This is a genomic window from Caniella muris (genome assembly GCF_943193035.1).
GTDB classification, from domain to species: Bacteria; Actinomycetota; Coriobacteriia; order Coriobacteriales; family Atopobiaceae; genus Granulimonas; species Granulimonas faecalis.
Genome location: NZ_CALPCK010000001.1, coordinates 60172 through 116916, shown reverse-complemented (window position 1 = coordinate 116916; position 56745 = coordinate 60172). Strand labels below are relative to the sequence as shown.

Sequence of the window (56745 nt, the reverse complement as noted above, 5' to 3'; positions counted from 1 at the left end):
TGCTGCATGCATGTAAACAGATTCCATCACCTTTGCGTTTTCCATTGAGTCATATCCATGGCGGGCAGGAAGAGAGGCATACATCTCCCTGTCCAAATTCCTGGACAGGGAGTTAATTTCAGCTGCCCAGCCTGACGGGTCATCAATAGGCAGATATGAGGCGAGATCGGAAATAGTAGTTTCGCGCGATATCGTGTCAGCAAAGAGCGAAGGTAACCCACTGCACTGAGCCTCGATACCGACAAGCGGCAACCCCTCGAAAAGAGAGGGGAGCACAAAGCAATCCATGGCGGAATAGAATGCCTCAGGTTCGTTAGTGACGTCCTGGAATAGCACTCGATCCATTAGTCCGGCCTTACGCACCTTCGCTTCAATAGCCGACCTGGTTTCACCGGTTCCCACGAGAAGAAGCCGAGCACATGGTGACATCGCAACGAGCCGCTCAAAGACATCGATTAGGAATGAATGATTCTTCTGCAGATTGAATCTGCCGATATGGCCAACGAGAAAATCGTCGTCTGTAAGACCGAGCTCAGAACGAACTCTCGCACGCGCCTCGGGGTTAAATCGGAACCGAGCAGAATCTATAGCATTCTTGACCACATAGAATGATTGATTCCCAAATAAATATTTCCCCGCTTCTGTTGAGCAGGCCAACCTCACATTTGCTGACCTCTTCGCACCCTTGAATAGAAGTCGCTTCATATATCCCTTCGGCGTCTTCAAAAAAGAAGTTCCATGGCTATGGGCAATCCGAACGGGAACATCTGCACTTTCTGCAGCATGAAGATAAAATCCAGCGAGACTCGCAACATGTCCATGCACTATTTTCCAGTTTCCCTCCTGGAAAAGCCTGCGAAGCTGGCGTTGGTATAGCGGCACGTTCTTTGTGTCAAGAACTGGAAGACGGTAGATTCGACCCCCCAGATCCAATATCTCCTCGTCAAAGAATGCCTGCTTGTCATGGTGAACCAAGAAATCAAACTGCAGAGAGCTGCGGTCTACATTCCGGTACATGTTCATTATGTAATTCTCAATACCGCCGGAATTCATATCCGGTACGGCATGGATGATCCTTATCATCCGTCTATCTCCTGAGCAGTTTTGTATAGACCCAAGTACGTAAGTTCATTGGCATCATGCAAACAACCGCGTGGGGAAGGAAGGATTTACAGAAATCAATAATTGAGAAGTATCCATTTCTCAATTGCTCTGATTTGAATTTCCATATATATGAGAGATACTCCCTTCCTCCTCTTCGGCCATAAAAGCCATCGTTCACCCGCATTCCCACCAGAACCTCGGGACTGTTCTCTGCCCTATCCCCGGCTGCCAGCATTCTGTTAAATAAATCCCAATCCTCGAAGAAGAGAAAATCTTTACTATAATTTCCAGCTGACAGGACTTTATCCCGATTGAACACAACAGTCGGATGCCGGAAAGGGTTTCTTCTCTTTGAAAACCTCCGAATAGCCCCCATGGATAAAGGCAAATCGGTCTGGGCTATGGGACGGTCTGGTGAGGAAATGAATTCCACGACCTGGGAACCGACCATATCTAAACCATCGTCCTGCATCTGAGCGAGCTGGTGCTTCATTCGATTCGGAAATGCATAGTCATCAGTATCCATACGGGCAATGATTTTGTTCGAGCAGGCTAAGACTCCCTGCTGAAGTGCATAACCGAGACCTTGATTATCTGAGTATTCAACGAACTTAAACAGTCCAGGATTTGCAATATCGTATGCCGAAAGCGTCTCTTCAAGTTCTGGTGTCAGAGGGCCATCTTTCACAAATACTATTTCGTTGGGCTTTACAGTCTGCGCGAGCATGCTGTCCACAGATTCGCAAAGCCAGTCCGTACGCTCTTTCTCATAAACACTGTAAAGGACGCTATAAGGAGGAAACACTTCTTTCATCGTCCGCTCCTTCGACCGAACATGGCACCAAAAGTTCCTACGATGCATCGCAAATCCAGCCGGGGAGACGCCTCACGCACGTAATCCAACTCGATTTCCTGACGTTCTCCGCTCTTAAACGTTGCGTTGTTTCTTGTGGTCACTTGCCACAGCCCCGTGATGCCCCCAGGAACGCTGAGCAGGAGGGCCGCATCGGCGCCAAAGTGATCCAGCTCGTCAAAAGAGACGGGCCTCGGCCCAACCACAGAAATCTGACCAATCAGTACATTGATGAACTGAGGGAGCTCGTCGACAGAAGTCTTGCGCAGAAGACGACCCAGCCGGGTGATTCGCGGGTCATTGGTGACCTTTCGTTCCCTACGCCACTCTGCAAGCTGTTCGGGAGATAGATGCTTCTCAACGTCGTCCGCATCGGCAACCATGGTGCGGAACTTGAAGATTCGAAATGGCCTGCCAAACCTACCGGCACGTTTTTGGGTGTAAATGGGCGAGCCTTTGGTATCGATCGCTATGGCTACAGAGAGCAGGGCGCAAGGAATGACACCCATCACGACAACGACACCACTGAACACGATGTCGAATGTTCGCTTGAAGAGGCGATAGCCCATCGAGCGCGTATCCAGACTCTTGCTGAGCTCTGCGAACTCTGCGGTACCTGGCATCAGATTGGCTGCGTAGCTGTCGCATACTGCCTCGTTCGAGTTCGCAGGCATCTCCTTGGCCCACGTCGCGGACAGCGCGGCAGCAGCCGCCCCCGTCCTCGGCAGTTTCCGGTCAACTCTGTTTTCTGACAATCTCCAGCCCAACCTTCACCAGCTTGGTGCGCCCCATGAGGGACACCTCAATCCAAGCCGCCCGCTTGTGGCGGTCCACCTTGCGGATCGCGCTCTCCAAACCCATCAACGGCCCTGCACTCACACGCACGCGGTCCCCCTCGATGACGCCCTGGCTCAGCTCCACCACGTGGGTCTCCGGGTTTGCCAGTGCCCCCAGCCAGGCCTCCTCGCCCGGCGTCAGCGGTAAGAACCGCTCGCCCGAGACGCCCAGGAGCCTCGAGAAACCAGGAAGCCCGCGAAGCCCGGCCGCGAGGGCGTCCGGGTCGTCCGTCCGCACGAACACGTAGCCGGGCAGCAGCCGCTTCACGGCCCTCACCCACCTGCCGTCGCGCTTCTCGGCCACCTCGCGCTCGGGGATGTAGCACTCCCCCACCCCGCTCACGGCGCGCTCCACGGCCTCCTTGAGCTTTCGCTCCTGGCCTGCCATGGTCTGCAGCACGTAGGTGCAGGTGTGGTCCCTGGGCACGAGGTCCTCCTCAAGACGGCACGGCTTCGCCGCCGCCGCGCCCTCCCGGGCACGGCGCACGGACCGTTGTGTGTGACCCCTTCCGGCTGCCGGCGCGCACCGAGGCGACGACCGGGGCCGCAGGGGCTATGGGTGCAGTTGCCTGCGATGGAGACTCTCGGGCTGCCCACACACCCCAAGAGCCCCCGTCGCAGGCCACCGGGCCGCACGCTCCCGGTGATCCCGCTGGGGCCTCAGGCCACGCTCGGCACCCGCATGTGCCGTGGCCTGAGGCGGTAGTTGCCGCTGGCGCGGATGCACCCGAGCATCTCGTAGTGCTCCGGCCGGTGGGCGTCGCTGGCCACAAAGGAGTAGGCCATCTGGTTGAAGAGCCTGGTGGCAGGCTTCTTCTCGCGGCCCAGGCGCCCGCCGTCGATGAAGTCCGCGGAGGCCTGGAGGCGGCAGCCCAGGTCGATGAGGCGCTGGGCCAGGGAGAGGTCCTCCTGGATGGCCCGGTAGCGCTCCGGGTGCGCCACAATCACGCGGTAACCCATAGACTGCAGCGCAAGAATGGTGCGCTCGTAGTCCTGGAAGTCGTCCGCCGTGCAGCGGCTGGAGAGCTCCAGCAGGAAGTCGTTGGAGCCGGAGACGCCCAGCTTGGGCGCCCACTCCTCGAGCCCCAGGTCCATGAGCTTGGAGTGGTTGACCTCAAAGCCCATGGTGAAGGGGAAGTCCGGGGCGGCCGCCGTGAGCTCGCGAAAGGCCTCGTGCATGGCGGCGTAGTCAAAGAACGGCTCGCGGCAGTGGGGCGTGCACACGATGGAGGTGACGCCGGCCGCCTTGGCGGCCTCCAGCATCTCCAGGGACGCCTTGATGTCCGGGGCGCCGTCGTCGACGCCCGGCAGGATGTGGCTGTGGATGTCTCTCATGGCCTACCTCACTCCTCGCCCGCACGGATGCGGGGGTCGTGGGTGAGGCCGAGCATCTCAGCCGTGGTCTCGGGGGCGATGCGCCGGGGGCCGGCCGCGGAGGGCCTGGGGGCGGTCACGGTGCCGGCCGCCACCGGCCTCATGGTCGGCGCGGCGGCGGGGGCGGCGGTCTGCTTGCGGGCCACCTCCACGTCCTCGCGCCTCATACGCTTGCCGTCCTTGGCGTAGTAACTGTAGTAGTACTCGTTCTCCTCGGCCTCGCAGTAGTTGAGCACCGTGCCGATGACGTTGGCCTCGGCGGTCTTGAGCTGCTCCACCGAGGCCAGCACGGTCTCGCGCTTGGTGAAGTTCTCGCGCACCACCAGGAGCGTGGCGTCGGTGAGGTGGCCCACCACGGCGCCGTCCACAAAGGCGGAGATGGGCGGGGTGTCAAAGATCACGTAGTCGTAGGCGCGGGAGAGGTCGTCCATGAGGGCGTGGAAGCGCCTGGACTGCAGGATGTCCACGGGGTTGGGCAGGCGCGGCTCGGCGTCCAGGAAGTAGAGGCCGGCGACGCCCGTCTCCACCACGGCGTCCTCCAGGGTCACCTGGTGGGAGAGCACGGAGTAGAGCCCGTGCTTGGCGTAGACCTTGAGCTGGTTGGCCACCGATCGGCGGCGCATGTCGCACTCCACCACGACCACGCGCTTGCCGGCCGACGCGAAGGCCTCGGCCAGGCCGCAGGAGATGGTGGTCTTGCCCTCGTTGGGGATGGACGAGGTGACCGTGAGGGTGCGCACGGGGTCGTCCACGGAGGAGAACTGGATGTTGGTGGCCAGACGCTTGAGGGCGTTCTGCATCTGGACGCGGTCGATTCCGGTGGAGCGAGCCATCAGCGGGCCTCCTTCATGGCGGGGATGCGGCCCATGACGGGCAGGCCTACGAGCTCCTCGAGCTCCTCCTGGCTGCGCACCCGGGTGTTGACCATGTCCTCCACCACGACGAACGCCACGGCGAGGAAGAGGCCGGCGAGGAACGCGACGGCCACGTAGAGCGGGCGCCTGGGGCCGGACGGGCTCTCGGGGGTCTGGGCCTGGTCCACCACGTTCACGGAGTCCACGTTCATGACCTCCTGGGCGATGGCCGAGACCTGCTGGGCCAGCCCGTTGGCGACCTCCGCCGTCTGGGCGGGGTCCGTGCCGGTGACCGAGAGGGAGATGACGCGGCTGGTGGTGCTGCTGGTGACGTCGATCTTGTAGTCGGAGAGGTCCTTGAGGCCCAGGGCGCCGGCCGTCTGGGTCTCCACGCGGGAGCTCTTGAGCAGCGTGGAGACGTCGTTGGTGAGCTGCTGCGAGGCCGTGAGGTCGCTGTTGAGGGTGTTGGAGGTGCCGTCGCCGGTCTTGGCGAGCACGTACATGGAGGTGGTGGCCGTGTAGGTGTTGGGCAGGAAGCCGTAGCTCACCACCGCGCACACGAGCGCGCACACCACAGGCAGCGCTATGACCAGCCTCAGGTGCTTCTTGAGGAGTGCGAACAGTTCCAGGAGGGTCATGGGCCCCTCGTCCTTTCCTCGGGTGCAGATGCCTTTGCGTGAATGTGTCTAACCATTCATGCTGGGGGCAATGATAGCACCCCCCCCATCGCGTTTATGACCGATGAGGTGATAGGCGGCTAGGCCCCTCTCATATTCCTGTCTGAATCCCGTGGTATATAACGTATGGCTTTCTACCTGTAGTTTTATATCAGGTACCGAGTCTGGGTGTAAACAAGGCACCTTGATTGTTCTGTGGCGCCAGCGCAAAGCCTTCATATCCTTTTAGGACGCTCACCGTTGCAATAATTTCCCTCTGGTTTTAGAGGGTAGTTTTGTGGGAAGTTTTCTTACCATTAAAGGGCAGTTTTGGCGGAATGGGCCGCCGGGCCAAGGTGGCCGCGGCACAGAAAAAGGCCCCCGTCCCTGGTGGGGACGGGGGCCTTCGGTCCGCCTGTCAGACGGCTATGAGGGGCTCGGGGCTACTTGGCGGCCTCGGCCAGGGCGTCCTTGACCTCCTCGGCGGTCTTGAGCCTCATGACCTTCTCTGCCAGGGCGTCGGCCTCGGCCTTGGTCCACTCGGAGATGGTCTTGCGGGTCTTGAGCACGGAGGGGGCGCTCACGGAGTACTCGCCCAGGCCAAAGCTGATGAGCATGGGGATCAGCAGCGGGTCGGCCGCGGCCTCGCCGCACATGCCCACCATGATGCCGGCCTCGTTGCCGCACTCCACAATGCGCTTGATGGAGCGGAGCACCGCGGGGTTGTAGACGCTGTAGAGGTAGGCGATGGCGTCGTTGCCGCGGTCGGCGCACATGGTGTAGCCGATGAGGTCGTTGGTGCCGATGGAGAAGAAGTCGCACTCGGCGGCGAGGTCGTCGGCGATGAGGGAGGCCGCGGGGGTCTCGATCATGGTGCCGACCTCGATGTCGGGGTTGTACTTCACGCCCTCGGCGTCGAGCTCCTTCTTGCACTCCTCCACGAGCTCCTTGACCGAGCGGATCTCCTCGAGGCAGGTCACCAGGGGCACCATGATCTTGATGTCACCGAAGGCGCTGGCGCGCAGGAGGGCACGGAGCTGCACCTTGTACTGCTCGGGGTTGGACAGGCAGTAGCGGACGGCGCGGTACCCCATGAAGGGGTTCTCCTCCTTCTTGAGGTCCAGGTACGGGATCTCCTTGTCGCCGCCCACGTCGAGGGTGCGGATGATGACCGGCTGGTCCTTCATCTTCAGGGCCACCTTCTGGTAGGCCTTGAACTGGTCCTCCTCGCTGGGGAGCTCCTTGGCGTCCATGAACAGGAACTCGGAGCGGAACAGGCCCACGCCCTCGGCGTCGTGCTCGATGGCGCCGGTGGCGTCGTCGGGGTTGCCGATGTTGGCCACGAGCAGCACGCGGTCGCCGTCGGCGGTCTCGGTGGGCTTGCCGCGGTAGGCGTTGAGGGCGGCCTTGGCCTCGGCGGCCTTGGCGGCCTCGGCGCGGAAGCCCTCGAGGGCCTCCTCGTCCGGGTTCACGAAGACCTCGCCCTTGGTGCCGTCCACCACCACGGTGTCGCCGTTGCGGCAGATGGTGCAGGCGTTGGGCACGGAGAGGACCGCGGGGATCTCCAGGGCGCGGGCGATGATGGCGGAGTGGGAGGTGCGGCCGCCGGTCTCGGTGACGATGCCGGCCACGTTCTCCTTGTCGATGTCCGCCGTCATGGACGGGGTGAGGTCGTGCACCACCACGATGGAGCCGGCGGGCAGCACGGAGAGGTCCACGACCTCCTTACCCAGCAGGTTGGCCAGAAGGCCCACGCGGATGTCCTGCACGTCGGCGGCGCGCTCGCGCATCATGGGGTCGTCCATGCCGGCGAACATGCCGTAGAACATGTCGCAGACCTCGTCCACGGCCTGCTCGGCGCTCATGCCGGTGTTGATGCGGTTGTTGATCTCGTCGATCATGAACGGGTCGCGGGCCATGTTGATGTGGCCGATCATGATCTGCGACTCCTCCTCGCCCACGGTGACCGCCATGCGGTCGGCCTGGGCCTGGGTGCGGTCGCAGAAGGCCTCGAGGGCGCCGTTGTAGCGCTCGCGCTCGGCGGCGGGGTCGTTGTGGGCCGTGGGGGTGTAGCTGAGGTCCGGCTCGACGGCCACCTGGGCCTGGCCGATACCGATGCCGTCGGAGCCGTTGACTCCCTGGAACATTGGTGCCTCCTTCTCGCCGCCCCGGGGCGGCTCTCTCTCGGATGAAAAAAAGGGGGCGCGTCGCTTGGGTCCAAGCGGTCGCGCCCCCCGAGGTGAAACAGGGCTATGGGCTCTTGGAAGCCCGAGGGGCCTTAAGAGCTACTCGCCGAGGCCGCTCTCCACGAGCTCCACGGCGGCCTTGAGGGCGTCGGCCTCGTCGGAGCCCTCGCACACGATCTCGATCTCGGTGCCGGCACCGAGGCCGCCGGCCATAATGGCCATGGGCGACTTGCCGTTGATCTCCTTGCCGTTGCCCTTGATGGTGACGTTGGAGCTGAACTTGCCCATGGTGGAGGCGAAGAGGCCGGCGGGGCGCATGTGGAGGCCGGTGGGGTTGATGATGGTGACAGTCTGAGAAACCATGTTCCTTCTCCTTTAATAAAGGCTTGCTTACCTGCCCCTTTGAGGGCTCCAGGAAGGGGCACCCCTCCCCGTTTTACCGAGTTGATTGTACCAGCGAGCTTAAAACTGTCTGCGCTGAACGGGACTATGCCTCGCTATCGTCGTCAGTTTCCACGACCTCGACAACTTCCTCGCCCGCGTGGGCCTTCTCGTCGGCCAGCAGGTGCTTGAGCGAGGAGTAGAAGCGCTCGATGGTGCTGCGGTTGGCCAGGCCGTTGGAGGCCGCGGTGGCGGAGCCGCAGGCGCTGGCGTAGTTGAGGGCGTCGCCGTAGGACCAGCCGCGGTCGAGGGCGGCCAGGAAGCCGGCCACCATGGAGTCGCCGGCGCCCGTGGCGTTCACGAGGCGGCACGGCGGGCAGCGGGTGACGTGCTCCTCGCCGTTGGCGTCCACGAGCGCGGCGCCGTAGCCGCCGCAGGAGACGAGGACGTTCTGGGCGCCCTTCTCGTGGAGCTGGCGGGCGTAGGGCAGGACCTCCTCGGGGGTCTCGGGGTTGGCGCCGAAGATGCGGCCGACCTCGTGGTTGTTGGGCTTAATGAAGAAGGGCTCGGCGGCCAGGGCGTTCATGAGGAGGTCGCCGGGGGCGTCCACCACGAAGCGGATGCCGCGGCCGGAGAACTTGCTCATCATCATGTCGTACATGTCGTCGGGCAGGCAGCTGGGGATGGAGCCCGTGAGGACGAGGGTGCTGCCGGAGCTCACGCGGTCGATGCGGGTGAACAGCTCGTCGACCTTGGAGATGGGGATGTTGGGCCCCATGCCGTTGATGATGGTCATGATGATGCCGTTAAGCTTGACGTTGATGCGCGTGTTGCCCTTGTCGAGGCGGATGAAGTTGGTGTTGATGCCCTGCTGCTGGAGGGTGTTGAGCACGAAGTCGCCGGTGAAGCCGCCGATGAAGCCCATGGCCACGTTGTCGACGCCGAGCTCGGTGAGGATGGTGGAGACGTTGATGCCGTTGCCGCCGGCGTACATCTCCTCGGCCGTGGAGCGGTTGGTGTAGCCCATGTCGAGCGTGGTGGGGTGCATCACGTAGTCGACGGACGGGTTGAAGGTGACGGTGTAGATCAACGGGGCTCCCCTCGCGTGGGTTTACTGGACGTAGCTTGAACAACAGTGTAGCGCCTCGCGGCCGCGCGTCAGGAGGGACGGCGCGGTGCGGGGGCCCGTCAGGCCCCCAGGCCCTCGTCGATGGCGCGGGCCACCTCCGCCGGGTCCTCCTGGGACAGGACCTCCCGGGCGAAGCCGTCGTTCATGAGCATGACGGCGAGCTTGGCAAGGAGACGCAGGTACGGGGCGCCGGCGTCGGTGTCGGGCACCATGATGGCCACGGCGCAGGTGACGGGCACGCGGTCCATGGTCCCCCAGCCCTCGATGGGACGGTCGCTGCGCACCACCAGGACGCAGGGCCTCGTGACGGCGGACGACTTGGCGTGGGGGATGGCGAAGCCGGACACCATGCCGCAGGACCCCTCGGCCTCACGGTCGAGGAAGGCCTGGTAAAGGGCCCGGGCGTCGGTGGCCGCACCCTGCTCCAGGGCCTTCTCGGCGATGAGGGTCAGGGCCTCGTCGCGCGTGGAGGCGTCGCAATGGAGGAAGACGTTGTCGGCGGTGAGGAACTGGCCCATGACGGTGTCCTTTCTCGAGTGCTCGAGGCCATGCTAATGCGCGGGGCGCGCCTTTTTCCCGCAGGGCCGACCCCGGGGGCACAAACACGCAAATACAGCAGATATCCCGTGATAAATGCCTAGTAATGAATAGACAACCTTTGTGGGAGGGAGCCGGACGGATACTGGGTCCCTGCCGGGGGGTGTGGGATGGTGGCCGGGGGGCTGGCCGGGGGCCGCGGGCCCCTGCCGGGGATGGGCCGCGGGCTGGCGGCCCCCGACCTCCGCCCCGCCGCGGCCGGGATCCGTTTGGTGGTTTTTGGTTCCACTGATGATAAAAACCACCAAACGGGCCGTCGTTTGGTGGTTTTTAGCCACTCCCCCACCGGAAAAGTACCAAATGGGACAGAAGTACCCGACCATTGGGACAAAAGTGTCCGGGTGTTGGGACAGGGGGACGGCATGAAAAAAGGCCACCGGGTGAGCCGGTGGCCTGCGAGTTCATGGTGGACCGTCAGGGGTTCGAACCCTGGACCTTGGGATTAAGAGTCCCCTGCTCTACCAGCTGAGCTAACGGTCCGTGCTATGTGCGCACCGATGGAAATGGGGTGGGCGAAGGGGCTCGAACCCTCGACCTACGGAGCCACAGTCCGTCGCTCTGCCAACTGAGCTACGCCCACCGTCTCCCACCTCGCGGTGCGTTGGTTATTATGCAACGCAGCAAAATCCGATGCAAGGGAAAATGCGACAAATTCCCGAGCGAATTCGACAAACCCCCGGAGACGGTCCGTTTGCAGCCGTCTACCGGGGGTTTCATGATGGACCAACAATTGTGGAGGGGTTTTCAGCAACGGGCTGGACGCCGCCTGCCCCTCCCCCGGGGCCCTTACTTGGCCTCGGCCCAGTTGTCGCCCCAGCTGGCGTCGGCCACGAGCGGGACGCTGAGGTCGGCCACGCCCTCCATGATCCGGGAGACCAGGCCGCACACCTCCTCGAGCTCGCCGTCGGGCACCTGGAGGTCCAGCTCGTCGTGGATCTGCATGATGAGGCGGCTCTCCAGCCCCCGCTCGTTGAGGGCCCGCTGCACGCGCTCCATGGCGATCTTGATGATGTCGGCGGCGCTGCCCTGCATGGGGTGGTTCATGGCCGTCCGCTCGGCGGCGGCGCGCACCATGGCGTTGCGGGCCGAGATGTCGGGCACGAGGCGGCGCCTGCCCCACATGGTGGTGGCAAAGCCCAGCTCGCGGGCGCGGGCCACGGTCTCGTCGAGGAAGCGGCGCACGCCGGGGTAGGCGGCGTAATAGGAGTCGATCATCCCCTGGGCCTCCCGCTGCGGGATGTGCAGCGTCTGGGAGAGCCCGTAGGCCTGCTGGCCGTACACGATGCCAAAGTTCACGGCCTTGGCGCGGCTGCGCAGGAGCGGCGTGACCTCCTCCACCGGCACGCCGAACACGCGGGCGGCGGTCTCGGCGTGGAAGTCCTCCCCCTCCACGAAGGCGCGCACCAGGTGCTCGTCACCGGAGAGGTGCGCGAGCAGGCGCAGCTCGATCTGGGAGTAGTCCACGGCCAGGAACTTCCAGCCCTCGGGCACCGTGAAGGCCGAGCGCACGCGGCGGCCCTCCTCGGTCTTCACCGGGATGTTCTGGAGGTTGGGGTCCGAGCTGGAGATGCGGCCCGTGGCGGTCACGGTCTGGTTGAACGTGGTGTGGATGCGCCCGTCGCCGCGGATCTCGTTGGGCAAGGCCGCGAGGTAGGTCTTGGCGATCTTGGACTTCTCGCGCCAGGTGAGCACGTTGGCCACGATGTCGTGGCTGCGGGAGAGCTCGTCGAGCACCTGGGCGTTGGTGGAGTAGTAGCCGCGCTTGGTCCTCTTGAGGCCGGCGGTGGGCAGCCCCATGACGTCGAAGAGCACGTGGGAGAGCTGGGAGGGCGAGCCGATGTTGAACTCCTCCCCCGCATCCTCGTAGATGCGGGCGGCCAGGGCGTCTATCTGCGAGGCGAGCTCGGCGTCCTGCTCGGCGAAGACGGAGGCGTCGGCGTGCATGCCCACGCGCTCCATCTGGGCGAGCACGGGCAGGAGCGGCATCTCGATCTCGCCAAAGCAGGGCCACGCCCCCTCCTTCTGCAGGCGCTCCACGAGGGGCTCCACGCAGCGGCCGGCCACGAGGGCCTCCACGGCAGCGGCGGGCACGTCGTCACCGTCCGGCAGCCCGGCGCCCAGCACACCGGCGGCGAGGTCGTCGGCGGTGTAGCCGCTCTTGGTGGAGTCCAGCAGGTAGGCGGCCACGGCCACGTCGAAGATGGCGTCGGGGCGCACGGAGCGCACGTCGAGGGCGGCGGGCTCCGAGGAGTCCATGGGACTCACGCGGTGGATGAGCCCCTTGACGTCCAGGCCGGCCACCCGGCCCCGGGTGAACGCGGCCACGAGGCGCTCGGCCATGTCGCCGCCGCCGAAGCGCAGGAGCCTGTCGCCCACGGCGCACCAGAGCACGGCCGCGGTGCCGAAGAGCGTGGACTGACCCTGCTCCTCCTCCACGGCGAGACCCAGCCAGGAGCCGTCCTCGAGGGCGGCCTCCCAGGCGGCGTCGGCCTCGGCGCCCTTCAAGGGGTCGGGCACCGCGAGCGACGCGGCCTCGGCGCCCTCCAGCCCCGCCGCGGCCTCGCCGCCCGCCATGGCCAGCACCCGCTGGGCGATGGCGGTGAAGCCCAGGCGCGAGAAGGCCTCCCGGGCCGTGGCGACGTCGAAGTCCGGGAAGCGCGTCTCGGCGAGGTCCACGTCCACCGGCGCGTCGCAGCGGATGGTGGCCACCCGGCGGCTCACGAGGGCGTCCTCCCTGTGGGCGCGCAGGTTCTCCCCCATCTTGCCCTTGACCTCGTCGGCGTGGGCCAGCACCTCGTCGAGGCTGCCGTAGCGCTCGATGAGCTGCTGGGCCTTCTTGGGGCCGATGCCCGGCACGCCGGGGATGTTGTCGGAGGAGTCGCCCTTGAGGCCGTAGAAGTCCGGCACGAGGTCGGGCGTGATGCCGCCGTAGAGGTCGGCCACGGCCTCGGGCGTCATGACGGCCACGTCGCTCATGCCCTTGCGGGTGGAGACCACGCGCACGTGGTCGCTGGAGAGCTGGTACATGTCGCGGTCGCCGGTGACCAGCAGCATGTCGTAGCCCTGCTCGGCGCCCTCGCGGGCCAGGGTGCCCAGGAGGTCGTCGCCCTCCCAGCCCTCGAGCTCCACCACCGGCACCGACATGGCGGCGAGCAGGTCCTTCACCAGCGGGAACTGCGCCGCGAGGTCGGGGTCCATGGGCGGGCGCTGGGCCTTGTAGGAGGGCAGCAGCTCCATGCGGGCCTTGGGGCGGCCCTTGTCGAAGCACACGGCGATGCCCCAGGGCTTGAAACGCTCCTCGAGCTTTATGAACATGGACATGAAGCCGAACACCGCGTTGGTGGGCGTGCCGTCGGGTGCCGTCATGTTGGCCGAGATCGCGTGGAACGCCCTGTGGATCAGGGAGTTGCCGTCGACGACGGCCACGGTCTTGCGCTGGTCTGCCATTGAACCTCCCGGATGAGCCGGTTTTTTCTGCCCATCCTACCAGCCGCGCGCCGGCACGGCCCCACCGCGGCGCCCCGGCCCGCCCACGCCGGCGCCACAACGGCGGCGTAACCTCCGCGTCGCCGTGCGGTCCGCCGATGGCGACAAGGTCGAACGCCAACGGAAAAGCGCGGGAAACACGAGGCTCGTATGGTCTTACACGTCCGGCACACGGTTCTCCACTGAGAGAGAAAGCGAGAGGCCCATGGCATCCAAGGTCACCGAGGAGTACGGCACCCTGGTCTTCAACGACGCCGTCATGCAGGAGCGGCTGCCGCGCCCCACCTACAAGGAGCTCGCGAGGGTCATCAAGGAGGGGCGCCGCCTCGACCTCGACATCGCCAACGAGGTCGCCCACGCCATGAAGGAGTGGGCGCTCGAGAAGGGGGCCACCCACTACGCGCACTGGTTCCAGCCCCTCAACGGCATCACGAGCGAGAAGCACGACTCCTTCCTCGCCCCCCGCGGCGACGGCACCGCGCTCATGACCTTCTCCGGCAAGGAGCTGGTGCAGGGCGAGCCCGACGCCTCGAGCTTCCCCAACGGCGGCCTGCGCGCCACCTTCGAGGCCCGCGGCTACACCGCCTGGGACCCCACGAGCCCGGCCTTCATCAAGGACGAGGTGCTGTGCATCCCCACGGCCTTCATCTCCTACACCGGCGAGGCCCTGGACAAGAAGACCCCGTTCCTGCGCTCCACGGTGGTCCTCAACGAGCAGGCCAAGCGCGTGCTCGCCCTCTTTGGCAAGCACCCCCGGGAGGTCTCCTGCACCGTGGGCCCCGAGCAGGAGTACTTCCTCATCAAGGAGAAGGACTTCGCCCAGCGCCCCGACCTCATCATGTGCGGGCGCACGCTCTTCGGGTGCCCGCCGGTCAAGGGCCAGGAACTCGAGGAGCACTACTTCGGCGCCATCCGCCCCACGGTCAACGAGTTCATGAAGGAGCTCGACGACGAGCTCTGGAGACTCGGCGTGCCCGCCACCACCAAGCACAACGAGGTGGCCCCCTGCCAGCACGAGCTCGCCCCCATCTTCGAGCGCGCCTCCATGGCCATCGACCACAACCTGCTCACCATGGAGATGATGAAGCTCGTGGCCAGCCGCCACGGCCTCGCCTGCCTGCAGCACGAGAAGCCGTTCGACTACGTCAACGGCAGCGGCAAGCACGACAACTGGTCCATCGCCGCCGACGGCAAGAACCTGCTCGACCCGTCCGACACCCCCGAGGAGAACCTGCAGTTCCTCGTGTTCCTCACCTGCGTGATCGCCGCCGTCGACCGCCACCAGGACCTCATGCGCTGCTCGGTGGCCTCCGCCGGCAACGACCACCGCCTGGGCGCCAACGAGGCCCCGCCGGCCATCATCTCCATCTTCCTGGGCGACGACCTCGCCGGCGTCGTGAACGCCCTGATCAACGGCGGCTCCTACACGAGCCACGGCCACGAGGTCTTCGATGTGGGCGTGCCGCAGCTCGCCGACGTCGTGCTCGACACCACGGACCGCAACCGCACGTCGCCCTTCGCCTTCACCGGCAACAAGTTCGAGTTCCGCATGTGCGGCTCGCAGCAGAACCTCTCCGACGCCAACATGGTGCTCAACACCGCCGTGGCCGAGATGCTCGACGAGTTCGCCACCGCCATGGGCGGCCTCGAGGACGGCGAGTTCGCCGCCGAGGCCCTGGGGTGGGTGCGCCGGACCCTCACCGAGCACCAGCGCATCATCTTCAACGGCAACGGCTACTCCGACGAGTGGCCCGAGGAGGCCGCGCGCCGCGGGCTGCTCAACCTGCGCACCACCGCGGACGCCCTGCCGGCCCTGCTCGACCCCGAGAACATCGAGTTCTTCGCCCGCTACGGCGTGCTCGACGCCGCCGAGGCCGGCGCCCGTTACGTGGCCAAGGCCGAGCAGTACGCCAAGCTGCTCAACATCGAGGCCAACACCATGGTCTACATGGTGCGCCACTTCTACCTGCCGGCCCTCTACTCCTACTCGGGCGACCTGGCCCAGACCGTGGCCACCAAGGACGCCATCGGCATCAAGAGCCCCGCGGAGCGCGACCTGCTCGCCGAGCTCACGGAGGGCATCACCACGGTCACGGGCCTGGCCGACGGGCTGGAGGCCAAGAACGCCGAGGCCGCGGCCGTGGACGACCCCGGCCTGCAGGACGACGCCTACCGCGACGTCGTGATCCCGGCCATGGAGTCGCTGCGCGGGGCGGTGGACGCCATGGAGCAGGTGGTGGGCCACGACTACTGGCCGTTCCCCAGCTACAACACCATGCTCTTCTACGTGTAGGCGCGCAGCCGGCACGGAGGGCCCCTCCCGGGTGCGGCGCACGCCCCCGGGAGGGGCCTTTTTCCGGGGTCTGTCCCCTTTTTATCTATATTAAGGCGACGTGACAGATGGCCCTCCCCCACGGCCCCCGTCACCGGGGATGCTGTACAACAGCTGAACGTACACGCTCCCCTGGGCGCCAGGGGACCACCAAAAGGGGGACACATGAAACCGCTGCAGAAAATCGGCGCCGCAGCCATGGCCGGCGCCCTGGCGCTCGTCCTGGGCGCCTGCGGGGCCCAGCCGGCCTCCGCTCCCGAGGCCGAGGCGGCCTCGGGCTCCTACAGGATCGGCGTCATCCAGCTCACCGAGCACGCGGCCCTCGACGCCGCCAACGAGGGCTTCATCGCCGCCCTCGACGACTCCGGCATCGACTACACCGTGGACCAGCAGAACGCCCAGGGCGACCAGAGCGCCTGCCAGACCATCGCGTCCAAGCTCGTCAACGACGGCGACGACCTGATCCTGGCCATCGGCACCCCGGCCGCCCAGGCCGTGGCCGGCTCCACGACCGAGATCCCCGTCGTGGGCACCGCCGTCACCGACTTCGCCGTGGCCGGCCTCGTGGAGTCCAACGACGCCCCCGGCGGCAACGTCACCGGCACGAGCGACCTCAACCCGGTGTCCGACCAGATCGCCCTGCTCCGCAGGCTCGTCCCCGACGCCAAGACCGTGGGCATCCTGTACTGCTCCGCCGAGGACAACTCCGGCATCCAGGCCGACCTGGCCGAGGAGGCCTGCAAGAACGCCGGCCTCGCCACCCAGCGCTTCACCGTCTCCAGCTCCAACGAGATCCAGCAGGTGGTGGAGTCCATGGCCGGCAAGGTGGACGCCGTCTACGCCCCCACCGACAACGTCATCGCCGCCGGCATCGCCACCGTGTCCATGGTGGCCAACGAGAACGGGCTGCCTGTGATCTGCGGCGAGGAGAACATGGTCAACGGCGGCGGCCTGGCCACCTACAGCCTCAACTACTACGACCTGGGCTACCGCGCCGGCGAGATGGCCGTGAAGATCCTCAAGGGCGAGGCCAAGCCGGCCGACATGCCCATCGAGTACCTCTCCGGCGACGACCTCAAGCTCGTGGTGAACGAGGAGACCGCGAAGGCCCTGGGCATCGACGTCTCGGGGCTCGAGGGCTAGGGACCGCCCGCCCGTCCGCGGCCCGTCACCTGCCAGCTGCGACTTCGACCGATCCCACGGGCGCCCCGACCCACGCGTCAGGGCGCCCGCGGCCGTGAAAGGGGCCATATGGCTGCCGCACTCTTCAGCGCCATCAACCAAGGCATCCTCTGGGGCGTCATGGTGCTGGGCGTCTACATCACGTACAAGCTCCTGAACATCGCCGACCTCTCCGTCGACGGCACGTTCGCCCTCGGCGGCTGCGTGGCCGCCACGGCCATGGTCACCGGCGGGGTGGACCCCTGGCTCGCCGTGCTCCTCGCCTTCGGGGCGGGCGCCCTGGCCGGCGGCTGCACGGGCCTCATGCACGCGCTGCTCAACATCCCCGCAATCCTCGCGGGCATCCTCACGATGATCGGCCTGTGGTCGGTCAACCTGCGGATCATGGGCAAGTCCAACACGCCCCTGCTCAACGCCCGCACCGTCTACTCCGACGTCGCCGACCTCACGGGCCTCCCCCGCGACGTCGTGGTGCTCGTGGTGGCCGTGGCCATGGCCGCGGCGCTCGTGGGCCTGCTCTACTGGTTCTTCGGCACGGAGGTGGGCAGCTCCCTGCGCGCCACGGGCAACAACCCCGACATGGCCCGCGCCCTGGGCGTCGACACCCGCATGGCGGTGCTTTTGGCCCTCATGGTCTCCAACGGCCTCGTGGCCATGTCCGGCGCCCTCGTGTGCCAGAGCCAGAAGTACGCCGACGTTGGCATGGGCACCGGCGCCATCGTCATCGGCCTGGCGGCCATCGTCATCGGCGAGGCGCTCGGGCGGCTCACGCCCGGCAGGCTGCGCTCCTTCGGCAGCCGCCTCGTGGCCGCCGTGGTGGGCTCGGCCGCGTACTTCCTCATCCGCGCCGTCGTCCTGCAGATGGGCCTCGACGCCAACGACATGAAGCTCCTCACCGCCCTCATCGTGGTCTTCGCCCTGGGCGTCCCCTACCTGGCGGGCAAGGCCAGGCAACGGAGCTCCTACCAGCGGGAAGGGGTGAGCGAGTGATGGCGGGAAACGACATGCTCGTGCTCAGGCACGTCTCCAAGACCTTCAACCGCGGCACCGCCACCGAGAAGCGCGCCCTGCACCCGTGCGACCTCACGGTGGAGCGCGGCGACTTCGTGACCATCATCGGCGGCAACGGCGCCGGCAAGTCCACGCTGCTCAACATCATCGCGGGCATGTTCCTGCCCGACGGTGGCACCGTGACGCTGGACGGCCGCGACGTCACGCTGCTCTCCGAGCCCCAGCGCGCCCGGTACCTGGGCCGCGTGTTCCAGGACCCCATGCGCGGCACCGCGGCCGACATGCAGATCTCGGAGAACCTGGCCATGGCCTACCGCCGCGGCAAGCGCCGCACGCTGGCCTGGGGCGTGACCCGCGACGAGCGCGCCATGTTCCGCGAGCGCCTCGCCGGCCTGGGCCTGGGCCTGGAGGACCGCCTGGCCGACAAGGTGGGCCTCCTCTCCGGCGGCCAGCGCCAGGCGCTCACGCTGCTCATGGCCACGCTCCAGAAGCCCGACCTGCTCCTGCTCGACGAGCCCACGGCCGCACTGGATCCCTCCACGGCCTCCAAGGTGCTGGGGCTCATCCGCACCATCGTGGGCGAGCAGGGCCTCACCACGTTCATGGTGACCCACAACATGGCCGACGCCCTCTCCATGGGCAACCGCCTGATCATGATGTGGGAGGGGCGCATCATCTACGACGTGCGCGGCGCCGAGAAGGACGCCCTCTCCGTCGAGGACCTGCTGCGCAAGTTCGAGGAGGTCTCGGGCTCTGCCCTGGACAACGACCGCATGCTGCTGGGCTGAGAGCGCGGCACCCCGGGACCGGCGGCCGCCAAGTATATGAGACCCGCTGGTCCCCCGACGGTCCCCACGGCAGGGCCGCGTACTACAATTCGTGCTACGAGCAGCGCGAACCCCAGCACTCCACGCCCCCGTCGCTACCCGCGGCGGGGGCGTTTTCCATGGGGCCGCACCGACCTTTGGAGATGATCGCGATTCTAGGAATGTTCATCCTGGCGCTGTTGCCCATCGCCTTTCTCATCGTGGCCCTGACCGCCCTCAAGTGGGAGGCCTACGCCGCGGCCCTGGGCGCCCTCGCCGTCACCGCCGTCGAGGCGCTCCTCATCTGGCAGATGCCTGTGTGGAACGCCGTCACCGCCGCGGCCGAGGGCTTTGCCATGGCCCTGTGGCCCATCACCATCGTCATCGTCGCCGCCGTGTGGGTCTACAACCTCACCGTGCACACCGGCGCCATGGAGGTCATCAAGGCCCAGCTCATGGGCGTGTCCTCCGACAAGCGCGTGCTCACCATCCTCATCGGCTGGTGCTTCGGCGGGTTCCTCGAGGGCATGGCCGGCTTCGGCAGCGCCGTGGCCATCCCGGCCTCCATGCTCGTGGCCCTGGGCATCAACCCCGTGACGGCCATCCTCTCGTGCCTGCTCGCCAACGGCGTGCCCACCATGTTCGGCTCCATCGGCATCCCCACCAACACGCTGGCCACCATCACCGGCCTCGACGTGGTGCAGCTCAGCACCATGCAGGTCGTCCAGGTGGCGCCCCTCGTGATCGCCACACCGTTCCTCATGTGCCTCGTGGCCGGCGGCAAGGGCGCCCTCAAGGGCATGGTGCCGCTGCTGTGCGTCACGTCCCTCTCGTTCCTGGCCGCCGAGTTCGTGTGCGCCTCCACCATCGGCGCCGACCTCGCCGTCATCGTGGGCGCCGTGTGCTCCCTCGTGTGCACCGTCGCGTTCGCCCTGCTCCAGAAGGACCGCCCGGTCCCCGGACAGTACGCCATCGACAGCCTGGACCCCGACGACGCGGTCGCCGTCGACCTCCGCAGCGCCGCGGTGGCCTGGTCGCCGTTCATCCTCATCTTCGTGGTGCTGCTGCTCACCTCCAGCCTGTTCCCGTTCATCTCCGAGCCGCTGGCCTCGATCAAGTCGACCGTGAACATCTACGCCGGCGACCCCGACGCCACGCTCACGTTCAAGTGGATCAACACCCCCGGTGTGCTGATCTTTCTCTGCGGCGTCGTGGGCGGCCTCATCCAGCGGTGCGGGTGGCGAGACATGGTCTCCGTGCTCGGCGCCACCGCCAGGCAGATGAGCAAGACCGTGGTCACCATGCTCTCGGTCCTGGCCGTGGCCAAGCTCATGGGCTACTCCGGCATGACGAGCGCCATCTCCGCGTTCTTCGTGGGAACCCTGGGCGCGTTCTACCCGGTCATCGCCCCGGTGCTGGGCGCCCTGGGCACGTTCGTCACCGGCTCCGGCACCAGCTCGTCCACGCTGTTCGGCGGCGTGCAGCTGGAGGCCGCCACGGCCATCGGCGCCAACCCCTACTGGCTCGTGGCCGCCAACTCCGTGGGCGTCTCGGCCGGCAAGATGCTCTCGCCGCAGTCCATCGCCATCGGCAGCGCCGCGTGCGACTGCAACGGCGAGGACTCCGAGATCTTCTCGCGCGTCCTGCCGTACTTCATCGGCTACGTGGTCGTGATGATGCTGGTGTGCTTCTTCGGCGCGCCGCTGTTCCCGGTGCAGTAGCGCCGGCCCCATAGACGTACGACCCCGGGCGGGGCCCCGCTGGCGACGGCGGGGCCCCGCCCTTCTGCAGCACGCGGGATGTGACAGAGGGGCCTGGCCCATCTGTCACTTCGCCTATTCGGGAGTTGATGGTCCGGCGGCGAGGCACGGAAAAGGCGCCCGATGCCACAGGGGCACCGGGCGCCTTGGCAGCGCGCGTGGGGCGGTCGCTACATGCGGACGCCGAGGACGATCTCGGTGATGCCGTCGAACACCAGGGAGATGCCGGCCACGATCATGATGGCCTCGGCCATCATGAACGGCGCGAAGAGCGTCAGGAAGCCCAGGATGATGGTGATGATGCCCAGCACCAGCCAGAGGCCCCAGTTGCTGCCCTCGACCTTGCGGAAGGAGAGGGCCTCGGCGACGTCCCAGATGCCGGTGACGAAGACCACGCAGCCCAGGAAGATGCAGAGGGCCACGGTGGACCAGCCGGGGAAGAAGAAGATGTAGACGGCGCAGACGATCTCGAGGACGGCGAGCACGATGTTGGCGGCGCCGCGGTCGGCCGGGTCGTGGCGGAAGTAGCCCACGAGGGTGCCGATGCCCGCGAACAGGAACGCCCACGCGCAGCAGTAGACCACGAAGAGGATCGAGTCCACGGGGTTGATGAAGAAGGCCAGACCCAGCAGGGTCATGGCAATGCCGAGGAAGATGATGGACGCTTTCGTGCGCCTGAACAGCGTGTTCACGGGGGCTCCTTTGCATCGCTTCGTTTGCTGTCGAAGTTTCTTGCCCCATTCGTGCACAGGGTAAACCAAAGGACCGAGCCCCCATATCAATGGGTGGCGGCGGGACGGGGGTTGCCGGGCGGCCGACAGCGGGCGGGCGCCGGGGGCGGGCAGCCCGGAACGGGGGTTGCCAGCCGACCACCGGGGCCGGCAGCGGGCCGGTTAGAAGAAGAACGCCTTGATGCCCAGGGCGACAAGGACCACGCCGCCCGCCACCTGGGCCCGGTCGCCGAGGCGCGGCCCCGCCCAGCGGCCGCAGGCGATGGCTGCCACGCAGAGGGCCGCCGTCACGAGGCCGATGACCGCGGAGGCGGGCCCGGTTGCCACGCCCATGGCGCGGAGCGACACGCCCACGGCAAAGGCGTCGATGGACGTGGCGACGGCCTCGAGCAGGAGCCGGCCGAGGGAGAGGACGTCGTCCCCACCGCGGTCGCCGCCCTCCTCGGCAGCGCCCTCCCCGCCGCAGTCGCCGCCCTTGTCGGCCGTGCCCGAACGCAGGGCGCCCAGGCCCTCGCGGACCATGTTGACGCCGATGGCGCCGAGCACCACGAGGGCGACTAGGCCCGAGAAGCGCTCGATGACGTCGCCGAAGAGCGACCCGAGAAGACTGCCCAGCAGGGTCATGAGGCCCTGGAAGAGGCCGAAGAGCAGCGGCATGAGCAGCAACCGGCGGCGCCGGGCACCGGGGGCGGCCAACGTGTTGGAGACGGTGACGGCAAACGCGTCCATGGCCAGGGCCACACCCAGAACGAGACACTCACCAAGACCCACGGGCACTCCCCTCTCCGACCGAACGGCCCACCATGATAGCGCCGCCGGCCCCTCCGCGAAGGGACCGGCGGCGCGAGGGCCGGGCCATGTGGGACAGAAGTGCCCGATTGATGGGACAAAAGTGTCCGGGTGATGGGACAGGGGCCGCGGGCCAGGCCCTAGGCGCCGGCGGGCTCCCCGTGCTCCTTGGGCACGAGCAGCAGCATCACGAGGCCGACCACGAGGAGGATGGCGATGGACAGCACGCCGAGCTCGGCGGAGCCCGTGGCGGACGTCACCACCGACACCAGGAAGGTGCCCATGACGCTCGCGTAGCGGCCGAAGATGTCGTAGAAGCCGAAGTACTCGTTGGCACGGTCCTTGGGGATGATCTTGCCGAAGTACGAGCGCGACAGGGCCTGGATGCCGCCCTGGAAGAGGCCCACGAGCACGGCGAGGACCCAGAACTCGGTGGCCGTCTTGAGGAAGAAGGCCGCAAAGCCCACGATGCCGCAGTAGGCGACCACGGCGACGAGGATCATGGTGAGGGTGCCGAAGCGGTCGGCCAGCTTGCCGTAGGCGATAGCCGAGGGAAAAGCCACGAACTGGGTCACGAGAAGCGCCAGGATGAGGTGCGTGGAGTCGATGCCCAGGGCCGAGCCGTAGCTCGTGGCCATGGCGATGACGGTGTGGACGCCGTCGATGTAGAAGAAGAACGCCACGAGGAACATGAACAGGCGCCTGTCGCGGAAGATGTCGCGCATGGTGCGGGCGAGGCCGCGGAAGGTGTCGAGCACCTCGGCGCGGGCGTCCTCGGAAACCTTGTAATGCACCTGCCGGTAGCTGCGGAGCAGCGGGACGGTGAAGCAGAGCCACCAGATGCCGGTGATGACGAACGACAGCTGGGTGCAGAACATGGTGTCGAGGCCGAGCAGGGCCGGGCCGCCGAAGATGAGGGCGATGCAGGCGATGAACGGGAGGGTGGAACCGATGTAGCCCCAGGCGAAGCCGGCGGAGGAGATGTCGTCCATCCTCTCGTCGTCCGTGATGTCCACGAGCATGGCGTCGTAGAACGTCATGGACGAGTTGAGGCCCACCGTTGCCACCACGAAGATGGCGAGGAACACGGCCGCGGACACCGGGAGCGCCTGGCAGAAGCAGGCCACGAGGCCCGTGGCGAAGAACCCGATGAAGAACTTGACCTTGTTGCCCCTGTAGTCGGCCAGGGATCCGAGGATGGGCATGAGCAGGGCCACGATGAGCGACGCGACGGTCTGGGCCATGCCCCACTGGGCCACGAGACCGGCGGAGTCGGTGGTCTCCGCGGCGAGCGCGTTGAAGTAGATGGGCACGACGGTGGTGCTCAGCAGCACGAGGGCCGAGTTGCCCACGTCGTACATGATCCAGTCGCGTTCCTGCCGCGTGTGGTGACTGAAAAGTTTCATCCATATCCTTTATCCGCGGGGGCCACTCCGCCCCGTCGGGCACACGATAGACTACAAAGGCAACCAGATACGCCTCAGTGTTGAAACGGTGCTGAATCTCCCCACGGACCACAGACCCGCGGCGAGGGGGACGGACCTCCCCTCCCGTGCGCTAGACTTTGGGTCCCGGCCCAGCGGCCCGACGACACCGACAAGGAGCCATCAGATGCCTGCCTTGATAACCCATCACATCTTCGGCGAGAAATGCGCCCCGGAGCTTCCCGAGGGCCTCGTGGAGGACCAGGAGCAGCTCCTGGCCTTCCTCCTCGGCAACCAGGGCCCCGACCCCTTCTTCTTCCGCTTCAGGGCGCTCCCCGCCGAGCTCAAGGCCTGCCACCGGCTGGCCACCTCCATGCACTCCACGCGCGTGGCCCCCGCCTTCGCCGCGGCCCACGAGAGCGTGGGACGCCTTCCCGAGGACGAGCAGGGCCTCGGCCGCGCGTTCTGCCTGGGCCTGGTGGCCCACTACCAGCTCGACCGCTCCGTGCACCCCTTCATCTTCGCCGAGCAGGACGAGATCATCGACGCCTCCGACGGCGAACTCGAGGGCTGCGGCAGCCAGGTGCACGCCGTCATCGAGGGGCGCATAGACTCCTGGATGCTCTGGAAGGAGCGCCACAGCACCGTGCTCACCTGCCACCCGGCGCTGGAGCTCTGCCGCACGCCGCGCATCGACCGCGTGGCTGGCGCGATCTTCTCGCAGGTGGCCTGGCAGGTGTTCGGGATCTCCATCTCCTGCGAGGAGTTCGGCGCCGCCGTCGACGACATGCAGGCCGTCTACCGCCTGATCGAGCCGGCCGGGTCGCCCCGCGGCGAGGCCGTGGCCCTGGTGGAGGAGCGCCTGCGCGGCACGTTCTCCCAGGTGGAGGCCATGGCCCACGAGGTGCTGCGCGAGGACGTGTGCCCGCTGGCCAACCCGCGGCGCCTGCCCTGGACCGACCCGTTCACCGGCAGGGTGTCGCACGCCTCGTTCATGGACCTCTTCGACGGGGCCGTGGACGGCTTCCCCGTGGTGGCCGAGGCCTTCTGCCGCGGCGGCGACGCCATCGAGACCGCCGTGGGCGGGCTCAACTACAGCGGGAAGCGATAGGGGCGCGGGGCTTCCGGCACCCGGGGGGCCTGGTGCCGCTGCCATGTCTGGAAAAAGGGGGTGCCCGCGCCACGGTGACGGGCACCCCCTTTACATCATTATCGCAATAGGGCGCGTGACAGATGGGCCAGGCCCCGCCGTCACGCAGGCTGGCCTGCGATGCGGGGCAGCGCCGCCATCAGGGCGTGGGCCATCACGGAGGCGGCCTCGTCCTCGAACCGCTGGTACGACTCGGCGCCGGTGCCGTCGGCCTTGTCGCTCATGGCGCGGAGCACCACGAACGGCACGTCGTTCAGCCATGCCACCTGGGCCAGCGCGGCGCCCTCCATCTCGGAGCAGAGCGCGTCGAACGCCCCGCGGATGCGCCCGCGGTCCTCGCCGCCGGCCACGAACCGCTCGCCGGAGGCCACGACGCCCCTGAACACGGAGACCTCGGGGGCCACCTCGGCCACGGCGGCGCAGAAGTCGTCCACGAGCGCGGGGTCGGCCTCGAACAGCGTGGGGTAGCCCGGCACCTGGCCGAGGGGGTAGCCCAGCGCCGTGACGTCCATGTCGTGGTGTACGGCCGCGGTGGAGACCACGACGTCGCCGATGTCCACGCGGTCGTCCACGGCCCCGGCGACGCCGGTGTTCACGAGGTGCGTCACGGCGAACAGGTCGCACAGCTGCTGGGCGCACGCGGCCATGGACACCTTGCCGATGCCCGACTTCACCACCACCACGGGCACGCCCTCGATGGTGCCCTCGTGGAACTCCAGGTGGCTGCGCTCGGTGATCTTGTCCCCCTCGATGTGGGCGACGAGGTCGCGCACCTCGTTGTCCATGGCGCCGACGATACCGATCTTCATGAAGGTCCTTCCTCGGGAGTCCGTTCTCTCCCCTCCATCCTACGCCCCCGCGCGCCACCGGGGCCGCCCGGAGGGGTACCTTTGCTGCAGCTTCCCTACGTCAGGAGGAACCATGACCACCACGGCCGACGCCCCGCGCATCCTGCTCATCTACACCGGCGGCACCATCGGGATGACCGAGGACCATGCCACCGGCACCCTGGTGCCGTTCGACTTCTCGCACCTCATGGAGAACGTCCCCAAGATCGGCCGCCTGGGCTACCGGCTGGACCACGTGGAGCTCGAACCGCCCATCGACTCCTCCAACATGAACCCGGCCCTCTGGGCCAAGGTCTGCCACATGGTGGCCGACGCCTACGACTCCTACGACGGCTTCGTCATCCTCCACGGCACCGACACCATGGCCTATACGGCGTCGGCCCTCTCGTTCATGCTCGGCGCGCTGGCCAAGCCCGTGGTGCTCACCGGCTCCCAGCTGCCCATCGGCGAGATCCGCGAGGACGGCACCGAGAACCTCATCACCGCCCTGCAGGTGGCCGCGGCCCGCGACCCCCGCGACGGCGGCCCCATGGTGCGGGAGGTCGTCATCTCGTTCGGCCGCGACATCCTGCGCGGCAACCGCGCCACCAAGGCCAGCTCCACGAACTTCGGCGCGTTCAAGACCTTCAACTACCCGCCGCTCGGCCGCTCCGACCTGCACATCGACTTCAACCGCGACCGCCTGTGGCGTCCCGCGGGCGACACGCCGCTGAGCCCGTGCTTCGACATGGACGACGCCGTCACCGAGCTCGTGGTCTACCCGGGCATCTCGGAGCGCGTGCTGCGCGGCGCCCTCTCCATCGACGGCGTCAAGGCGTTCGTGCTGCGGACCTACGGCGCCGGCAACGCCCCCACCGAGGACTGGTTCGTGGACGCCCTGGCCGACGCCGTGAAGGCGGGCAAGGTGGTCGTCAACGTGACGCAGTGCCCCGCCGGCGGCGTGGAGGAGAAGCGCTACGCCACCGGCGACGCCCTGGCCAGGGCCGGCGTGGTCTCGGGCTACGACATGACCGGCGAGGCCGCGCTCACCAAGCTCATGCACCTCTTCGGCCGCGGGCTCTCCCCCGAGCAGGTGGCCTCCTACATGCAGGTCTCCATGCGCGGCGAGCTCACGGCGCCCCTGAGCCGCGCCCAGGCGCGCTGAGGGGCGCCGGGCCGGGGGCGGCTCTCGGCCCGGGCCGCCCGGCCCCGGCCCGCGCCCGCGCGTACTAGACCGGGTAGACGGTGTGGGCCTCGTCGATGCCCGTGAGGCAGCGGTCGAGGTAGCGCCGGGCCTCCCAGCGGGCCATGGGCAGGTTGATGTCGAGGTAGTTGCCGCAGTCGCGGGGCGCCGCGCCGGGCACGGGGCCGTCGTAGGAGGCGGCCCAGGTGAAGAGCCGCGTGAGGACGTCCAGGACGTCGGCCGGCCCCAGCTCCCCCGCCGCCACGAGGTAGAAGCCCGTGCGGCAGCCCATGGGGCCAAAATACACCGTGCGCGGGCCCCACTCGGGGTCGTTGCGCAGGAACGTGGCGCCCAGGTGCTCCAGGCAGTGTACGGCGGCGGTGTCCATGACGGGCTCGTCGTTGGGCGAGGTCATGCGGATGTCGAAGGTGGTGACGGGCTCGCTGCCCACCATATCGCGGCGTGACACGTAGACGCCGGGCTCCAGGTCGATGTGGTTCACGGTGAAGCTGGCGATCTTCTCCATGGGGCTCCTCTCGAACGGGTTGTCCACCCGAGTCTGTCACAGCCGCGCGGCCGTTGTGAGAAGGGCCCGTGAAGTCCGGGAGGCGCGGGGCGCGGCGGGGCCAGGGGACGGCGCGGGGCGGGTACGTTCCAGGAGAGCCGAGGGAGAAGGAGGAGCGCCTTGCAGCACGGTCCCATGAACCACGCAGACCACGACGAGCGGCCCCCGAGGGAGGCGGCGCCCCGGCAGTCGGGCGCCCCGGCCGGGGACGGCGGCAAGGGGCAGGGGCTCTTCAGCGATCTGTCCGTGCCCCAGGTCGCCGCCGGCGCCCTGGCGGCCGTGACGTCCATGCTGCTCTCCAACCAGATCGGCATCGCGGGCTCGGTGATCGGCGTGGCCGTCGGCTCCGTGGTGTCCACGGTGGCGAGCTCCCTGTACAAGCGCGCCATCGCCCGCGGCGCCGACCGCATCAAGGAGAAGATCGTGGTGCCCGGCGAGGAGCCCCAGGTCGGCGGCGGGGCCGTGGCGGCGGGCGTGGCGGCGGGGCAGGCGGCGGGTGCGGCCCCGGAGCAGGCGTCCGCGACGGCGGTCGACGCCGGGGACGAGGCCGGCACCGTCACGCCGGACGGCACGCGCATCGCCCCCGAGGGCCTGCGCGAGCGCGCCCGGGCGCGGCACGACCGCACGGTGCAGAAGCGCGTCACCGTGGGCGTGCTGGCCGTGGCCGTGGTGGCCGCCATCGTGGGCGTGTGGCTCTCGGCGGGCTTCGTGACGCTGGCCACGGGCGGCCAGGGGCTGGGCGAGAAGGTCTCGATCGTCCGCACGTCCCGCGACGACGACGCCGCGGACGTCGACAAGGGCGCCGACAAGGATGCCGACGCCGCCTCCGGCGACAAGGCCACGGCGGGCAACGGCTCCCCGTCGACGGGCACGGGCTCCTCGACAGGCGCGAACGGCGCCGCGGCCGCGGACGGCACGTCCGGCTCCACGGGCTCCGGCAGCGGCACGGGCACGGGCTCCGGCAGCGGGGGCGCCTCCGACGGCACAGGCTCCGGGACCGGCGGGGCCGGCACGGGTATCGGCAGCAACACCGGCAGCGGGACCGGGACCGACGGTGCCTCGGGCTCGACCGGCGACGGCACCGGCACGGACGCCTCGGGGAGCGGAACGGGGACGGGCGCCACGTCCGGCTCCACAGGCTCCGGCACCGGCACGGGCTCCGGCGCGGGGACCTCGGGCGGCGGCTCCGGCTCCGGGGGCGGCGCGTCGGCCCAGTCGGGTGGCACCTCCCAGGGTGCGTCCGCGGCGAGCGCCTCATAGCCCCTGCAGCGAGAACCTCATCGGGCACCTCTGTCCCACGGCGCCGTGGGACAGAGGTGCCCGACCATTGGGACAAAAGTGTCCGGGTGATGGGACAGGGCGGCGGTGGGGGCGGAGCTGGAGTCCCTGTTTTTCATATCGACTTCAACTGGTATGCTGAAGCGGCATTGAAAGACATCCCCGGAATCGAGGCACCATGGACAAGCCCCGTATTACCGTCGTGATCCCCGCCCACAACGCCGGAGAGACCCTCGCCGGCTCCATCCAGAGCGCCCTCTCCCAGACCGGCGTCGCCGTGCAGGTGGTCGTCGTCGACGACGCCTCCGACGACGCCACGGGCCTCGTGTGCCTGCTCTTCTCCTTCGACCCCCGGGTGACCGTCGTCACGCTCGAGGGGCGCCGCGGGTCCGTGGCCGCGCGCGCCGCCGGCCTCGCCGAGGCCGCCTCCCCCTGGGTCTGCTTCCTCGACGCCGACCGCCGGCTCGAGCGGGACGCCTGCCTCATGGCCCTCCGCCGCGCCGACCGTGCCGGCGCCCCCCTCGTGGTGCCCTCGTCGCTCCTCTCCCCCGAGACCGCGGGCGCGCCCGACCCCTGCTCGCGGCTCTTCGACGACCCGTGCCAGCCCCTGGGGCTCAACGGCGTCTTCTGCGAGACGGGCCTCGCCCGCCGCGCCCTCGACGGCCTGCCGGCCACGGGCCCCTGCCGGGCCGGCGGCACGCTGACGCTCTTCTCCATGGCGCTCGAGGCGCCCACCATGGCGTCGCTCGACACCCCGCCCGTGGCCCCGGCCGAGGCCGGTCGCCCCTGTGACGCGGCCATGGACGTCCGGGCCTTCACCGAGCTCTGCACCGCCGCCGAGGCCCTGCGGGCGGCCGGACGGGTCATCTCCCGCCACGACGCCTGGGACGAGCGGAGACGCACGTACCGCGCCCTCTCGCTCCGCCTCACGAGACCCTTGCTCGACGGGTTTCCCGCCAACGTGGAGCCCGGCGCCCGCGCCGCGGCCTTCGACGCGCTCTGCTCGGCCTTCCCCGTGGCCGAGGCCGTGGACGCCGTGGGGGCCTGGTGCGGCGACTCGCTCGCGGCCGTCCTCGACGCCGTGCAGGGCTCGGACTCGTTCGAGCCGCGGACCGCGGAGCCCCTGGACGCCCTGGCGGTGTTGCTAGGCCCCGGTGACGAGCCCGCCTCGGAGGGGCCGGCCATGGAGCTGGCCCTCGCCAACTCGGCCGTGAGGGCCGTCCCCCTGGCCGACCGCGGCCGCGCCGCCGTGGCGCCCACGCTCGAGCTCCCCCACTGGCAGCCCGGCGAGTCGTACCTCCCGCGCGCACGCCGCCTCCTCGCCGCCCTCAACGAGCACGACGCCGACGCCGTGGCCTGCACGCTCTGCTGCGACCCGGCGCTCCCCCTCGACCTCATGGTCGCCCGCCTGTCCGGGCGCCCCGTGCTCGTGCGCGTCCCGGCCTCGCTGGCCTGGGCCCTGGGCGAGACGGGCCGCGTGCACGACCTCGTGGCCGTCGCCCAGGCGGCCACGGTGCTCGCGGCCCCACGGGCCGCCGACGCCCCCTTCTGGCGCGCCGCGACCGCCGGCGCCGTGGTGCCCCGCCAGGGGTCCGAGACCTGCGAGTCGTGGCTCGCGCGGCTCCTCGACGCCCTCGAGCAGGGCGCGCCCCGCGACGCCGCGCCGGGGGTCGAGGGGCCGCTGCTGCCGCTCTTCGACCCGCGCCTCAACGACGACTCCTCCATGGGGCCCCGCGCCTCCGACGCCGACGAGGTGGCGCGCCTGCGCGAGCAGGTGAGCATCCTCCAGGCGCGCCTGGCCTCCGCCCGGGGGGAGGCCTGCGCGCTCCGCAGGCAGCTCGTGGCCTCCGGCTGCCTGCCCTGGGACCCGGCCGCCGAGGAGTGACCCCCAAGGGGTGACCCGCGGGGCTCCTCGGCCCGGCGCACCGGGTTTTTGGGTCCCTTGGGCCGCCGAGGTGGCGGCTCCCCCTCCCCGCTGGGGTACGATAGGGCCGGCGTCCCGCACCCGCACCCCAAACACACCCAGCGAGGAGGCTCTCCCATGGAACCCGACGTCTCCGTGGTCATCCGTGCCCACAACGCCGAGCGCACGCTCCGCCGCGCCGTCAAGGCGGCCCTCGACCAGGCCCCGTCCACCGTCGAGGTGGTGGTGGTCGACGACGCCTCCACCGACGGCACCGCCCGCGTGGCGGCCGAGGCCTCCATCGAGGACCCGTCCGTCCGCGTGGTGAGCCACGCGGACACCCTCGGCCGCCTCGAGTCGTACCGATCGGGCCAGCGCGCGTCCCGCGGCCGGTGGATCGTCTTCACCGATGCCGGCGACCGCCTGGAGCCGCGCTCGCTCGCCTCCCTCGTGGAAGCCGCCGAGGAGGCCCAGGCCCAGGTGGTGGTCCCCTCCATCGAGTACGTGGCCGGCCGCGCGCCGGCGCCCGTGCCCGCCGACGTCCCCACCGTGGCCGACGCCCTCTCCCGCGCCGGCGACACCGGCGACCTCTCCGCCGCCCGCGTGACCCCGGACGACGTCTTCGACGACCGCACCACCGGCTCCGTGGCCCGCGTGGTCTCCCCGCTCATGCAGACCCTCGAGGGCCGCGACGTGGTGGACGCCATGTTCGTGACGCGCCAGGTGCCCGTGCAGATCCGCGGCCGGCTCTTCTCGGCTGAGCTCGTGCGCCGCGCCTTCGCGGAGATCGGCATCGGCACCGTGGCCAGCCGCGACGAGGCCGTGCTGAGCTTCCTCGCGGCCACCCTCTGCCCCCGCCTCACCGTGCGGCCCGACCTCCGCTCGGTCACCATCTGCACCGACGACGGGGGCGGCACGCTCTCGCTCGAGGAGTTCCGCCAGGTGTGCGCCAACCGCGCCACGGCCGAGGTCGTGGTGGAGTACCTCAACCGCACCGAGCGCTGGGAGCGCTACTACGACGACTGGGAGGGCATGGCCCTCATGCTCGCCGGCGAGGCCGTGTCGTGCTTCCCCGACCGCGTGGGCGTGGAGGACTGGCCCGCGGCGGCCGACGCCCTCCTCGAGAGCTGGGGCGCCCCCTACGTGTGCGGCGCCGTGGCCGACGGCGACGCCGACGTGGCGGCCTACGCCGTGGCGCTGGCCTCGGCCCGGGGCCTCGCCCTCGAGGGGGGCCGCGTGCACCGGCCGGCGTTCCTGCTCCACGCGGGGGACGACGTGGCCCGCGCCAAGCGCGTCATCGACGCCCTGGGGGCCAGACGCTCCTCCCCCACCGTGCTGAGCGACGCCGCCGGGCCGCTCCCCTCGGGCCTCTCGGGCAACGCGGCGCTCCCGCCCCAGGACCGCGTGCTCGACCGCGCCCGGGCCCTCGAGAAGGCCCTCGCCGACGCCGAGGCCGACGCCCTCGTCATGCTCGCCGGCGACGAGCGCTGCGCCTACGACGCCCTCGTGGCCCGCGCCGCCGGCCTGCCCGTGGCCGTGGTGGCTTCCGAGCCCCTGGAGGGCACGGCCGCTTACCGGCGCTGCGCCGCGCAGGTGGCCCTCGCCACCTGCGTCGTGCCGGCCGACAACGTGGACGGCGAGCTGTGGTCCATCGGCAGCGTGCGCGTGACCCGGGAGAACGGGCTCGTCTCGGCGCTCTCCCTGGGCACGCCCACCCGGCGCGACCTCGACTCCCGCGTGCTGGCCATCCGCCTGGTGAGGAGCGCCCGGACCTTCGAGGAGACCTGCGACCGCCTCAAGGAGGCCTGCGCCGTGGCCATCGACGGCCACGACCGCCTGGAGACCGAGAACGCCGGCCTCCGCGACCGCGTGGCCGACCTCGAGCGGCGCCTCGAGGAGGCCTGCGCCGAGAACGACGAGCTCCACGACGCGCTCGACCGCAGCTCGCAGCGGGGCTTCCGCGGCGGCATCTTCCACCGCGGGGCCAAGGAGTAGCCGGGGCGACACGGGGCGCCGCGGGCCGATGGGACGGCCGGGGCCGGGCACGGCGGGATACCGCCTCCCGGCCCCGGCCGTCGCCGTGCCGCAAGCGCTCCCGACCCCTCAGAGCAGCGCGAGCACCGCCCGCTTGGCCTCGAGGGCGGCCTCGGTGAGCACGAACCCCGCGCGATCGGCCCGGGGGCAGTCCACGTCCACCTCGCCCGCAATGGACGAGGGCATGCCGGCCGCGGGGTCGCCCCGGAGCACGAGGATGCGGTCGGCCAGGGCCACGGCCTCGTCGACGTCGTGGGTGACGAGCAGCACCGTGAGCCCGATGGCGTCCACGAGGTCGAGGAGCCATGCGCGCATGTCCTGCCGCGTGAGGGCGTCCAGCGCGCTGAAGGGCTCGTCCATGAGGACCACGGGGTCGTCCATGAGGCAGGTGCGCAGGAGCGCGGCCCGCTGGCGCATGCCGCCGGAGAGCTGGTCCGGGTAGAGGCCCTGGCTGCCCTCGAGGCCAAACCGGGCGAACCTGTCCGACGCCCGGGTGCGGGCCTCGGCCTTGGGCACGCCCTTGAGCAGGAGCGGCAGGGCGGTGTTGTCGAGCACGGTGCGCTCGGGCAGGAGCAGGTCCTTCTGCAGCATGTAGGCCACGGAGCCGGGGCGCCCGGTGACGTCCTCCCCCTCCAGCAGCACGGTGCCGACGTCGGGCACCGAAAGCCCGGCCAGGGTGTGGAACAGCGTCGACTTGCCCGAGCCGGAGCGGCCCACGAGGCACACGAGCTGCCCTGCGCCCACGGAGAGCGAGACGTCGTCCAGCACCCCCATGCCCTCCCAGGAGACCGTGAGGCCGCGCGCCTCGAGGACCGGCGCCACGTCACTCACCGTCGCCGTCGGGCAGGTAGTCGTTCGTGAAGCCGCCCTGGGGGTCCAGCCTCTCCGGCGTGAGGCCCTGGTCGTTCATCCACGTGTAGAACGAGGCCCAGCGCTCCGGGTCGATGTAGCCCCAGCGGGGGGCGTCGGCCACGTACTTGTCGGCGAGGTACTCCTGGGAGGCGCGAGCGAGCTCGGGGTCCACCTCGGGGGCCGCCTCCACGAGGATGTCGGCGGCCTCGTCCGCGTGCTCGGAGGCGTAGAGGTAGCCCTTGGCCGTGGCGTCGAGGAACCTCCGCACGGTGTCCGGCTGCTCGGCGAGGAAGGTGTCGTTGGCGACGATGACCGGCGTGTAGTAGTCGAACCGCGGGTCGATGTCGCGGAAGGCGAAGTAGTCCACGGGGTAGTCCTGGACCTTGGCGTTCTGCCCGGCCCAGGCCTCGAAGCACCAGATGGCGTCGAACTGGTCGGCCTTGAGGCCGGTGACCTCGTCGGTGGAGTTGGCGGGCACGAGCTCCACCTGGGACCAGTCGCCGCCGTCCGTCTCCACCACGCTCCTCACGATGGCCTTCTCCACGTCCTGGTCCCACGTGCCGTAGCGCCTGCCCGCCAGGGCCGCCGGCCGCGTGACGCCGTCGCCCTTGCGGGAGATGATGCCGCTCGTGTTGTGCTGCACCACGGCCGCGACCGCGGTCACCGGCAGCGGGTCGTCGCTGCCCAGGTAGTTGGCCATGACGTCCTGGTAGCCCATGCCCAGCTGGGCGCGCCCGGAGCCCACGAGGGCGTCGGCGCCGTCCTCGGGCGGCTGCACGACCTCCAGCTCGATGCCCTGCTCCCTGTACCAGCCCTTCTCCATGGCCACGTAGATGCCGGTGTGGTTGGTGTTGGGGGTGTAGTCGAGCACGAAGGTGAGCTTATCGGGGTCCTCGGGGGTGCCGGAGCCGGAAGTGCCGCCCGCACCGGCGCACGCGGCCAGGGCGCAGGCGGCGGGGGCGAGGAGGGCGGTCTCGATCAGGGTTCGACGGGGGATGCCGGTCATGGTTGGGGGTTCCTTCCGTGGCGGCGCCAGGGCATGGCCAGGCGCGCGAGCGCGTCGACGGCCGCCATGAGCGCGAGGGACAGGGCTGAGATGATCGCGATGACCGCGAACATCTGGTCGTAGGAGTAGGACTTGCGCACGCGCGTCATGTAGACGCCCAGGCCGTCGAAGCCGCCGAGCCACTCGGCCACCACGGCGCCCACCACGGCGTAGGTCACGCTGATGCGCAGGCCGCCGAAGAACGACCCCATGGCCGCCGGCAGCTTGGCGTAGCGGAACACCTGGAGGCGCGAGGCGCCCATGGTGCGGAGCAGGTCGCAGGCGTCGGGGTCGGCCGAGGCGAAGCCCTCGGCCAGGGCCACGGTCACCGGGAAGAACGTGGTGAGGGCCACGAGCAGCACCTTGGGCAGCATGCCGTAGCCCAGCCAGAGCACGAGGAGCGGCGCGATGGCCACGGTGGGGATGGTCTGGCTCACGGTGACCAGGGGCTGGAGGGCGCGCCTGAGGGGGCCGAACCGCTCCATGGCACAGGCGATGAGGAAGCCCGCGGCCACGCCCAGGGCGAGGCCGGCGAGGGCCTCGGCCATGGTCACGAGCGCGTGGGAGGCGAGCAGCGGCGCGTCGTCCACGAGGGCGCGGGCGACGTCCACGGGCCCGGGCAGCAGGAACGACGGCACGACGCCCAGCGACACCACAGCCTGCCAGGCGACGAGCAGCACGGCCACGGCCACCGTGGGCGCCACCCAGCGGCGGCGCGGGCGGGCGGCGGCGCGGGCGGGCGCGGTGGCCCGACGGGCGGGGAAATCAGGCATGGTCGGCGTCGAAGCGCGCGTTGAGGCCGGCGTACTTGCCCACCTTGCGCTCCGTGGTGAGCATGGGCTCCTCGGCGCGGACGTCGATCTTGGCGTAGGTCATGACCTTGCCGGCGCCGGCCTTGACGGCGATCTCCTGGCAGGCCTTCAGGATGTCCATGCAGAGGTCGTAGTCTCCCTCGACGGTGGACTCGAACGGCCCCACGAACAGGCTCACGGGCTGGGCCCTGAGGTAGTCGATGACCTCGTCGACGATGCGCACCACCTCGTCGTCGGAGGCGGCGTCCATGGGAAGGACCTGGATGGCTACGGCACACTGCATACGCGCTCCTCTCCGGCGGGGAGAAAAAGGGCCCCGCCTCGACCGGGACCCTCGTGTCACGAGCGCTGTGGTCCCTACGCTGGCATTACCCAGATCAGGTTGCGGGTCAGGGCCGCGATGGGCCCAATCTCAGCCGGCGTGCGCCAGCCCCCCGTTCGGTTGGAGTATAGCCCAGCCGGCCGGTCGCGCGGGCGCTATCCTAGGGACACCACGACCCCGAGGAGGACCCATGGCCGCAGACCCGCTCGCCGACGTCCTGGACACCGCCCCGCTCGCCGCCGCGCCAGCGGGCACCGACCCCGGCCGTGGGGGCGCCGCCCGCGTGACGGCCGCCGCCGACGCCGTGGAGGGAGCGGTGATCGGGCTGCGCCGCTGGTTCCACGCGCACCCGGAGGCCTCCCTGGAGGAGACCGGCACCGCCGCGGCCGTCGCGGCCCAGCTCGCGGCCCTGGGCGTGGAGCACGCCATACCGCTCCCCAACGCCGTGGTGGCCACGGTGCGCGGCACGGCGCCCGGCGCCTACGGGCAGGACGGCACGGCCCGCAGGCGCGTGCTGCTCCGGGCCGACATCGACGCCCTGCCCGTGGCCGAGGACACCGGGCTGCCGTTCTCCTCGCTCTCCCCCGGCCTCATGCACGCCTGCGGCCACGACTGCCACGCCGCCATGCTCCTGGGCGCCGCCGCCGTGCTCCAGGCCAACCGCGACCTCCTCGCCGGAGAGGTGCGCCTGGTGTTCCAGCCCGCCGAGGAGTGCTCCCAGGGTGCCCGCATGCTGGTGGAGGCCGGCGTGTGCGACGGCGTGGACGCGGCGTGGGGCTGCCACATCTGGAGCGAGCTGCCAAGCGGCACGGTCTCGGTGGAGCCCGGGCCCCGCATGGCCAACGCCGACTGGTGGCGCGTGGAGGTCACCGGCACCTCGGCCCACGGCGCGCTCCCCCACCGCGGGGCCGACGCCGTGGTGGCCGGCGCCGCCATCGTGGAGCAGCTACAGACCGTGGTGAGCCGTCAGGTGTCGCCGTTCGAGCCCGTGGTGGTCACCGTGGGGCAGTTCCACGGCGGCACGGCCCGGAACGTCATCGCCGGGAGCACCTGGCTCGAGGGCACGGTGCGCACGTTCGACCCCGAGGTCCACGCGCGGGTGCCGCTGCTCATGAAGCGCATCGTGGAGGACACGGCCGAGGCCTTCGGGTGCTCGGCCCGCGTGACCGACTACACCCTGGGGAGCTGGGCCGTGGTGAACGACCCGGCGGTGACCGAGGTGGCCCGGCGGGCGGCCTGGGAGGTGCTGGGCGAGGAGGCGCTGGTCTCGTACCGCGGGTCCATGCCCGGCGAGGACTTCTCGGAGTACCTGTTCGAGGTGCCCGGGTGCTTCGTGTTCCTGGGCTGCTCCACCACGGGGACCGACCACTGCTGGCCGCAGCACTCCTGCCACTACAACCCCGACGAGAGGGTGCTGGTGGACGGCGTGAGGCTGGCGGCGCAGTTCGCGGTGGACTTCCTGGCGGGGTGACGGCCGCCGGCGGGGGCGTGCCCGCCGAGTGCCCGCGCGCATGCCGGGCGGGGCGTCACGGGCAGGCCTGCGGGCTCGGTCGCCCTTCACGGGCAACCCCGCGTGTTCGGTCACCCTCCAAGCGCCCCCTACGACGGCCCCTTGCGACAAGGGCCCCATACAGGGCGCACACCAGCGCGTTTTCGGACCAAAGACCCGCTGGAGGGGGACTTCTCGCACGCAAAAGGGCGTTGAAGGGTGATGCGGCACCCTTTATCTGGGTGTTGGAGCAAGTCCCCCGCACAGGGTGCCCCTATAGGGGGACGTTGCCCCCAGGGCGCTCCCCCGAGGCACCCCCTGCAAGACAGGACGGACCGGCAAGCCCGCCATGGCCCCGCCAGGCGTCAAGTTGGGACAAAAGTGCCCGACCATTGGGACAAAAGTGTCCGGGTGGTGGGACGGCTACTCCTTCTCCTCGCCGTTGAGCAACCTGTCCACCATGACCTTGTTGGCGGCCAGCTCCACGGCGTCGTCCAGGGGGTCCAGCGAGCCGTCGCCGCAGCGCCTGTCCAGGGCGCGGGACAGCAGCCAGTCGGCCACGCCGGGGTTCTTGGGCAGCAGCGGGCCGTGGACGTAGGTGCCGAGCACGTTCCGGTAGAGGCAGCCCTCCTCCCCCGACTCGCCGTCGTTGCCGTGGCCGAAGACCACGCGGCCCAGGGGCTCCACGCCATCGCCGAGGGTCGTGCGGCCGCCGTGGTTCTCGTAGCCCACCACGGGCTGGGGCGACACGGGGCTCTCCACCGCCACGTTGCCGATGAGGCGCGGGGCACCGCGGCGGGTCTCCATGTCCACGAGACCCAGGCCTTCGAGAACGTCGTCGCCCATGACGTAGGAGTGGCCCAGCAGCTGGTAGCCGCCGCAGACGGCTAGGAGCACGCCGCCGTCCTCCACGAAGGACGAGAGCTCGGCCCTGCGCTCAAGGAGGTGCTCGCACACGATGGCCTGCTCGCGGTCGGAGCCGCCGCCGATGAAGACGATGTCGGCGTCGGCGAACGTGGGGGTGTCGGAGATGGCCACCTCGGCCACGCGGGCCCCGAGGCCGCGCCACTCCAGGCGCTTGGTCAGCGTGATGATGTTGCCGCCGTCGCCGTAGAGGTTGAGCAGCTCCGGGTACAGGTGGACGATGTTCAGCGACCTAGCCACGGCGCTCACCGATCCTCTCGAGCTCGGCCTTGGCGGGCCAGAGGGCCGAGTAGTTGGTGAGCACGTACAGGGGCCGCCCCTCAGGGAGGTCGCCGAGGGCGGAGAGGGCGTCGGCCACGGTCAGGGCGATGGGCGCCGGCAGCCCGGCGTACTTCATGCGCACCTGGAGGTCGTTGGCGCGGTGGCCGCCGACCACAAGGGAGAGCGCCTCCTCCGCACCGAGGCGCTCGAAGTCCACGTCCCAGATCCAGGAGATGTCCTTGCCGTCGTTGTAGTCGTCGTTGACGACGAAGAACGCGGCCTTGGGCCGGGGGTCGGCGAGCATGAGGGAGATGTTCTGGTTGAAGCCCGTGGGGTTCTTGGCGAGGTTGAGCACCACCTCGCGGCCGTCCACGGAGAAGTGCTGCAGGCGGCCGTTCTCGGGGCGGTAGCCGTCGAGGGCCCGCTGGAACGTGGCCGGGTCAACGCCGCAGAGCACGGCGCCGGCCAGGGCCGCCAGCAGGTTGTAGACCATGTACACGCCGCCGAAGCCCGCGTGCACGCGCACGGTGCCGTCGATGCCCCTGCCGGAGACGTCGAAGGCCACGCCCTCGCGGCCCACCTCTACGCCGGTGGCCCGCCAGGCGAGCTCCGGCCGGGAGAAGTCGCCGTTGGGGCAGGCGAAGTCGCCCAGCTGGGCGTAGTGCCGGTAGGTGTAGTCGAGCTCGGCGCCGCACACCTGGCAGAACCGGGCCTCGGGCACGCGGTCGGACGGCAGGCCCAGGGCCTCGTCGATGCCGAAGAACAGGCAGGGGTTGGAGCCGTGGAGCCGCTCGGCCACGCCCACGCAGAGCGGGTCGTCGCCGCAGGCCACAAGCGTCGTGCCGGGGGAAGACGCCAGCGCCCGGGCGATGGAGTCCTGCACGCGGTCGATCTCGCCCGCGCGGTCGAGCTGGTCGCGGAAGAGGTTGAGCAGCACGAGGTAGCGCGGCTTGAGCGCCGGCAGGATCCGCACGCAGGAGAGCTCGTCGGCCTCCATGACGGCCCAGTCGGCGCCCTTGCCGGGCAGCAGCGCGGCCGTGACGCCGGGCTCCATGTTGGCGCCGGCGCGGTTGCAGAGCACCGTGGCGCCCGACTCCTCCACGGCGGCGGCGAGCACGTTGTTGGTGGTGGTCTTGCCGTTGGTGCCGCAGACCACGATGGCGCCGTCGGAGAGCTTGGCGGAGAGCTCCGAGAGCAGGTTCGGGTCGATGGCCAGGCCCACGCGGCCCGGCAGCTGGGAGGCGCTGCGGTGCAGCACGGAGCGCAGGCCCCAGGCGGTGGCGCGGCCGGCTGCCTGGGCGACGGAGGAGCGCAGGGTCATGGCCCTAGTCCCTCTCCTGGGCCTCGGCGGCCTCGAGCTCGCCGGGGGCGATGACGTCCTCGATGCGCAGGTTCACGCCGGAAACCTCGAGCCCCGTCATGGACGAGAGCTCGCGGATGACGGCCTTCTTGACGTCCTCGAACACCTGCGGGGCGTAGGCGCCGTACTCCATGAGGATGGAGATGTTCACGCGCACGGAGTTGTCCTGCATGACCTCCACGGAGACGCCCTTGGTGGGGTCCGTGCCGGTGAAGGTCTCCTGCACGCGCTTGAAGAAGCCGCCCTTCATGCCGCAGACGCCCGGGACGTCGCGGCAGGCGATGGCCACGATCTTCTCGATGACGCCGTTGGAGAAGGTGAGGGAGTCCTCGGAGTCCACGTCCTCCACGAGGTCGTCGTCCGCGTCGGTCTCGGCCAGGGGGGCCACCTCGACGCGCATGATCGAGGAGTCCGCGGGGGCCGGGGCGGCGGCGCGGGCGTCGATCCCGGCAGCGTCGGTGGGTGCCTGGCTCTTCTTGGTTGCCATGATCTAGCTCCTTGTCTCTGCCGGGACGGGTCAGCGGGGGTCGTTGCCGGGTCCGAGCAGGCGCTTGACGCCGTTCACGATTCGGGGGTCGCCGTCGAGCCACTGCCCGAAGGCCACGCCGCACACCACGAAGACGGCCACGAGCAGCGCCTGGAAGAACCCGATCCAGAAGATGAGCAGGGCGCAGACGAAGCCCAGGGCGCCGAAGAGCACCGCGTTGCGGTGCCCGGGGAACGCGCCGTCCACCCAGGTGGCGGCGGCGTCGCGGGCGGCCGCGGCACGGCGGCGCGCCTCGGCGCCGGAGGCGCGCGGGTCGGGCGCGGGGGCGTCCCTGACGTCGACGTCGGCGCCGTCGACCTCCACGGTGACGCGCGGGGCGGCGTTCCTGTCGGCCGTCTTGTCAGCCATCGGTCTCGACCCCCTTCCGGGACTCGGAGGGCTCCACCCTCACGGACACGGCGGACGGGGCGTCGTCGTCGGCCGCCGGGGGCTGCGCGGGCGCGCCGTGGCCCTTCATGGGCACGGCCACGCCGAAGTCCTGCGGGCGCTCGGGGGCGGCCCCGGACGCGTGGCGCACGGCGCGGTCGGCCTCGTGGACGGCGGTGGGGACGTAGGAGCTGTCGGCGCCGCGGGCCTCGCGCACGTCGCGGCCCGGCGTGATGTCGGAGGTCTGGCGGGGCTCCAGGAACCGCAGGGTGATGTCGCCCAGGCGGTCGCCCACGAGCACCTCGAGCCCCTGGCGCAGGCGCACCTGGAGCCTCTCCGCCTCGGCCCGGACGTCGAGGGAGCGGTAGGGCTCCACCCACACGGCGACGTCCACGGTGTCGTGGCGCACGTCGACGACGACCTTGGCGGCCACGCAGGTGCCGTCGGCCTCCACGAGGTAGGTGGCCTGGCTCGCCACGGCGGAGCGGGCGATGGAGACGCGGCCGCCGTCGCCGTCCAGGACCTCGATGTCCGAGGGGCGCTTGGAGCGCACGGCCACCACGACGGCGCACACGAAGCCGACGGCGCAGACCAGCGCGAAGAGCTCGATGAGGAAGAGGTACCAGTCGAGCGAGATGAGGCCTGCGGCCTCGACGGTCCAGGGGCCGATCCACGGCAGGAGCAGCGCCGCCAGGACGAGCGTCCCGCAGACGGCGAACACGACCAGGCAGAACCGTTTGAATCCGTTCATCGCGCCCTCCTCGACGGGTACAGGAAGGCCCCGACGGCGCAGGGCCGCCGGGGCCGGTACGGGACCGGCCGCGCTACTCCTCGTCGAGGGCGGCGACGATCTCGTCGGTCATCTCCATGGTGTTGTAGACGTTCTGCACGTCCTCCAGCTCGTCGAGGCGGTCGACGAGGCGCTGGACCTTCTTGGCGTCGGCCACGGCCACCTGGGTGGGGGTGGTGGGCACCATGGTGAGCTCGGAGCCCTTGACCTCGATGCCCTGGGCCTCGAGGGCCTTCTGGACGTCCTGCATCTTGTCGTAGGCGGTCCAGACGATCCACTGCTCGCCGGCGTCCTCGTAGTCGTCGCCGCCGGCCTCGGCCACGGCCATCATGAACTCGTCCTCGTCCACCGCGTTCTCGCGGTCGGCGACCTTCTTCTCCTCGCTCTTGATGACCTTGTCCACGGCGATGGAGCCCTTGCGCTCGAACTGGAAGGCCACGGAGCCGGAGGTGCCCAGGTTGCCGCCGGCGTGGGAGAAGGCGGAGCGGACGTCGGCCGCGGTGCGGTTGCGGTTGTCGGTGAGGCACTCCACGTAGACGGCGACGCCGGCGGGGCCGTAGCCCTCGTAGGTCACGTTCTCGTAGACGGCGGCGTCGGCACCGGCGCCGAAGGCCTTGTCGATGGCCGCCTTGATCTTGGCGTTGGGCATGGAGACCATGCGGGCGCGGGCGACGGCGGCGGCGAGCGACGCGTTGTTGTCCGGGTTGGGGTCGCCACCGAGCTTGGCGGCAACGGTGATGTTGCGCGAGAGCTTGGAGAAGAGCGCCGAGCGCTTGGCGTCGATGGCGGCCTTCTTGTGCTTGGTGGTGGCCCACTTAGAGTGTCCGGACATGCAAACTCCTTCTCGACGGGCGCACCGCTGCGCCACATGATCGAACGTCCGCGTCCCGCCGGCGCGACGGTGACGCATAACCTTACGAAGGATACCACGGGGCCGCGCGGCCTAACCGCCGTGCACTCCCCCATCACATGGGGACCCGGCCCCGGGCGGCCCTAGCGGAGGCCGTAACGCGTCTCGGTGCGGCGGATGGCGCGCCCCCACGGCACCCACACGGCCAGGAGGAAGGCCACGGTGGACAGGCCGTGGACCACGTCGAACGGGATGCTGGCCGCCCAGCAGCCGAGGAGCGACGCCGGGGTGAGCGGGCGCACGAACCCCACGGCGGTGTAGGCGTCGAGGACCGCCCCGTAGGCCATGCACGAGAGGAACCCGTAGGCACAGAGCGCCCCCCGGCGGGCGAGGAGCCCGCGGTCCGCCAGGGCGCCGGCGACGTAGCCCATGAGGCCCCAGGCGTACATCTGCCAGGGGGTCCACATGCCCTGGCCGAAGAAGAGGTTGGAGGCCAGGGCGGCGAGCGCCCCGCAGAGGAATCCCGGACGCCGCCCCAGGCACGCCCCGCAGAGGATGACGATGGCGGAGACGGGCTTCACGTCGGGCACGGCGGCGAGGAGGATGCGGCCCGCCGTGGCGGCGGCCGCGAGCGTGACCGCGGGCAGGAGCTGGCGGAGCGCCGGCACCGAGCGCTCCCAGCCGGCGAGCACCAGGCCCACCGACGCGGCGGCCACCGCCAGGGCGGGGACGGCCCACGCCCCGCCGGCGAGCACGGCGGCCACGAGCACCGCCGGGGGCGCCGCGAGGCAGGCGGCCTCCAGGGCGCGCCCCCGGGCATGCCGGGCGCCCGCGGGGCCTCCCGGCGCCGCGCCCTCGCCGTCCATGACCATGGCGACCCCCTTCCGTGGGTACAGACCGTCGGAGCCCACCGGGCCCCGCCCCATGAAACCACACCGAGTCCTAAGGCATGCCCATGGCAACGTCGCTCTTCTCATTGGCCGTCATCTGCCTCGTGGCGTTCGTCGGCCCCTTCCTGGCCGACCTCGTCCCCGGGAGGTGGCTGCAGGCGAGCGCGTTCATCCTCATCCTGGGCGCGCTCCTCGGCCCCCACGGGGCGCACCTCGTCGACCCCGCGGCGCCGGGGCTGCCGCTCCTGCGTCAGCTGGGCCTCGCGTTCCTGTTCCTCATAGGCGGCTACGGCCTCGCCCCCGAGGAGGTGCTCGGCACCACCGGGCGCCATGCGGCCCTCTCCTGGCTGGCGAGCTTCGCCCTCGGCCTGCTCGTGGCCTGGGCGCTGCCGTTCGACTTCTCCTGGAGGGCCCTCGTGGCGTTCGCCATCTCGCTCACGTCCACGGCCTTCTCCAAGGTGGAGGGCATCCTCAAGGAGCGCCGCGCCCTGGACACCCCCATGGGCCGCATCGTGGAGTCCTACGGCGCCACCGGCGAGCTGCTGCCCGTCATGGCCGTGGCCCTGCTGCTGGAGGAGCGCTCCCCCCTGGTGGAGCTGGGCATCATCGGGCTCTTCGTGGTGCTGGCGCTGGTCAGCGCCCGGCTCGCGCGCCACGAGGAGGAGCGCCGCACGCGCCTGGACGCCTTCGTGCGCGACGGCAGCGGCGCCGGCCAGATGATGCTGCGCCTCGTGATCTGCGTGCTCGTGGGGTTCGTGGCCCTGGGCGTCATCCTCGGCGCCGACATGATCGTGGCGGGCTTCGCCGCCGGCTTCATCCTGCGGCAGCTCGTGGGCGAGGACGACACGACCGTGATGCCCATGGTCCAGGCCGTGGCCAACGGGTTCTTCATCCCGGTGGCCTTTGTGATGTCGGGCGCCTCCATCGACATCTTCGAGGGCGGCTCGGAGCCCCTCGTGATCCTGGGCTTCATCTGCCTGCTCATCCTCGTGCGCGGCGTGCCCTGTCTCGTGTCGCTCTCGCTGGCGCCCGAGACGCGGTCCATGGCTCCGCTGCGCCGCGTCAACGTGGCCGTCTACTCCTGCACCGCCATGTCCACCGTCGTGGCCATGACGTCGGTGGCCGTGGAGGCCGGCGACATGACGCCGCACATCGCCAATGTGCTCGTGTTCGCCGCCGCCCTCACCACGGTGGCCGTGCCCGTCGTGACGCGCCTCATCGGCCGGGTGGACGGCGAGGCGGCCGTCGAGGGCGCCTCGGCCGACGCCACGGACGACGTGGACGCCTGAGGCCGCGCACCCGCGTGCCCGGCGGAGCCGCGGATCAGGAGAAGAACACCGACTCCCGGAAGAACGCGTCGGCCGGCGCCGTGCCCACGAGGGCCCCGTCGAAGACCATGGAGACCGTCGTGCAGCAGTCACGGGCGAACGCCAGGTCGTGGGTGGCCGCCACCACGGCCGCCCCGGCCGCGGCCCGCTCCGCCACGAGGGAGGCCACGGTCTCCCGCGCGGCCCGGTCCAGGCCCTTCACCGGCTCGTCGAGCAGCAGCGTCCGCGGGCGGCAGAGCAGCACCTTGGCCACGGCGAGGAGCTGGCGCTGGCCGCCGGAGAGCTCGGCGGCGTCGCGGCCCCAGAGCCCGAGCAGCCCCACGCGCTCCGCCATGGCCCTGGCCTCCCTCTCCGAGAACCCCGCCCCCGGCCCCCACGCCGTGAGCTCGCCGCCCACGGTGCCGGCGCCGAGCACCTCCCGCGGGTCCTGGGGCACGTAGCCGCGCCGCGCGGCGCCGGCGTCGCGCACGCTCCCCCGTCGCGGGCGCAGAATCCCGGCGAGCGTCCTCACGAGCGTGGACTTGCCGCACCCGTTGCCGCCCACGAGGGCGCGGACCTCCCCGGAGCGCACCTCGGCCGAGCATCCCGAGAGCACCCACGGCCGGCCGGACCCGTAACGCACCCAGAGGTCGCGGGCCTCCAGGGCCACGTCGCCCGGCTCGGGCAGGGGGCAGAGGACGGCGGGCTCCCCGGCGAGGGCGCCGGGCTCCACGGTGCGCACCCCGCCCCCGGCCACCTCCGCGGCCATGGTGGCGTAGGGCGCCATCGGGGCCGGGCGGTGGGTGGCCACCACCACGGTGACGCCGAGCTCCCGGTTCACACGGAAGAGCCCGTGCAGGAACGTGCGTTCCGCCACAGGGTCGAGCTGGGCCGTGGGCTCGTCGAGCAGGAGCACCTGCGGGCGCAGGACCATGGCGGCCGCGAGCACGGCCAGCTGCCGGCGTCCGCCGGAGAGCTCGGCCACCGGGGTGTGGAGCCAGCCGTCGACGCCGAAGAAGCAGCAGGCCTCCGCCAGGCGACGCCCCATGGCGGCGGGGTCCGTCCCGAGGTTCTCGAGGGCGAAGGCCATCTCGGCCCCCACGGTGTCGCACACGAGCTGGGCAGAGGCGTCCTGGGTCACGAGCCCCAGCGCGAGGGCCGACTCCCTGACGGAGAGTCCGCGCACTGGCCGGCCGAGCACCTCCACGGAGCCCGACAGCTCCCCCACCGGCGCCACCTCGGGCTTGGCGAGGCGCAGGAGCGTGGACTTGCCCGACCCTGTGGCGCCCACGAGCAGGCAGAACGCGCCCCGGGGCACCGCGAGGGACGCCCCGGAGAGCACCGGGGCCCCGAGGGCGCCCGGCGCGGCGGCACCGCCCGCGGGGTCGTCAGCGGGGTAGGAGAACGAGACGTCGCGCCACTCGACGGCGGGCGCGGCCGCGACGGGTCCCATCTCAGACCGGCCCATCTCAGGCCTCCCCGCGCGCCGCGAGGGCGTCCGCGGCCGCCGTGAGGCACGGCAGCGAGAACAGGAGCGCCACGGGCAGGTAGGCCGCCCAGGGGCCGAACGCCCCCATGGACGGCGTGTAGGTCCAGAGCGACCCGAGCCAGAGGGCGCAGCCCACGCCAGCGGCGGAGACGACGGCCACGGCGACGAGGGCCCACCGGTCGCCGGCGGTCCAGCGCCGGGGGCGCCAGTGGGTGCGCCGGCCCGACCCCCACCCGCGCGACGCCATGGAAGACGCCCGCTCCACGGACTCGCCCAGCGCCCAACCCACCATGGCGCCGGTGCGGTCCACGGCGCGGGAGAGGGCTGATGCCGCCCCGCCGTCGCCGGCGCAGGTGCATGCGGCCCGGGCGTCCTTGGAGGCGCGGGCCCGGGACAGGAGCTCGGGCACGAGGCGCACCACCATGGAGAGGGCGAGGCCCAGGGTGGGCAGCACGCCGCCGAGGAGGTCGCGGAGGTCGTCGGCCGGGAGCACGGCGGCGCACGCCTGGGCCCAGAGCATGGCGCCGGCCACCATGGCGCCCATGGCGAGCCCCCAGGCCACGGCCTCGAGGCGCACCTCCAGGGACCCCACGGAGAGCAGGGTCGTCTCGCCCACCGGCGAGACGAGGGGGTTCACCACGGCCACGAGGGCCATGAGGGGGAGGGCCGCCGCAAGCGAGGCCGCCGTGGCCGCGGCACCCCGGCACACGAGGGACGACGCCGCCGCGAGGGCGAGCGACAGGGCGAGCACCGCGGGCTCGAACGTCCCCATGGCGGCCGTGAGGCAGGCGGCGCACCAGAGGGCCCGCACGGCAGGGTGCGGCGCCGGCCCTGCCACCCGATCTCTTCTCCGCACCGGCACCTCCCCGCTCGCCTGCAAGACCCAAGGGTAACAGGGCGCGGGGCGCCCGGGGGCCGGGAGGCCCGCCGCCCTTCCCGGAAGCGCTTCCGGGAAGGAGGGATCACGCCGGTTGCGGGGCGGACCCTTCCCGGAACGGCTTCCGGGAAGAGAAACCCTTCCCAGAAGCGAATCTGGGAAGGGTCGGTTTCAGACCTTGTGGCTTGCCCCCTTCCCGGAACGGCTTCCGGGAAGGGGCGGCCGCGACGGCACGGCCCGCGCCCGGCGCCCCTAGTAGGAGACCACCGTCGTCCCGCGGGGGATGGTGTCGTGGATCCACTTGGCGTCGTCGATGGCCAGGCGCACGCACCCGTGGCTCAGGCTCGCGCCCAGGCGGCCGTCCTGCACCACCCGCGTGTAGGGGTTGTACAGGATGGAGTGGAACAGGTAGTCGCCGTGGAACTGCGTCCAGTAGTAGCAGCTGTAGCCCTTGTTCTCGCCGAAGGAGTAGCCCTTAGAGCCCACCGAGAAGGTGCCGCGCACCGTGGGCGTGGAGGGCTTGCCGCAGCTGCACGTCATGAAGCGCACCTTGGTCCAGCTGCCCCGGCCGCCGCGGTAGACGCCCACGCGGTTGGCGGAGTTGTCGACGAGGACGAGGTAGGGGGTGGGGCTCGAGTAGGACTGGGCGCGCCCGTCCATGCCGGTCTGCACGCTGGGCCGGGCGCGACGCCCCGAGGCGTCCACCCAGTAGCGGCCGCCGTCGACCCACGAGTTGGTGGCCATGGCGCCGGACGACCCCACCCAGTAGGTGTCGGAGACCCAGCGGTTGACCCACATGGCGCCGTCGGGGCCGAGGTAGTACCTGCGGCCGCCCTCGGCGAGCCAGCCCCTGCCGATCGACCCCTTGGGACCGTAGGGGCTCCCGGCGCGGCGCAGGAAGTAGGTGCGCCCGCCCTCGCGGAGCCAGCCGGTGCCGATCGACCCCTTGGGACCCCAGGGGCTGCCCGCGCGGCGCAGGAAGTAGGTCTGGCCGCCCTCGCGGAGCCAGCCCGTCCCCACGGTCCCCTTGGGGCCGTAGGGGCTGTTGGCCCGACGGAGGAAGTAGCGCTGGCCGCCGTCGTCGAGCCAGCCGGAACCCACGGAGCCCCTGGGGCCGTAGGCGTTGTCGGAACGGCGCAGGAAGTAGGTCTGCCCCTTCTCCATGAGCCAGCCGGAGCCCACGGAGCCCTTGGGGCCGTAGGGGCTGTTGGCGCGGCGCAGGAAGTAGGTCTGCCCGCCCTCGGTGAGCCAGCCGGAGCCGAGGGACCCCTTGGGGCCATAGGCGCTGTCGGAGCGCCGCAGCCAGTAGCGCTGGCCGGCCACGTCGACCCAGCCCACCCTCATGGCGCCCGAGGCGTCGAGGTAGTAGCGCTGCCCCGCGAGGTCGAGCCAGCCCGTGCGCGCGGCACCGGTGGCGGGGTCGAGGTAGTAGCGGGTGCCGCCCTCCTCGTACCACCCGGTGCGCGGGTGGCCCTCGGCGTCGAACCGGTAGCGGAGGCCGTCGACGGTGTGCCAGGCGCTCGCCACGTACGTGCCGTCGGCAAGGTAGTAGCGGCGCGACTGGCCGTGGGCCTCCCAGCCGGCCGGGTGCCGGTAGGCGTTGGAGAAGGTCGGGGCCTCGGACGCGCCGCCGTAGGAGACGGTCGCGACGGGCGCGCCGTCGGGACCGGTGGCGACGGTCACGGTGACGGGCACCGTGCGGGCGTCCACCGTCACCCCGGCCGCCGCGGGGGCCATGCGGAGCGAGAGCGCCGACTCACCCGCTGCGGCGACATCCACGGGGGCGAAGGTCACGGAGCCGTCGGCGGCGCAGGGGACGGCCTGCACGACGGTGCCGTCTCGGAGGAGCTGGACGGAGAGCTCCCCTGCCTGGAGGGGGCGGCCGGAGAGCGTGACGCGCGCGGAGAGGGTCACCGGCACGGTGGCGGCGGGGGTGGCCGCAGGCGTCGCGGCGTCCGCCCCGTCCGTCGCCGGAACGTCTTCGGCGGGTGCCTCGGCGGGCACCTCCGCCGGTGCGGGGGCGACGGTCTCGAGGGTGGCCGGTACCGCCGCTCCCCCGACGGCGCCGTCGCCGTCCAGCGCCAAGGCGGCGGACGGCGACAGGGCCAGGAGGGCGGCGAGGGCCGATGCTGTCAGTGCCGCGGCGACGCGCGGCGACGTGCGAACGTCCATGGGGGTTCCTCTCGTCTCCAAGGGTCTCCCCCACTTTAGACCAAATCTGCATCGAGTCTGTAAATGGGAGACACCGCGAGGGGAACCGACGCCCTAGATGTAGAGGCGCCCGATGCCGCGGGGCGTGCCGTGGGCCCACAGGCTCGCCGTGCGCACGCCCGCGCCGGGCCAGGCCTCGATGATGCGGTCGCCGCCGATGTAGATGGCGACGTGGCCCGGCCAGAAGACGAGGTCGCCGCGCTGGCGCGAGGACACGGGCAGGCGCTGGATCTTGCCGTTGTTCCACACGTTGTTGGCGTCGTGGCTGTGCCAGCCGTTGGGGCCGGTCACCCAGTGGTTGTAGGGGTTGTACTCCCCCATGGACATGCCCGTGGCGTAGGCGCACTGGTAGACGAGGCCGATGCAGTCGACGCCCACGCCGGGCCGCTGGGAGTAGTTCCACACGTAGGGGGTGCCGATGTACTCGTTGGCCCGCTGCACGAAGGCGTTCACGCAGTCGGCCTTGGACGCGTAGGGCGAGATCCTGGACGGCGTGACGTAGTAGTTGCGCGCCACGGAGGCCGAGAGGCCCAGGCTCACGGTGCGGCAGGACACCTGGTAGTAGCCCGAGGGGTTCTGCCACCCCTCCTTGCCGGGGTGGGCCGGGTCGAGGACGCCGTTGGACCGGAACCAGTGCCACGTGCCGCCGTCGCGCACCCATCCGGTGCAGGCCGCGCCCGTCGCGCGGTCGAGCAGGAAGCGGCTGCCGCCGTCGGTGAGCCAGCCCTTGCCGAGCGACCCCCTGGGACCCCAGGGGCTACCGGCGCGGCGCAGGAAGTAGCGGCGCCCGCCCTCGTCGAGCCAGCCGGAGCCGATGGAGCCCTTGGGGCCATAGGGGCTGTTGGCCCGGCGGAGGAAGTAGCGCTGGCCGCCGTCGTCGAGCCAGCCGGTGCCCAGGGTGCCGCGGGGGCCCCACTGGTTGGCGGCACGGCGCAGGAAGTAGGTCTGGCCGCCCTCGGTGAGCCAGCCGGAGCCGAGGCTGCCCTTGGGGCCGTAGGCGGTGTCGGAGCGGCGCAGGTAGTAGGTCTGCCCGCCCTCGGTGAGCCAGCCGGAGCCGAGGGACCCCTTAGGACCCCAGGAGGTGTCCTCGCGACGGGACCAGAACCGCTGGCCGCCGTCGTCGAACCAGCCCGTGACGAGGGAGCCGGCGGGCGCGTCGGCCGAGTCGGTCCAGCGCAGGTAGAACCGCTGGCCGCCCTCGGTGAGCCAACCCTGGGCGGGCGTGCCGCGCGGGCCCCACTGGTTGTCCGCCACGCGCAGGTAGTAGCGCTGGCCGCCGTCGTCGACCCAGCCGGTGCGCAGGGCACCGGTGGCGCGGTCCATCAGGTAGCGGCGGCCGTCCACGGTGACCCAGCCGAGCGCCATGGAGCCGCGGGGGCCCGAGGCGCCGTCGGCCGGGGCCAGGTAGTAGCGCCGGCCGCCCTCGTCGTACCAACCGGTGCGCACGTGGCCGGCGGCGTCGAACGCGTAGCGGCGCCCGTCGACGTCGAGCCAGCGCGACACGGCGTAGGTGCCGTCGGCGAAGCGGTAGCGGCGGGCGGCGCCGTCGCCCACCCACCCGGGCACGTAGGTGCAGGCGAAGGTGGGCGCCTCGGCGGACCCGTCATAGGAGACCTCGGCCGAGAGGGACGCGCCGTCGTCGGAGGCCGTCACGGTCACCGTCACGGCGACCGTGCGGGCGTCGACCGCCACGGCGCCGTCGCCCGCCGGGGCCATGGAGAGGGAGAGCGCGTACGTGCCGGGGGCGTCGAACTCCACGGGGGCGAAGGCCACGGCGCCGTCCGCGCCCACGGCCACGGTCTGGACGACGGCGCCGTCCCGGGAGAGGTTCACGGAGAGCGATCCGGCCGCAGGCACCGAGTCCGGGAGCGTCACGGTGGCCGAGAAGGCGGCGGACGCGGGGGCGGGATCGGAGGGCTCGGCCGGACCGGGGTCGGGGTCGGACGGATCGGGGTCGGCCGGGGCCGGGTCCTGCGGTGCCGGCGCGGGGTCGGGCGCCGCCCCCGTGTCCTGGGCGTCCGCTCCGACGGCGGCGACGGCGGACGCCGCGGGCGTGCCCTCCTCGGCCACGGCGGCCGGCGCCGCGGCGAGACCCGTGCCGAGGGCTAACGTCAGCGCGAGCGCGAGCGCGGCCCCCTTCCTGCTCTTTCCCATGGAATCCCCTCTCTTCAGGATATTTATATAATACCGTTCATCAAGGTATCACAAGAAAGGATTCAAGGCGCACGGAGGTTCAAAGCGCGATGGGGTCACGAGTCCGCGGGACGGTCGCTCCCCTCCGCGACGTCGTAGGTGTGGCCCCGCTGGGGGCGCCGCGCCCGGTGCGCCCACACCAGCACGCCGACGCCCACGGCCACGAGGGGGAGGCTCAGCACCTGGCCCATGGTGACGGGCCCGAGGAGGTAGCCCAGCTGGGCGTCGGGCACGCGGACGAACTCCACGAGGATGCGGAAGCACCCGTACAGGGTGAGGAACCAGCCGAGGAACGTCCCCTGGGGCCTCGGGGGCAGCCTCCGCGACAGCGCGTAGAGGACGGCGAAGAGCACGACGCCCTCGAGGAGCGCCTCGTAGAGCTGGGAGGGGTGGCGGACCACGGCGCCGCCGGTCTCGAACACCACGCCCCAGGGGAGGTCGGTGGGCTTGCCCCAGAGCTCGCCGTTGACGAAGTTGGCCAGGCGCCCGAAGAACAGGCCGATGGGCGCCACGATGACGCCGAGGTCGCAGAAGGTGGGGATGGAGATGCGGTAGGGCCGGCAGGCCACGATGCCGCCGACCACCGCCCCCACGAGACCGCCGTGGAAGCTCATGCCGCCCTCTGAGAAGGCGAGGATCTCGAGCGGGTGCGCCCAGTAGTAGCCGGCGCCGTAGAAGAGCACGTAGCCGAGGCGGCCGCCGAGGATGGCGCCGAAGGCCACGCCGATGACGCCCGTCATGATGTCCTCGGCCGAGAGGTCGAGGCGCCAGTGCCTGACGATGCGCCCGATGACGAGGCCGCCCACGACGAACGCCGCCAGGTAGGCGAGGCCGTACCAGCGCACGGCGATCGGGCCCACCTGGAAGGCGACGGGGTTCAGGCTGTGGTAGAGCTCGTTGAGCATGGGTCCTCCAAGGGGCGGCGGACCGCGCCCCGGGAGGGGCGGGCGCGACCTAGTCGGACAGGACGTGGGACGCCGTGGCGCCCGTCTGGCCCTGGTAGTGGCTGCCGAGGGACGCCGAGCCGTAGGGGCGCTCGACGGGGCTGCTCATGCGCTCGAAGCTCAGCTGGCCGATGCGCATGCCGGGGCGCAGCATGATGGGCAGCGTGGCCACGTTGGAGAGCTCGAGCGTGAGCTCGCCGTCCCAGCCGGGGTCGACGTAGCCGGCGGTGGAGTGGATCATGAGGCCCAGGCGCCCCAGGGTCGACTTGCCCTCGAGCTTGCCGAGGACGTCGTCGGGGAGCACGATGCGCTCCTGGGTGGTGCCGAGGGCGAACTGGCCGGGGTGCAGGATGAAGGCCTCGCCCGGCTCCACCACGACCTCCTCCGTGAGGTCGGGCTGCTCGGCCATGGGGTCGATGAAGGCGTGGGTGGAGTTGCGGAAGATCCTGAAGTTGACGCCCAGGCGGACGTCGACGGAGGCCGGCTGCACGTCGCGGTCGAGCAGGGGCTCGATGACGATGCGCCCGGAGGCGAGCTCGCGTTTGATGTCGCGGTCTGACAGGACCATGGCCGGTTCCTTTCGTGACGGGGTGTCAGTCGCGCCCCTCGGGGTCATCCCCCTGGGCGAAACGTCTCGCCATGGAGCGGCGCAGGGCGACCATGTTGAAGCCGCCGCCGCACAGGCAGGCGAGGATGACGGTGTAGGTGACGCCGTTGAGCTGGAAGGCGGCCACCATGGGCACCATGGCGGCGAGCGAGACCGCCAGGGCGACGGCGCCCCCCACGAGGTTGGTCCTGAAGGTGCGCACGGCCGCCGAGAGACTGTCCATGAAGGACAGGAAGGCGATGGCGAGGGACCCGGCCACGAGGGGCGGCAGCAGGTAGACGTAACCGGCCACCCGCGAGCCGTACACCAGGGTGTAGAGGAACTCGCCGAGCAGCTCCACGCCCACGAGGCAGACGACGCCGATGGCGACGACGCCCGCGGCCACGAGGCCCATGAGGTGCCAGAAGCGCTTGGCGTCGCAGCGCTCGTAGGCCTCGGTGAAGTAGCCCAGGAGCGGGTTGTAGATGTAGGCCGCGCCGGTCTGCACGATGGCCATGGGCGCCGCCATGGTGCCGTAGGCGCCGAGGGCGGCCTCCCCCATGGCGGCCATGAGGTACTGACGGGGGATGGACGTGGCGCCCGAGATGGTCACGAACGCCAGGACCGCCGGGGCGCAGCGCACGAGCATGGCCCACGCCCGCCGCCAGCGGATCCCCACGGTGAACTCGGTGAAGTAGCGCGCGTGGGGCAGGTCGTAGAAGACGCCCACGGCACACACGCCCAGGAACACGCAGAACAGCGCCAGCGTGAGGTTCTGCGTCGCCGAGAAGACCCCCGCGAACACCACGAGGGTCACGAGGCCCTGGAGCGCGTAGGAGACGCCGATGTAGTCCATGCGGCGGTTGACCTGCTCGAGGGCGTGCACGCCGTCCAGCAGCGTCGCCGTCACCTTGTAGAGGGCATAGCAGAGGATGGGCGGCAGGAGCGACGGCGCGCCCGTGACCAGCGAGTAGACCGTGAGCAGGGCGATGCCGATGCCGCCGGTGACGAGGCGGAGGCCCAGGTACTCCCCCAGGGTGTGCTCGCCGTGGAGGTCGCTGATCTGATAGACGTACAGGCGGTAGTCCACCACGGGGGCGAAGATCATGTAGACGCTCATGGCGTAGGAGTAGACGCCCGCGGCGTCGTACCCGCCGGAGAGGCGCAGCACCAGGACGGTGATGAGCCACTGGCAGAGCAGGTTGCAGAACGAGCCCGCGCTGTTCCACGCCATGTTCCTTTTGATGGAGAGCGGCCTGGTCCGCCTGTCCGGGGAGGCCTCGGGGTTTCCCACCCTTAGACGGCGCGGACGGCGGTGACGCCGGGGACGTGCTCCTTGAGGACGCGCTCGATGCCCATGGAGAGCGTCATGCCGGAGAGGGCGCAGCCGGCGCAGGCGCCGTTGAGCTCCAGGGAGACGACGCCATCCTCGTCCACGGACACGAGCTCGCAGTCGCCGCCGTCGGCCTGGAGGCTGGGGCGCACGGCGTCCAGGACCTTCTCGAGCAGCTCTTCGTCAACGGCCATGGTGACTCCTTACGGTCGGCGCGCCGAAATCCCTCCGGCGCGCAGGTGTTTTCTCCCGGCATGGTACCAGCTGTCCGTGTGCCGCGCATGGAGCGGGACCGGCCCTCAGTCCACCTTGGAGAAGAGGTGGCCCAGGGTGCCGCCCGGCTCGGGGGCGGGCAGGGGGCGCCCCTCCGCGACGGCCGAGAGGGCCTCCGCGGTGCGGCGCACCTGGCGGACGGCGCCGTCGGCATCCAGCAGCGTGGCGTCCACGAGGAGGCGCGTCACGCCGGCCAGGAGGAGCTCGCGCACCTTGGGCACGGCGTCCAGGGGCTCGTCCCACCAGATCCGGGAGCGGCCCTGGCGGTCCGTGCGCACCAGGAGCCGGCGGTCGTCGATGTTGCGCAGGTAGAGGTCGCGCGTGCGCAGGCGGCAGCGGTCGCAGTCGTGGATGCAGGCGTCGGCCATCTGGAGCACGCAGTGCTCGCTCGTCATGGCCCGCACGGCCCCGTGGACCGTGGCGCCCACGGGCACGGACGCCGCGCGGCACACGGGCGCCATCTGGGCGCAGGTGAGCTCCGGCGAGAGCCAGAATCCGGCCGCGCCGGCCTCCTCCAGCGCCTCCACGCAGCTGCGGTTGTGCACGGGGATGCAGCCGCGCACCTCTGGCGCGGCGCCGCGGGCGGCGGCAAGGGCGAGCTCGCTCACGTTGCCCACGGCCACGGCGACGCCGGGGGCCACGAGGGGGTCGACCCGGGCGTGGTCGGCCTCGCGGCAGACCTCGTCCAGTACGGGGATGCAGCCGGCCGGGAAGGCGTCGCCGCGGGCGGCGAGCTCGTCGCCCGGCACGTAGACCCGGGCGGCGCCGGCGGCCAGGGCGGCCACGGCGGCCTCGGGCGTGGGCGCCAGGCAGCAGACCTCGGCGTCCAGGGCGGCCGCGCGCACGGCGGCCTCGCGGTCGCGGGCGTCGCGGGGTACGGCGCGGCGGGTCTCCCCCACCCGGTCGGCGCGACGTGCACCGCACTCCTCGCACCAGGCCTCCCAGGCCGGCGGCGCCGCCGCCGTGGAGGCGCGGCCCGCGTAGGGGGCCTCGATGGCCGCCACGAGGGCGTCGACGGCGTCGGCGCGCACCCGGTGGAGCGTGGAGAAGCCCATGCCGCAGCCGGCCGAGAGCTCCACCTCCATGGAGACGGGCTCGAAGGGGCTCTCCCCCATGCGGCCCACGTGGGCGGCGACGTCCCCCCGCACGAGCTCCTTGGTGCGGGCGGCCTCCACGACGGGGCCCACGGCCTCGGCCGACGGGCCGTCCCCGTCGCGGCCCACGCACGTCAGGCGCACCGTCAGGGGCTCGCCGAGCACGCAGCGCACCCGGACGGCCACGGGCCGGCGCCGGGGCCACGGGCGGCCCTCCACGGCCGAGACGGCGTCGAGGGCCGCCTGGCTCCGGAGCACCCGGACCGGCGTGCCGGCGGGCACGGGGCGGCGCACGGGGCACCGGAGGCGCGTGCCCGCGGCGGCGTCGGCGGGCGCCGTTACGCAGAAGAACGTCTCGGGGGCGTCCACGGGGCGGAGCTCCAGGAGGTCCCCCCTGCCCACCGGGGCGTCGAGGTCCACCACGGCCTCCGCGGCCGAGCACGACCGCACGGCCCCCACGGTCTCGCCACGGTTGTTGGAGCGCTCGTAGCTCATCATCCCGTTGCCCGAGCGGCCCATGAGGTAGGCATCCGTGAAGTCGCGGTTGAAGGCGCGCTTGAGGCGTCGGTGCAGCGTGCCGTCCCCATCGGGGGCGGCGGCGCCGTCGTACAGGGCGTCGAGGGCCTCGCGGTAGGCCGAGACCACGGAGAGCACGTACTCGGGGGCCTTCATGCGGCCCTCGACCTTGAGGGACCCGGCCCCGGCGCCCATCAGGGCCGCGAGGTGGTCCAGGGAGAGGGCGTCCTTGGGGCAGAGCCCGCGCTCCCAGGCCGCGGGGCCGAGCCTCGTGCCCGAGGCGTCCTCGAGGGTGTGGGGCAGGCGGCAGGGCTGGGCGCAGAGGCCGCGGTTGGCCGAGCGCGGGCCCCTGAGCGAGCTCATCTGGCAGAGGCCCGAGTAGCAGAAGCACAGGGCGCCGTGGCCGAAGACCTCGCACTCCACCCCGGTGGCGCAGCAGGCGGCCACCTCCGCGAGGGAGAGCTCGCGGGAGAGCGTCACGCGCTCGTAGCCCGCGGCGCCGCACCAGGCGACGCCGCGGGGGTCGTGGACGTTGGCCTGCGTGGAGACGTGCACCTCCACCTCGGGCCAGCGGCGGCGCGCCTCGGCGGCGAGGCCCCAGTCCTGGACGATGAGGGCGTCGGCCCCCAGCCGCACGGCGCGGGCCACGGAGGCGAGGGCGCGGGGCATCTCGTCGTCCTGGATGACCACGTTGAAGGTCACGAAGACCCGCGCCCCGGCCACGTGGGCGGCGCGGCAGCAGAGGGCGAAGGCGTCGTCGTCGAGGTTGTCAGCGCCGCGGCGGGCGTTGAAGTCGTTGCCGAGGCCGCAGTAGACGGCGTCGGCGCCGCCGGCAAGGGCCGCCCAGAAGGCGTCCCGGGTGCCGGCCGGCGCCAACAGCTCGAGGAACCGGTGTCCCACGGCGCTAGACCAGCTGCGCGGCGTGGCGCTTGCCCACCTGCACGAAGGCGTGCTCCACACGGGCCGGGTCGACGTTGTAGTCC

The 56745-nt window shown here is 70.5% G+C and carries 50 protein-coding genes, 2 tRNA genes and 1 riboswitch (2 of these 53 cut by a window edge); of the genes, 12 read left to right on the top strand and 40 right to left on the bottom strand.

What is annotated here, in order from left to right:
• The 14 genes from NFR49_RS00495 to polA all read right to left on the bottom strand — a co-directional run.
• Positions 1-1083: the 5' portion of a glycosyltransferase family 1 protein gene (locus NFR49_RS00495; RefSeq protein ID WP_251157756.1), read on the bottom strand. 39 nt of this gene lie to the left of the window's left edge; the window shows 1083 of its 1122 coding nt (coding positions 1-1083); its start codon is at positions 1081-1083; its stop codon lies beyond the left edge, outside the window.
• A 4-nt stretch (positions 1084-1087) separates the two neighbouring features.
• The gene (locus NFR49_RS00490) at positions 1088-1918 is read right to left on the bottom strand and encodes a glycosyltransferase (protein WP_251157755.1); all 831 of its coding nucleotides are present in this window, start codon (positions 1916-1918) and stop codon (positions 1088-1090) included.
• Positions 1915-2631 carry a sugar transferase gene (locus NFR49_RS00485; protein ID WP_251157754.1) on the bottom strand — a complete coding sequence of 239 codons (717 nt, stop codon included), beginning with the start codon at positions 2629-2631 and terminating at the stop codon, positions 1915-1917. The genes NFR49_RS00490 and NFR49_RS00485 overlap by 4 nt, the downstream gene beginning before the upstream one ends.
• 61 nt (positions 2632-2692) lie before the next feature.
• Positions 2693-3220, bottom strand: a complete 528-nt coding sequence (gene loaP, locus NFR49_RS00480; protein ID WP_251157753.1) for an antiterminator LoaP — start codon at positions 3218-3220, stop codon at positions 2693-2695.
• A 233-nt stretch (positions 3221-3453) separates the two neighbouring features.
• Positions 3454-4128, bottom strand: a complete 675-nt coding sequence (locus tag NFR49_RS00475; protein WP_251157752.1) for a CpsB/CapC family capsule biosynthesis tyrosine phosphatase — start codon at positions 4126-4128, stop codon at positions 3454-3456.
• A gap of 8 nt (positions 4129-4136) precedes the next feature.
• A complete protein-coding gene (locus NFR49_RS00470) occupies positions 4137-5000 on the bottom strand; it encodes a CpsD/CapB family tyrosine-protein kinase (protein WP_251157751.1) in 864 nt (287 codons plus the stop codon).
• Positions 5000-5659, bottom strand: coding sequence for a YveK family protein (locus NFR49_RS00465; RefSeq protein ID WP_135977696.1), 660 nt, complete (start codon positions 5657-5659; stop codon positions 5000-5002). The genes NFR49_RS00470 and NFR49_RS00465 overlap by 1 nt, the downstream gene beginning before the upstream one ends.
• 461 nt (positions 5660-6120) lie before the next feature.
• On the bottom strand, positions 6121-7824 hold the full coding sequence (gene ptsP, locus NFR49_RS00460) for a phosphoenolpyruvate--protein phosphotransferase (protein WP_135977697.1): 1704 nt from the start codon (positions 7822-7824) through the stop codon (positions 6121-6123).
• A 138-nt stretch (positions 7825-7962) separates the two neighbouring features.
• Positions 7963-8226, bottom strand: coding sequence for an HPr family phosphocarrier protein (locus tag NFR49_RS00455; RefSeq protein ID WP_135977698.1), 264 nt, complete (start codon positions 8224-8226; stop codon positions 7963-7965).
• Between the two features lie 124 nt (positions 8227-8350).
• Positions 8351-9334 (bottom strand): 1-phosphofructokinase, encoded by a 984-nt coding sequence (pfkB, locus tag NFR49_RS00450; RefSeq protein WP_251157750.1) that lies wholly within the window; start codon positions 9332-9334, stop codon positions 8351-8353.
• A 98-nt stretch (positions 9335-9432) separates the two neighbouring features.
• On the bottom strand, positions 9433-9891 hold the full coding sequence (locus tag NFR49_RS00445) for a PTS sugar transporter subunit IIA (protein WP_251157749.1): 459 nt from the start codon (positions 9889-9891) through the stop codon (positions 9433-9435).
• A gap of 483 nt (positions 9892-10374) precedes the next feature.
• Positions 10375-10450 (bottom strand) — tRNA-Lys (locus tag NFR49_RS00440).
• Positions 10451-10474: 24 nt separating this feature from the next.
• A tRNA-His gene (locus NFR49_RS00435) sits at positions 10475-10550 on the bottom strand.
• 206 nt (positions 10551-10756) lie between these two features.
• Complete coding sequence (polA, locus tag NFR49_RS00430) at positions 10757-13417, bottom strand: DNA polymerase I (RefSeq protein ID WP_251157748.1); 2661 nt, start codon at positions 13415-13417, stop codon at positions 10757-10759.
• A 244-nt stretch (positions 13418-13661) separates the two neighbouring features.
• Here polA and NFR49_RS00425 point away from each other — a divergent pair, with 244 nt between their 5' ends.
• The 5 genes from NFR49_RS00425 (at position 13662) to NFR49_RS00405 (ending at position 20508) form a co-directional block, all read left to right on the top strand.
• Entirely contained in the window at positions 13662-15749 is a 2088-nt protein-coding gene (locus tag NFR49_RS00425; protein ID WP_251157747.1) for a glutamine synthetase III family protein, read from the top strand.
• A gap of 204 nt (positions 15750-15953) precedes the next feature.
• Entirely contained in the window at positions 15954-16931 is a 978-nt protein-coding gene (locus NFR49_RS00420) for an ABC transporter substrate-binding protein (RefSeq protein ID WP_251157746.1), read from the top strand.
• A 108-nt stretch (positions 16932-17039) separates the two neighbouring features.
• On the top strand, positions 17040-17960 hold the full coding sequence (locus tag NFR49_RS00415; protein ID WP_251157745.1) for an ABC transporter permease: 921 nt from the start codon (positions 17040-17042) through the stop codon (positions 17958-17960).
• Between the two features lie 14 nt (positions 17961-17974).
• Complete coding sequence (locus NFR49_RS00410; protein WP_135977800.1) at positions 17975-18769, top strand: ABC transporter ATP-binding protein; 795 nt, start codon at positions 17975-17977, stop codon at positions 18767-18769.
• A gap of 182 nt (positions 18770-18951) precedes the next feature.
• Complete coding sequence (locus NFR49_RS00405; RefSeq protein ID WP_251158902.1) at positions 18952-20508, top strand: L-lactate permease; 1557 nt, start codon at positions 18952-18954, stop codon at positions 20506-20508.
• A gap of 209 nt (positions 20509-20717) precedes the next feature.
• Here the strand turns inward: NFR49_RS00405 and NFR49_RS00400 are convergent, their stop codons facing one another.
• The 3 genes from NFR49_RS00400 to NFR49_RS00390 form a co-directional block, all read right to left on the bottom strand.
• Positions 20718-21239: an HdeD family acid-resistance protein gene (locus NFR49_RS00400; protein WP_251157744.1), complete on the bottom strand. Its 522-nt coding sequence runs from the start codon at positions 21237-21239 to the stop codon at positions 20718-20720.
• A 201-nt stretch (positions 21240-21440) separates the two neighbouring features.
• Positions 21441-22049 carry a manganese efflux pump MntP gene (locus NFR49_RS00395; RefSeq protein WP_251157743.1) on the bottom strand — a complete coding sequence of 203 codons (609 nt, stop codon included), beginning with the start codon at positions 22047-22049 and terminating at the stop codon, positions 21441-21443.
• A 158-nt stretch (positions 22050-22207) separates the two neighbouring features.
• Positions 22208-23473: an MFS transporter gene (locus NFR49_RS00390; RefSeq protein ID WP_251157742.1), complete on the bottom strand. Its 1266-nt coding sequence runs from the start codon at positions 23471-23473 to the stop codon at positions 22208-22210.
• Positions 23474-23678: 205 nt separating this feature from the next.
• Here NFR49_RS00390 and NFR49_RS00385 point away from each other — a divergent pair, with 205 nt between their 5' ends.
• The gene (locus tag NFR49_RS00385; protein ID WP_251157741.1) at positions 23679-24602 is read left to right on the top strand and encodes a zinc dependent phospholipase C family protein; all 924 of its coding nucleotides are present in this window, start codon (positions 23679-23681) and stop codon (positions 24600-24602) included.
• A 140-nt stretch (positions 24603-24742) separates the two neighbouring features.
• Here NFR49_RS00385 and NFR49_RS00380 read toward each other — a convergent pair whose 3' ends face one another.
• The gene (locus NFR49_RS00380; protein WP_251157740.1) at positions 24743-25450 is read right to left on the bottom strand and encodes a 5'-methylthioadenosine/adenosylhomocysteine nucleosidase; all 708 of its coding nucleotides are present in this window, start codon (positions 25448-25450) and stop codon (positions 24743-24745) included.
• Between the two features lie 112 nt (positions 25451-25562).
• Between NFR49_RS00380 and NFR49_RS00375 the strand changes: the two genes are divergently transcribed.
• On the top strand, positions 25563-26633 hold the full coding sequence (locus NFR49_RS00375; RefSeq protein WP_251157739.1) for an asparaginase: 1071 nt from the start codon (positions 25563-25565) through the stop codon (positions 26631-26633).
• Between the two features lie 64 nt (positions 26634-26697).
• Here the strand turns inward: NFR49_RS00375 and NFR49_RS00370 are convergent, their stop codons facing one another.
• Positions 26698-27177 (bottom strand): S-ribosylhomocysteine lyase, encoded by a 480-nt coding sequence (locus NFR49_RS00370; protein ID WP_251157738.1) that lies wholly within the window; start codon positions 27175-27177, stop codon positions 26698-26700.
• A gap of 159 nt (positions 27178-27336) precedes the next feature.
• Between NFR49_RS00370 and NFR49_RS00365 the strand changes: the two genes are divergently transcribed.
• From NFR49_RS00365 to NFR49_RS00355, 3 genes are all read left to right on the top strand, one after another.
• Complete coding sequence (locus tag NFR49_RS00365; protein ID WP_251157737.1) at positions 27337-28476, top strand: hypothetical protein; 1140 nt, start codon at positions 27337-27339, stop codon at positions 28474-28476.
• Positions 28477-28672: 196 nt separating this feature from the next.
• Positions 28673-30379: a glycosyltransferase gene (locus NFR49_RS00360; protein WP_251157736.1), complete on the top strand. Its 1707-nt coding sequence runs from the start codon at positions 28673-28675 to the stop codon at positions 30377-30379.
• A 156-nt stretch (positions 30380-30535) separates the two neighbouring features.
• Complete coding sequence (locus tag NFR49_RS00355; protein ID WP_251157735.1) at positions 30536-32392, top strand: glycosyltransferase family 2 protein; 1857 nt, start codon at positions 30536-30538, stop codon at positions 32390-32392.
• Between the two features lie 108 nt (positions 32393-32500).
• Here NFR49_RS00355 and NFR49_RS00350 read toward each other — a convergent pair whose 3' ends face one another.
• From NFR49_RS00350 to NFR49_RS00335, 4 genes are read right to left on the bottom strand one after another with little or no spacing between them, the layout of a single operon-like run.
• Positions 32501-33253, bottom strand: coding sequence for an ABC transporter ATP-binding protein (locus NFR49_RS00350; RefSeq protein ID WP_251157734.1), 753 nt, complete (start codon positions 33251-33253; stop codon positions 32501-32503).
• 1 nt (position 33254) lies between these two features.
• On the bottom strand, positions 33255-34289 hold the full coding sequence (locus NFR49_RS00345) for an ABC transporter substrate-binding protein (protein ID WP_251157733.1): 1035 nt from the start codon (positions 34287-34289) through the stop codon (positions 33255-33257).
• Positions 34286-35101 carry an ABC transporter permease gene (locus NFR49_RS00340; RefSeq protein ID WP_251157732.1) on the bottom strand — a complete coding sequence of 272 codons (816 nt, stop codon included), beginning with the start codon at positions 35099-35101 and terminating at the stop codon, positions 34286-34288. The genes NFR49_RS00345 and NFR49_RS00340 overlap by 4 nt, the downstream gene beginning before the upstream one ends.
• A complete protein-coding gene (locus tag NFR49_RS00335; protein ID WP_251157731.1) occupies positions 35094-35423 on the bottom strand; it encodes a thiamine-binding protein in 330 nt (109 codons plus the stop codon). The genes NFR49_RS00340 and NFR49_RS00335 overlap by 8 nt, the downstream gene beginning before the upstream one ends.
• Positions 35424-35476: 53 nt before the next feature.
• Positions 35477-35587, bottom strand: a riboswitch (TPP riboswitch).
• A gap of 65 nt (positions 35588-35652) precedes the next feature.
• On the opposite strand from NFR49_RS00335, the gene NFR49_RS00330 reads away from it, so the two are divergent.
• Positions 35653-36933, top strand: coding sequence for an amidohydrolase (locus tag NFR49_RS00330; protein ID WP_251157730.1), 1281 nt, complete (start codon positions 35653-35655; stop codon positions 36931-36933).
• A gap of 441 nt (positions 36934-37374) precedes the next feature.
• Here the strand turns inward: NFR49_RS00330 and NFR49_RS00325 are convergent, their stop codons facing one another.
• From NFR49_RS00325 to NFR49_RS00295, 7 genes are all read right to left on the bottom strand, one after another.
• Entirely contained in the window at positions 37375-38115 is a 741-nt protein-coding gene (locus NFR49_RS00325) for a type 1 glutamine amidotransferase (RefSeq protein ID WP_251157729.1), read from the bottom strand.
• Positions 38108-39457: a MurT ligase domain-containing protein gene (locus tag NFR49_RS00320; protein ID WP_251157728.1), complete on the bottom strand. Its 1350-nt coding sequence runs from the start codon at positions 39455-39457 to the stop codon at positions 38108-38110. The genes NFR49_RS00325 and NFR49_RS00320 overlap by 8 nt, the downstream gene beginning before the upstream one ends.
• Before the next feature lie 4 nt (positions 39458-39461).
• Positions 39462-39983, bottom strand: a complete 522-nt coding sequence (locus tag NFR49_RS00315; RefSeq protein ID WP_338032512.1) for an Asp23/Gls24 family envelope stress response protein — start codon at positions 39981-39983, stop codon at positions 39462-39464.
• 30 nt (positions 39984-40013) lie between these two features.
• Positions 40014-40391 (bottom strand): DUF2273 domain-containing protein, encoded by a 378-nt coding sequence (locus NFR49_RS00310; protein WP_251157727.1) that lies wholly within the window; start codon positions 40389-40391, stop codon positions 40014-40016.
• Positions 40384-41160, bottom strand: coding sequence for an alkaline shock response membrane anchor protein AmaP (gene amaP / locus NFR49_RS00305; RefSeq protein WP_251157726.1), 777 nt, complete (start codon positions 41158-41160; stop codon positions 40384-40386). Before amaP ends, NFR49_RS00310 begins: the two co-directional genes overlap by 8 nt.
• Before the next feature lie 73 nt (positions 41161-41233).
• Entirely contained in the window at positions 41234-42031 is a 798-nt protein-coding gene (locus tag NFR49_RS00300) for a YebC/PmpR family DNA-binding transcriptional regulator (protein ID WP_135977723.1), read from the bottom strand.
• A 161-nt stretch (positions 42032-42192) separates the two neighbouring features.
• Positions 42193-42921: an ECF transporter S component gene (locus NFR49_RS00295; protein WP_251157725.1), complete on the bottom strand. Its 729-nt coding sequence runs from the start codon at positions 42919-42921 to the stop codon at positions 42193-42195.
• Positions 42922-43004: 83 nt separating this feature from the next.
• Here NFR49_RS00295 and NFR49_RS00290 point away from each other — a divergent pair, with 83 nt between their 5' ends.
• Positions 43005-44228: a cation:proton antiporter gene (locus NFR49_RS00290; RefSeq protein ID WP_251157724.1), complete on the top strand. Its 1224-nt coding sequence runs from the start codon at positions 43005-43007 to the stop codon at positions 44226-44228.
• A 34-nt stretch (positions 44229-44262) separates the two neighbouring features.
• On the opposite strand, the gene NFR49_RS00285 is transcribed toward NFR49_RS00290, so the two are convergent.
• The 10 genes from NFR49_RS00285 to tyrS form a co-directional block, all read right to left on the bottom strand.
• Positions 44263-45714 carry an ABC transporter ATP-binding protein gene (locus NFR49_RS00285; protein ID WP_251157723.1) on the bottom strand — a complete coding sequence of 484 codons (1452 nt, stop codon included), beginning with the start codon at positions 45712-45714 and terminating at the stop codon, positions 44263-44265.
• 1 nt (position 45715) lies between these two features.
• Positions 45716-46573 (bottom strand): energy-coupling factor transporter transmembrane component T, encoded by an 858-nt coding sequence (locus NFR49_RS00280; RefSeq protein ID WP_251157722.1) that lies wholly within the window; start codon positions 46571-46573, stop codon positions 45716-45718.
• Between the two features lie 291 nt (positions 46574-46864).
• Positions 46865-48784, bottom strand: a complete 1920-nt coding sequence (locus NFR49_RS00275) for a L,D-transpeptidase family protein (RefSeq protein ID WP_251157721.1) — start codon at positions 48782-48784, stop codon at positions 46865-46867.
• 93 nt (positions 48785-48877) lie between these two features.
• Positions 48878-50977, bottom strand: coding sequence for an NlpC/P60 family protein (locus tag NFR49_RS00270; RefSeq protein ID WP_251157720.1), 2100 nt, complete (start codon positions 50975-50977; stop codon positions 48878-48880).
• A 95-nt stretch (positions 50978-51072) separates the two neighbouring features.
• Complete coding sequence (lgt, locus tag NFR49_RS00265) at positions 51073-51921, bottom strand: prolipoprotein diacylglyceryl transferase (RefSeq protein WP_251157719.1); 849 nt, start codon at positions 51919-51921, stop codon at positions 51073-51075.
• Positions 51922-51970: 49 nt separating this feature from the next.
• Positions 51971-52528: a dCTP deaminase gene (dcd, locus tag NFR49_RS00260; RefSeq protein WP_251157718.1), complete on the bottom strand. Its 558-nt coding sequence runs from the start codon at positions 52526-52528 to the stop codon at positions 51971-51973.
• Positions 52529-52553: 25 nt separating this feature from the next.
• Positions 52554-53780, bottom strand: coding sequence for an MATE family efflux transporter (locus NFR49_RS00255; RefSeq protein ID WP_251157717.1), 1227 nt, complete (start codon positions 53778-53780; stop codon positions 52554-52556).
• A 62-nt stretch (positions 53781-53842) separates the two neighbouring features.
• A complete protein-coding gene (locus NFR49_RS00250; protein WP_251157716.1) occupies positions 53843-54073 on the bottom strand; it encodes a NifU family protein in 231 nt (76 codons plus the stop codon).
• A 105-nt stretch (positions 54074-54178) separates the two neighbouring features.
• Positions 54179-56662 (bottom strand): U32 family peptidase, encoded by a 2484-nt coding sequence (locus NFR49_RS00245; protein WP_251157715.1) that lies wholly within the window; start codon positions 56660-56662, stop codon positions 54179-54181.
• A 4-nt stretch (positions 56663-56666) separates the two neighbouring features.
• On the bottom strand, positions 56667-56745 hold the final stretch of the coding sequence (gene tyrS, locus NFR49_RS00240; RefSeq protein WP_251158900.1) for a tyrosine--tRNA ligase. It continues 1130 nt past the right edge of the window; 79 of the gene's 1209 nt are visible here — the last part of the coding sequence; its start codon lies beyond the right edge, outside the window; its stop codon occupies positions 56667-56669.

Excerpts from the sequence above, each read along its gene's own strand:
- NFR49_RS00490 (WP_251157755.1), bottom strand. The coding sequence starts at position 1,918 with ATGAAAGAAGTGTTTCCTCCTTATAGCGTCCTTTACAGTGTTTATGAG.
- NFR49_RS00485 (WP_251157754.1), bottom strand. The coding sequence starts at position 2,631 with ATGCCTGCGAACTCGAACGAGGCAGTATGCGACAGCTACGCAGCCAAT.
- NFR49_RS00475 (WP_251157752.1), bottom strand. The coding sequence starts at position 4,128 with ATGAGAGACATCCACAGCCACATCCTGCCGGGCGTCGACGACGGCGCC.
- NFR49_RS00470 (WP_251157751.1), bottom strand. The coding sequence starts at position 5,000 with ATGGCTCGCTCCACCGGAATCGACCGCGTCCAGATGCAGAACGCCCTC.
- NFR49_RS00465 (WP_135977696.1), bottom strand. The coding sequence starts at position 5,659 with ATGACCCTCCTGGAACTGTTCGCACTCCTCAAGAAGCACCTGAGGCTG.
- ptsP (WP_135977697.1), bottom strand. The coding sequence starts at position 7,824 with ATGTTCCAGGGAGTCAACGGCTCCGACGGCATCGGTATCGGCCAGGCC.
- NFR49_RS00455 (WP_135977698.1), bottom strand. The coding sequence starts at position 8,226 with ATGGTTTCTCAGACTGTCACCATCATCAACCCCACCGGCCTCCACATG.
- NFR49_RS00445 (WP_251157749.1), bottom strand. The coding sequence starts at position 9,891 with ATGGGCCAGTTCCTCACCGCCGACAACGTCTTCCTCCATTGCGACGCC.
- polA (WP_251157748.1), bottom strand. The coding sequence starts at position 13,417 with ATGGCAGACCAGCGCAAGACCGTGGCCGTCGTCGACGGCAACTCCCTG.
- NFR49_RS00425 (WP_251157747.1), top strand. The coding sequence starts at position 13,662 with ATGGCATCCAAGGTCACCGAGGAGTACGGCACCCTGGTCTTCAACGAC.
- NFR49_RS00420 (WP_251157746.1), top strand. The coding sequence starts at position 15,954 with ATGAAACCGCTGCAGAAAATCGGCGCCGCAGCCATGGCCGGCGCCCTG.
- NFR49_RS00415 (WP_251157745.1), top strand. The coding sequence starts at position 17,040 with ATGGCTGCCGCACTCTTCAGCGCCATCAACCAAGGCATCCTCTGGGGC.
- NFR49_RS00410 (WP_135977800.1), top strand. The coding sequence starts at position 17,975 with ATGCTCGTGCTCAGGCACGTCTCCAAGACCTTCAACCGCGGCACCGCC.
- NFR49_RS00405 (WP_251158902.1), top strand. The coding sequence starts at position 18,952 with ATGATCGCGATTCTAGGAATGTTCATCCTGGCGCTGTTGCCCATCGCC.
- NFR49_RS00390 (WP_251157742.1), bottom strand. The coding sequence starts at position 23,473 with ATGAAACTTTTCAGTCACCACACGCGGCAGGAACGCGACTGGATCATG.
- NFR49_RS00385 (WP_251157741.1), top strand. The coding sequence starts at position 23,679 with ATGCCTGCCTTGATAACCCATCACATCTTCGGCGAGAAATGCGCCCCG.
- NFR49_RS00380 (WP_251157740.1), bottom strand. The coding sequence starts at position 25,450 with ATGAAGATCGGTATCGTCGGCGCCATGGACAACGAGGTGCGCGACCTC.
- NFR49_RS00375 (WP_251157739.1), top strand. The coding sequence starts at position 25,563 with ATGACCACCACGGCCGACGCCCCGCGCATCCTGCTCATCTACACCGGC.
- NFR49_RS00370 (WP_251157738.1), bottom strand. The coding sequence starts at position 27,177 with ATGGAGAAGATCGCCAGCTTCACCGTGAACCACATCGACCTGGAGCCC.
- NFR49_RS00360 (WP_251157736.1), top strand. The coding sequence starts at position 28,673 with ATGGACAAGCCCCGTATTACCGTCGTGATCCCCGCCCACAACGCCGGA.
- NFR49_RS00355 (WP_251157735.1), top strand. The coding sequence starts at position 30,536 with ATGGAACCCGACGTCTCCGTGGTCATCCGTGCCCACAACGCCGAGCGC.
- NFR49_RS00345 (WP_251157733.1), bottom strand. The coding sequence starts at position 34,289 with ATGACCGGCATCCCCCGTCGAACCCTGATCGAGACCGCCCTCCTCGCC.
- NFR49_RS00340 (WP_251157732.1), bottom strand. The coding sequence starts at position 35,101 with ATGCCTGATTTCCCCGCCCGTCGGGCCACCGCGCCCGCCCGCGCCGCC.
- NFR49_RS00335 (WP_251157731.1), bottom strand. The coding sequence starts at position 35,423 with ATGCAGTGTGCCGTAGCCATCCAGGTCCTTCCCATGGACGCCGCCTCC.
- NFR49_RS00330 (WP_251157730.1), top strand. The coding sequence starts at position 35,653 with ATGGCCGCAGACCCGCTCGCCGACGTCCTGGACACCGCCCCGCTCGCC.
- NFR49_RS00320 (WP_251157728.1), bottom strand. The coding sequence starts at position 39,457 with ATGACCCTGCGCTCCTCCGTCGCCCAGGCAGCCGGCCGCGCCACCGCC.
- NFR49_RS00315 (WP_338032512.1), bottom strand. The coding sequence starts at position 39,983 with ATGGCAACCAAGAAGAGCCAGGCACCCACCGACGCTGCCGGGATCGAC.
- NFR49_RS00310 (WP_251157727.1), bottom strand. The coding sequence starts at position 40,391 with ATGGCTGACAAGACGGCCGACAGGAACGCCGCCCCGCGCGTCACCGTG.
- amaP (WP_251157726.1), bottom strand. The coding sequence starts at position 41,160 with ATGAACGGATTCAAACGGTTCTGCCTGGTCGTGTTCGCCGTCTGCGGG.
- NFR49_RS00300 (WP_135977723.1), bottom strand. The coding sequence starts at position 42,031 with ATGTCCGGACACTCTAAGTGGGCCACCACCAAGCACAAGAAGGCCGCC.
- NFR49_RS00295 (WP_251157725.1), bottom strand. The coding sequence starts at position 42,921 with ATGGTCATGGACGGCGAGGGCGCGGCGCCGGGAGGCCCCGCGGGCGCC.
- NFR49_RS00290 (WP_251157724.1), top strand. The coding sequence starts at position 43,005 with ATGGCAACGTCGCTCTTCTCATTGGCCGTCATCTGCCTCGTGGCGTTC.
- NFR49_RS00285 (WP_251157723.1), bottom strand. The coding sequence starts at position 45,714 with ATGGGCCGGTCTGAGATGGGACCCGTCGCGGCCGCGCCCGCCGTCGAG.
- NFR49_RS00275 (WP_251157721.1), bottom strand. The coding sequence starts at position 48,784 with ATGGACGTTCGCACGTCGCCGCGCGTCGCCGCGGCACTGACAGCATCG.
- NFR49_RS00270 (WP_251157720.1), bottom strand. The coding sequence starts at position 50,977 with ATGGGAAAGAGCAGGAAGGGGGCCGCGCTCGCGCTCGCGCTGACGTTA.
- lgt (WP_251157719.1), bottom strand. The coding sequence starts at position 51,921 with ATGCTCAACGAGCTCTACCACAGCCTGAACCCCGTCGCCTTCCAGGTG.
- dcd (WP_251157718.1), bottom strand. The coding sequence starts at position 52,528 with ATGGTCCTGTCAGACCGCGACATCAAACGCGAGCTCGCCTCCGGGCGC.
- NFR49_RS00255 (WP_251157717.1), bottom strand. The coding sequence starts at position 53,780 with ATGGCGTGGAACAGCGCGGGCTCGTTCTGCAACCTGCTCTGCCAGTGG.
- NFR49_RS00250 (WP_251157716.1), bottom strand. The coding sequence starts at position 54,073 with ATGGCCGTTGACGAAGAGCTGCTCGAGAAGGTCCTGGACGCCGTGCGC.